Raw genomic sequence first — 57,671 nt, 5'->3', positions numbered from 1 at the left:
CAGTTGCGCGCGGCTGAGACGCAGGGTTTTGGCCACTTCGGGCGACGCAATCGCTGCCAAACGACGAATCGCTTCGGGCGCTGCATGGGCGTCTTGTTCCAGCTGAATCAGGATCGGCAGTGCCCGGTCATCAGCCCCGGGTAAGAGCTGCGCCAAAACGCCAGTGACGCGCATGGCGGCAACCGACGGCGCGGGGTCAGGCGCAGCGAGCAGTTTAAGCATCTCTGCCCCGACCCGTTCGCGCGAAAGTGTCTCTAACCCGTCCAAATTTGCAGCTATTGCATCCAGTGCAGCGGGGTCAAAGCCACCATCCACATCCCCGTACCAAGCATGAAACCTGAAATATCTGAGCGACCTTAGGTAGTCTTCTTGGATGCGATCACTGGCCTCCCCGATGAACCGTACGCGACGCGCCTGTAGATCCGGCAAACCGTTCAGCGGATCAAGGATTGTGCCGTCAGGTTTGGCATAAAGCGCGTTCATGGTGAAATCACGACGCGCGGCGTCTTCTTCGACCTTGTCGGAAAAGGCGACGACAGCACGCCGACCATCCGTTTCGACGTCACGGCGAAACGTCGTGACCTCGTGCGGGATACCTTTGCTGACAATCGTCACGGTGCCATGGTCTATCCCTGTTGGTATCGGCTTCAGCCCAGCTTTCTGCGCCAGTTCCACGACGTGTTCCGGCTCAGCGTCTGTGGCGATATCAATGTCAGAAACCGGCGCCTGCAGCAGAGCATTGCGCACACAACCGCCAACGAATAGCGCCTGCGCCCCGCCGTTGGTCAGGGCGGTGCATACATCCTGCGTGGCTTGGTCGGTTAACCAATCTTCTGTGATCCGCTTCATTCACTCATCCGCGCTGCCAATCCCCGCAGCATCCGTGCCGTCGCACCCCAGATATAATAGGGGCCATAGGGCACAGCATAGTAATACCGTCTTTGGCCACGCCAACGGCGCGACTCGACGACATAATTCTCTGGGTTCAGGACATGCGCAAGCGGAACGAAGAAGATCTCATCCACCTCGCCCGGTTCGGCGACTGGTTCAAAACTGGCTTCAAGGATCGCAACAACCGGCGTGACCGAAAAGGATGTCACGGTTTCATGAGTCGGCAGATGACCCAGAATACTGGGTAGTTCTGGCGGAAGACCAATTTCTTCCTGTGCTTCGCGCAAAGCTGTCGCAGTAACGTCGATGTCGCCCTCATCCTGTTTTCCACCCGGAAAGGCGATCTGGCCCGGATGGTGTTTCAACGCCGAAGAGCGTTTGGTCAAGATCAATCGAGATGCGTCTCCGGTCACAGAAACAGGCACTAACACGCCCGCAGGGCGCAGTTTGCGCCCCGCCGGCAGCACCGTTTCCGGGTTCAGATCAAAGTCACTGGACCCGGGCCCGTCACGGCTCAGCGCCTCGGTCAGGTCTGTGATCAGATCACGCGCCATCCGGGCCTTCGGCCTCGAACCCGACGGTCGCAGGGTCCAGCACATAGTGCGCACCGCAGAATTGGCAGTCTGCTGTGACGGTGCCTTCGTCCGTGGTCATTGTCGCAATATCCTGCGCCGAATAGATCGACAGGCTTTGGCGCACGCGATCTTCGGAACAAGTGCAACCGAATTTTACCTGCTGTGCATCATAGACGCGAGGCTGTTCCTCGTGAAACAGACGCACCAGAAGGTCGGTTGGCGCAACGGATGGCCCGATCATCTCCAGATCATCCACGGTGTCGAGCAGGATGTTGACGCGATCCCAGTTCTCGCCCTCTTCACCGTCCACCAGATCCGAGGCAGACAGGATCTCTCCGCTGCCCTCCCCGGAAGCGGCAAAGGGCGAGGCTTTGGGCATGTGCTGCAGCATGATCCCGCCAGCGCGCCAGTGTTCACCGACACCGGGTTCGGTCGATTTGCCGAAGCTCAACGAAAACCGGGTCGGCAGCTGTTCGGACTGCGCGAAATAGGCTTCCGCACACGCGCTCAGTGATCCCCCAGCCAATGGGGTGATGCCTTGATAAGGCTGTGTACCTTCACCTTGGTCGATCATGATGGCGAAGTACCCGTCACCCACCTGATCGAAAGGGGCTGCATCGGTCAGCCGGTCGCGGTCAAAGCTCGCATAGGCGCGGATCTGCGCGGGTTCGCCCTCGACCTGTGGCGCATAATAATCGGTTGCGATCATCCGCACCGCGCCCTTGGATTGCACCTGCAGAGACAGCTTCCAGCGCAGCGATACCGTTTGCCCTATCAATGCAGTCAGCAGGGCCATCTCGGCCACCAGCGCCTCGACCACCTCGGGGTAGTCGTGCTGTTTCAAGATGCCGCCCAACACGCCGTCCAGCCGGGCCACGCGGCCTCGCATGTCGGGTATATCGAGTTGAAAGGGCAGGACGGTATCGTCCCACGCGATTTTGGTTCCAATAGACATGGGGTTTCCTTAAGCGCCACAGGTTGGCATACCGCCACCATATAGGTTGAACAGTTTGGGTTGAAAGGGGCCTTACATGATCAGACGGTTCGGTGAAAGCCCCGAGGCAGAGCGAAAATACACCCGGCGGGCCGGCGTTTATGCCCTATTGCCACAAGGCAACCGATTGCTGCTGACCTGTCAGCTGGAACCCGGACCCGATCTGCAGCTGCCGGGCGGCGGCATCGATCCGGGGGAATCACCCATTACAGCGCTTCACCGTGAGGTTTACGAAGAAACCGGCTGGCTGATCGCCGCGCCCCGGAGAGTGGGTGCATTTCGTCGATATACCTACATGCCGGAATACGATCTGTGGGCCGAGAAGGTCTGCCTGATTTACCGCGCCCACCCGGTCAGACGCCTAGGCCCTCCGACCGAAGACCTTCACGAGGCCATTTGGATGGAGACCGCAGATGCCGTTCATCTGTTGGGCAACGAGGGCGACGCCCATTTCGCCCAGCGCCACCTGCATGGGCTTTAAGGTCCGTTATATTCAAAAAACACTGCAGAGACATCATCCGCAATTCCGCTGTCCGGTGACATCACCTGTGTAAGACGCCAGAACATGTCATCTAGGAATTCCGGTCCACCGTGATCGGCGGCGCATTCAACAGCCATCGCCTTCAACCCGTCATCATCCAGCAAACTGCCGTCGGCGAGCTGGCATTCGGTGAACCCGTCCGAATGCAAGAGCAGTTTGTCGCCCGGTTGCATATAGGTTTCCGTCTGCTGAAACTGCGCCTCGGGCAGCAGACCAATGGGCAACCCGCCTTCGCCCAGGAACTCGGTTTTACCATCACGGCGCAGCAACAGCGGATGCGGGTGTCCGGCCTGCACCATTTTCAGATGTCCGTTGCGCAGATCGATGATGGCATAGACCATGGTGAAGTATTCTTCGATCCCGGCATCGGCGATCAGACGCGAGTTGAGCAACGACGCGACCTCTTCGGGTGGCAGAAGGGCGTAGAATTTATTAAAACGACGCTCCATCGCGATGTTCTGATCGAAATGCGTGCTGGACAGATACCCGCCCAGCCGTGCCGTCATCATCGCAGAGGTGATCCCGTGGCCGGAGACATCAATGCTGTAAAACCCCAGCCGATTGACACCGGGCGAGAACATCCCCACCAGATCACCGCCGATATGACCGCAAGGTTTCAGAAGCAGGCTGACCTGTGAGTTGCCAAAGGTTCCCTTCAATTCGGGCACCAGCGAATCCTGAATTTTGCGCGCCTGCATCAGGTCTTTATCGATCGCATCATGGGCAAGCTTCAGTTCGTTCAGCGCTGTTTCGATCAACTGGTTTTTTCGGGACAATTCGCGTTGCATGTCAAGAATACGCGCCCCGGCCGATATGCGCGCACGCAGCTCATCAGCCTCAAGCGGCTTGATCAGAAAATCGTCTGCCCCAGCATCCAGACCGCGCGCGACCTCCTGCTTTTCGCTTTTTGAGGTCAGAAGAATGAAATAGCTATATTGCTCACTGTCCAGCTCTCGGAAGGCGCGACAGAACTCAAGCCCGCCCATACCTGGCATGACCCAGTCGCTTAGAACAAGATCAGGCGGGTCCGAGGTGCAAAGCTCTATCGCGGCTTCACCACTGTCGGCTTCAAGAACCTCGAATCCCCACTTTTTAAGCGAGGCCACCAGAATGCGCCGCTGCAGACGGCTGTCGTCCACAACAAGAACCTTGCGGATCGCACCAAAATCCAGCTCGACCCGGGTCTCAACTTGACTGGCATCCGGCACCATGAAGTCCCTGTACTTGCTCAACTCTCCAGTTGTCGCAACGCTATGCCTCTCAGCTTAACATCCTATGAAAAACAAAATGGCCGCGATTTAACCCCATCTTTACCCGCGACGGTCTAACTATATGCAATCGCAAGAGGGTGGCATGATTCAGTGGTCCAGAGTCAGACAGTTACGTGATGAAGTCGGCGCAGACGAGTTCACCGAGGTTGTCGAGATCTTTTTGGACGAGGTTCAGGAAGTTATCACTAAGCTACGCGATGACACTACCCGGTCCGAGATCGAACAGAACCTGCATTTCCTGAAGGGCAGCGCGCTGAGTCTTGGCTTTGATAGTTTCTCGAAACTGTGCCAGGACGGTGAGCGACGCGCAGCCGCAGGTGAAAACGCCGCCGTTGATCTATCGGCGATTATCGCGACCTACGACGAGTCGAAAAAACTGTTTCAGGCCGGTCTGGCCGAAAACCTGCGCTAGATCACAAACTGTGCCAGCGTCTCGTCTTCGGTAATATCCGTATAAGTGAACCCGGCTTCATCCAGATGCGCAAACAGGCGCATGAAGTTCTCGGGCTTTCGGGTTTCGATTCCGATCAGCACCGAGCCAAAGTTGCGCGCCGATTTCTTCATGTATTCGAACCGTGCGATATCATCCTCAGGGCCGAGGATGCCGAGGAATTCTTTCAGGGCACCGGGGCGCTGCGGTAGGCGCAGGATGAAGTATTTCTTCACCCCGGAATAGCGCTGCGCACGTTCTTTGACCTCTGGTAAACGCTCGAAATCGAAGTTCCCGCCCGAGGTGACACAGACCACCGTCTTGCCACGCACAAAGCTTTGCACGTCACCCACGGCCTCAACCGCCAATGCACCGGCAGGTTCCAGAACGATGCCCTCGACATTCAGCATCTCGATCATGGTGGTACAGATGCGGTCTTCGGACAAAGTCAGCACATCCGACAGATGCCGCGATTTCAGCAATTCAAACGGTTTCTCACCAATCCGGCCTACTGCTGCGCCATCGACAAATGTATCCACATGATCCAGCGCCACCGGGTGCCCCGCTGCCAGCGCCGCGCGCAAACACGCCCCGCCGGCCGGTTCCACGAACAGGCAATGCGCCCGGTCCCCGAACCAGGTCGCCACCCCCGAAGACATACCGCCGCCGCCAACCGGCAGAATTACATGATCGGGCACTCGGCCCAATTGCTCTTCGATCTCAACCGCCAATGAGGCCTGCCCCTCGATCACATCCGCATCATCGAACGGAGACAGGAAATATCCGCCCTGTTCTGCGCACCAGCTTTGCGCCGCAGCCAGCGTGTCATCGAAATAGTCACCGATCAGGTGAACCTCGATATTGTCGCCGCCGAAAATGCGCGTCTTCTGGATCTTCTGCTGCGGCGTGGTCACCGGCATGAAGATCACACCCCGCACACCCAGATGCTTACACATATAGGCCACGCCCTGCGCATGGTTGCCAGCGCTGGCGCAAACGAATAGGTCCTGCCCCTGCTGCTTGCGCATCGCATTGAACGCACCGCGGATTTTATACGACCGCACCGGGCTGAGGTCTTCGCGCTTGAGCCAGATATCCGCGCCGTAACGGTCGGACAGATGGGCGTTCCGCTGCAACGGAGTTGCCGGAAACACTGAGCGCATTGCCTTTTCGGCAGCGCGGGCGCGGGTCGTGAAATCAGTCATGTTGGATTCCCTGCCCCATCATCGTCGAAAGGGCAAGGAATACATATGTGTACGGGCTTAGGCCAGCTCGCGCTTTTCGATGAACACACCATAGATCGTCGTCAGGATACTGACATTGATCAAGGGGACGATCAGCATGCTCGCAAACAAGACAATCAAGACACCTATGATCGGGACGAAAAGCAGCAAAGACGCCAGTAGCTGAAGCAATATTTGGAAGAGAATGGACAAGACAACCAGAAGTGCGATGGCTCCGCTTGCGCCCGAGGTTGCTTGCCACGCTTCAGACAGCTTTATTGGTTTTCCGATCGCTGCGCCGGGTAAAATCGGGGAGGCCCGATAGAATCCGATCGTGAGAAAGATGATCAAACCCAGCCAAACCAGAACTCCCAGCGCCACAGAGGATTGCGCCATCATGCCCATGATCAGCGCTCCCGGTATCATGATGATAAGAGCGATTAGGCCGAGCATCAGAAGGCGTCCGAAATAGGCGAGCACACGGTCGAACCTGAAAGGCGGAACCAAACCGCTTGGATATTCCTCAAGTAGAACGAAACGGTGCCACGACACGACAATCCACAGCATGACCCCAAAGACAACGGCCATAAGGCAGAGCAGAAATCCGGTGAAGGACGCGGCCGTTACGCCTTCAGGGAAGCCATTGGTTTCACTGTTGAATTCTTCGAAAGGGATGCCAAACAGGAAGAACAGGCCGATGGCTAAAAAGCCGCCAATGAGCGCCGGTACGACTGAAATCTGTAGCGCCTGCGTCAGGTTCCTCAAAACCATCTTCACCGAATGTACGAAAATCTCCAGCCCCAGCATGAAACCGCCCTCTCAACCAATCATTGTTCTCTATCCGCCCGTTTCACCGCAATTCCCGCCCTGCGTCAATGCACGCCGCTTGCCCCCACGTCCAAAACCCGCTAGGGGCCAGTCGTTCTACGTACAAAGGGAAATCAGATGTCCGCGCCCAAGAAAGTTGTTCTGGCCTATTCCGGTGGCCTTGATACCTCGATCATTCTGAAATGGCTGCAGACCGAGTATGGCTGTGAGGTCGTGACCTTCACCGCCGATCTGGGTCAGGGCGAGGAGCTGGAGCCCGCCCGCAAGAAAGCCGAGCTGCTGGGGATCAAACCCGAGAACATCTATATCGAAGACATCCGCGAGGAATTCGTCCGCGATTTCGTCTTCCCGATGTTCCGCGCCAATGCACAGTACGAAGGGCTGTACCTGCTGGGCACCTCGATCGCACGGCCTCTGATCTCGAAACGTCTGGTCGAGATTGCCGAAGCGACCGGTGCTGACGCTGTCGCCCATGGCGCAACAGGCAAAGGCAACGATCAGGTTCGTTTTGAACTGGCTGCTTACGCACTGAATCCCGAAATCAAGGTGATCGCGCCGTGGCGCGAGTGGGATCTGACCAGCCGGACCCGTCTGCTGGAATTTGCCGAAGCAAACCAGATCCCGATCGCCAAGGACAAGCGCGGCGAAGCGCCCTTCTCGGTTGACGCCAACCTGCTGCACACCTCGTCCGAGGGTAAGGTTCTGGAAGACCCCGCCGATATGGCACCCGACTATGTCTATCAACGCACTGTCCACCCCGAGGATGCGCCGAACGAGCCGGAGTTTATCGAGATCGGTTTTGAAAAAGGCGACTCGGTCAGCATCAATGGCGAGGCGATGAGCCCCGCGACCATCCTGACCAAGCTGAACGAATATGGCGGCAAGCACGGCATTGGCCGTCTCGATCTGGTCGAAGGCCGCTTCGTTGGAATGAAATCGCGCGGTATTTACGAAACCCCCGGCGGCACCATCCTGTTGGAAGCGCATCGTGGGATCGAGTCCATCACCATGGACCGCGGCGCGATGCATCTGAAGGACCAGCTGATGCCGCAATATGCCGAGCTGATCTATAACGGCTTCTGGTACTCGCCCGAGCGGGAGATGCTGCAGGCAGCCATCGACAAGTCGCAAGAGCATGTCACCGGCACCGTTCGCGTGAAACTGTACAAAGGTCTTGCCTCAACCGTGGGCCGCTGGTCGGATCATTCGCTGTACTCCGAGGCGCACGTGACCTTTGAGGAAGACGCTGGTGCATATGACCAGAAAGATGCGGCAGGCTTCATCCAGTTGAACGCACTGCGCCTGAAGCTTCTGGCCGCGCGTGACAAACGGCTGAGCAAGTAAGCGTTTAGAATTTTAGATCTGGCCCCGGTGTCTGATCAGGCACCGGGGTTTTTCTTTGCCGGGTTTCCGTCGGGTCGGGCTTGCCCGGATCAGGCGATTGACTTTACGCATACGTCAATCAGGGAAGGACGGATAATGCTGCAAGACATCGCCGACGGAATTCAAAAGGGTTTGAACGGCAAAAACTTTGACGGATCGCTTAAGTTCGATTGTGGCGACGAGGGCGTGATCGTTCTGGCGGAGAATACTGCCTCAACCCAGGATCGGGACACAGACTGCACCATCCGCATCTCGCGCGAGAACCTCTCTAAGTTGCTGACCGGTAAGCTGAACCCAATGACCGGGGTTGCGCTGGGCAAGCTGAAAATCTCGGGCAACATGGGTGTTGCGATGAAGCTGGGGCAGCTGCTGGGCTGATAAACTCGTCTCACCAGCGCGTGACAAATCATGTCAGCGCATTGCAAGCACAAAAATCTGCGGGCAGCTTGGTTTCGGAAGGAGACCTGCCATGACCCGGATCACTTACCTTGATTGCCTGAAACCTTCACTTCTGTTCGTGCTGATCTTGTTGGCAGCAATGCTGCGCGCCTTACCTGCTCCGGCCGCTGGCACTGAGACGCTAACAGTCGCCGGTGGCTGTTTCTGGTGCGTGGAATCCGATTTCGAGTCCGTGCCCGGCGTGATCGGCGCGGTCTCGGGCTATACCGGTGGCAAGACGGATAGTCCCACCTATGATCAGGTCTCGAAAGGCGGAACAGGGCATTACGAGGCGGTCCAGATCACCTTCGATCCCGCCCGCGTTTCCCGTGCAACCTTGCTGAACATGTTCTTCCGCTCAGTCGATCCCACGGATGCGGGTGGCCAGTTCTGCGATCGCGGCGACAGCTATCGCACAGCAATTTTCGTCTCTAATAAAGGGGAAAAGGCGCAGGCACAGCAAGCCAAGACCAGCGCACAAAACGCGCTGGGGCAGACTGTGGTCACGCCGATCCTGCAAGCTGGAACGTTTTATCCAGCCGAAGCGTATCACCAGGATTATTACAAGGGTAGCAAGCTGGTACTGACCCGCTTTGGCCCCAAGCGCCAAAAGAACGCCTATAAGGCCTACCGCGAAGCCTGCGGTCGCGATGCGCGGGTCAAACAATTGTGGGGCAACGAAGCGCCCTTTGCAGGGTCCTAGTCAAACTGCGCTTCACGCACCTCTTTCAGATCAGGAATGACATCTGCAGTGCCGTGCCGCGTGACCATCAGGGCCGCGGCGCGGTTTGCTTGGGCAATCGCCTGCGCCATCGGCATACCCCGGTCCATTCCAGCCAACACATAGCCGGTGAATGTGTCACCTGCCCCGGTGGTATCCACAGCGTTGACCTTATGGGCCTGAAACGCTTGGGGTTGATGATCTTGCTGATAGTAGCGCGCACCTTTTGAGCCAAAGGTGACGATCACATGTTCGACCGGCAGGTCTGAAGGGGCGAGACCCGTTGCATCCTGCAATTGCTCGGCCTCGACTTCGTTGAGGATCAGAAAATCCAAATACGGTAGAACCGCTTGAACTGCGTCTGCCTGAAATGGGGCGGCGGCGTAGCAGACAGTCAGCCCCATTTCGCAACCTAGTTTAGCGGCCTCAATCTGCGCATTGGTTTCGTTCTGCATCACCAGAAGATCACCTGATACCGCCGAGGACAACGCCTGCCCAAGTTGGTCGTTCGAGATGGCATGGTTGGCGCCTTGATACAGAACGATCAGGTTTTCACCCTGCGCGTCCACCGCGATGATCGCGTGACCCGTTGGCACATCCACCTCGGCAATATGCCGCGTATCCACGCCATATTCGGTCAGCCTGTCCCGCGCCCAAAGACCATCTGAACCCACAGCACCGATATGCGATACCCGGGAACCAGCCCGGGCTGCCGCCACCGACATATTGGCGCCTTTGCCGCCCAGAAACCTCTGCAACCCGCTGGCCGCAAGGGTTTCACCCGCTTCAGGCAAATGCGGCAGGGCATAAACCATATCCGCGTTGATAGAGCCGAGGTTCCAGATCGTCATGATTTACCCGATATCGCAAGAGGCTAGGATGGCCATGTTCAGAATGTCATTCGCGGTTGAGACCGTCGAACAGATCTGGATCTGCTTATCGATCCCAGACAGGATCGGTCCGATTACGGTAGCTCCGCCCATCTCCTGCATTAGCTTAGTCGAGATCGATGCCGAGTGCCGTGCTGGAACAATCAGGATATTGGCCGGACCTGTCAGGCGTTGGAATGGATAGGCCTCTTGCTGGTCCACGTTCAGGGCCACATCAACCGTCATCTCGCCTTCGTATTCGAAATCGACGCCGCGCTCGTCCAGCACTGCCGGAGCACGGTGCATTTTTTCCGCGCGCTCGGAGACCGGATAACCAAAGGTCGAGAAACTCACAAACGCCGCCCGAGGCTCCAGCCCCATATGGCGTGCCACGGCAGCGGCACGTTCTGCGATGTTGGCCAGATCATTCTCGTCCGGCCATTCATGCACCAGCGTGTCGCCAATCAGAACGATCCGTCCTTTGTGCAGCAATGCGGTAACCCCCGCCGCACCATGGGCGGCATCCGCATCGAACACATGGTTGATGCGGTCCAGCACATGCGCCGACTTACGAGTGGCCCCTGTCACCAGACCATCCGCATGACCATGCGCCAGCATTAAAGACGAAAACACATGCCGATCCCGTGCAGCGAGGCGGTGAATATCTTTGTGATCAAAGCCCTTACGCTGCAGGCGCTGATACAGAAAATCCTTATAGGCCTCGAGATGCGCGGTATTGGCGGCGTTCACCACATCAATTTCACGCACCGCGTCCCCAAGACCAGCGGCTTCGAGCTTTTCCTTTACGTCGTCTGGCCGGCCCACAACCAGAGCCTTACCAAAGCCCGAGCGTTGGTACATAACGGCCGCGCGCAATACGCGCGGATCGTCTCCCTCGGCAAAGATCATCCGGCTTTGCGCCTGACGCGCCCGCGCGTTCAAGCCGCGCAGGATGCTGGCCGTCGGGTCCATGCGGGATTTCAGGCTCAGCTCATAAGCGTCCATATCGATGATCGGACGTCGCGCCGCGCCGGTATCCATACCAGCCTTGGCAACCGCAGGCGGGATACGGTGGATCAGGCGCGGATCAAAAGGCGTTGGAATGATGTAGTCGCGCCCAAAAGTCAGCGACTTGCCATAGGCCATGGCAACCTCATCCGGAACATCTTCACGTGCCAATCGCGCCAGAGCATGGGCGCAGGCGATTTTCATCTCGTCATTGATCGCACGGGCATGAATATCCAGCGCACCGCGGAACAGGTAAGGAAAACCCAGAACGTTATTCACCTGATTCGGATAATCGCTACGGCCCGTCGCGACGATCGCATCAACGCGCACCTCGTGCGCCTCTTCCGGGGTGATTTCCGGGTCAGGGTTCGCCATGGCGAAAATCACCGGATTGTCAGCCATGCTGGCGACCATGTCTTGTGTCACCGCCCCTTTGACCGACACGCCCAGAAATACATCCGCATCCTTCATGGCCTCTTCCAAAGTGCGAAGATCAGTCGTGATGGCATGGGCCGACTTCCACTGGTTCATGCCCTCGGTCCGGCCCTGATAAATCACGCCTTTGGTGTCGCAGACGATGCAATTCTCGTGCCGTGCACCCATGGCCTTGAGCAGTTCGATACATGCAATTCCTGCAGCGCCTGCCCCGTTCAGGACGATTTTTACATCTTCGATCTTTTTGCCCGAGATATGCAACGCGTTAAGCAGGCCCGCCGCACAAATCACTGCTGTGCCATGCTGATCATCGTGGAAGACCGGGATATCCATCTCTTCCTTCAGGCGTTGTTCGATGATGAAACATTCGGGTGCTTTGATATCTTCCAGATTGATACCGCCAAAGGTCGGACCCATCAGGCGCACAGCGCGACAGAACTCGTCCGGGTCTTCGGTATCCAGCTCGATATCGATCGAGTTCACATCAGCGAACCGCTTGAACAGGACCGATTTGCCTTCCATCACCGGTTTTGAGCCCAGCGCACCCAGATTTCCAAGGCCCAGAACGGCGGTACCGTTCGAGATCACGGCAACCAGATTGCCTTTGTTTGTATAGTCATACGCCGTCTCTGGTGCTTCAGCGATGGCTTCACAGGGAACCGCAACGCCAGGGCTGTAGGCCAGCGAAAGATCGCGCTGCGTGGTCATGGGTACGGTGGCCTGCACCTCCCACTTGCCGGGGGTCGGGTCTAGGTGAAAGGCCAGCGCCTCTTCTTTGGTGATCTTCGCTTTGGGCATCTTACAGGTCGTTTCCATGACTTTGGGGCTTTTGCCTCATAACGCAGGCGGGGCCGCGCCTCAACGAGAATGAGTTTTCACCTTTTACTGAAGATGCGGGATTTGTAAGGTCGCGCCCGGAACACGCCAGAAAGGGACCGAATTTGTCCACAGTCACGCCGATGATGGCGCAGTACCTTAAGATCAAAGAGGCTCATGCAGATGCCCTGCTGTTTTATCGCATGGGTGACTTCTACGAGATGTTCTTCGAGGATGCGGTGAACGCGGCTGAGGCGTTGGATATCGCGCTGACCAAGCGCGGCAAACACAATGGCGACGATATCCCGATGTGCGGCGTGCCGGTGCATTCTGCCGAGGGCTACTTGCTGACCCTGATCCGAAAAGGGTTCCGCGTCGCGGTCTGCGAGCAGATGGAAAGCCCGGCGGAAGCCAAGAAAAGAGGCTCTAAATCGGTGGTAAAGCGCGGTGTTGTGCGTCTGGTGACGCCCGGCACACTGACCGAAGATGCCCTGCTAGAGGCGCGGCGGCACAACTTTCTGGCTGCCTATGCCGAGGTTCGGGACGAAGCCGCACTGGCCTGGGCCGATATCTCAACCGGTGCGTTTCACGTGATGCCGCTGACGTCAATCCGGTTGAGCCCTGAACTCGCTCGGCTGGCCCCATCTGAGCTGATCGTGGCCGATGGGTCCGAGGAAAAGCTGCATGAAACCGTCATGGACCTTGGCATATCGCTTACGCCTGTCGGACGCGCCAGTTTTGACAGCGCTGCAGCCGAGAAACGCATCTGCGGGTTGTTTCACGTGGGCGCTCTGGATGCATTCGGGAACTTCGGGCGCGCCGAGGTTTCGGCCATGGGCGCGCTGATCGATTATCTGGAGATCACGCAAAAGGGCAAACTGCCCCTGCTGCAAACGCCCTTAAAGGAATCCGAGGATCGCGTGGTTCAGATCGACGCCGCAACGCGACGCAATCTGGAACTGACCCGGTCGCTGTCTGGTGGGCGCGCCGGGTCGCTGCTGTCCGTGGTCGACCGAACAGTAACGCCAGGTGGCGCAAGACTTCTGGAACAGCGACTGTCCAGCCCCTCGCGTAATCTGGATGTGATCCACGCCCGACTGGACGCGGTATCTTTAGCGGTCGAAGATAGCCTGATCGCCTCAGATCTGCGCGAAGCTTTACGCAAAACACCCGATCTGGATCGCGCTCTGTCTCGTCTTTCGCTGGATCGAGGCGGCCCGCGTGATCTGGCCGCTATCCGCAATGGATTGGAACAAGCCGCAACAATCGCTGAAACCTGTGCCTCACAGGATCTGCCTGTTCTGCTGGCCACTGCCGTCCAGAACCTTGTCGGATTTGACGATCTGTTGGCTTTGCTGGACGAAGCATTGGTTGCCGAACCACCCTTGCTGGCCCGCGATGGCGGCTTTATCGCCCCCGGGTTTGATACCGAATTGGACGAAGCGCGCACCTTGCGTGACGAAGGCCGTTCGGTCATCGCAGGTTTCCAACAGAAATACGCCGAGCATACCGGCATCACGTCACTGAAGATCAAACACAACAATGTGCTTGGCTACTTCATCGAGACCACGGCAACCCATGCCGAGAAAATGTTGAACCCGCCATTTAGCGAGACTTATATCCACCGCCAAACCACCGCCAATCAGGTGCGCTTCACCACGGTGGAGCTATCCGAGATCGAAACAAAGATTCTCAATGCCGGAAATCTCGCGTTAGAGATCGAAAAACGGCTCTATCAAAGACTTTCTGGGGCTATTCTGGATGTTGCCGCACGGCTAAATCAGGCCGCGCGCGGACTGGCTGAGCTGGATCTAACCACTGCACTCGCCGATCTGGCTCGCGGCGAAAGCTGGTGCCGTCCAAAGGTCGACGGGTCACGCGCATTCGACATCAAAAGAGGCCGTCACCCGGTGGTCGAGCATGCCCTGAGGCAGCAAAGCGGCGATGCTTTCATCGCCAACGACTGCGATCTGAGCGCCGATGCAGGCGCTGCAATTTGGTTGCTCACCGGTCCCAACATGGCCGGTAAATCAACCTTCCTGCGCCAGAATGCGCTGATCGCCCTACTGGCGCAGATGGGCAGCTATGTTCCGGCAGAACGGGCGCAAATCGGATTAGTCAGTCAATTGTTCAGCCGCGTCGGAGCGTCAGACGATCTGGCGCGGGGCCGCTCGACCTTTATGGTCGAAATGGTCGAAACCGCAGCTATTCTGAATCAGGCCGACGACCGCGCGCTCGTAATCCTTGATGAGATCGGCCGAGGCACCGCGACCTACGACGGCCTTTCCATTGCCTGGGCCACACTGGAACACCTACACGCGGCAAACCAATGCCGCGCATTGTTCGCCACCCACTACCACGAATTAACTGCACTCGCTGGAAGTCTGAACGGTGTAGAAAACGCGACCGTTGCAGTCAAAGAATGGGAGGGTGAAGTCATCTTTCTGCATGAGGTACATAAAGGCGCTGCCGATCGGTCTTACGGCGTCCAGGTTGCACAATTGGCTGGCTTGCCCGCCTCGGTCGTGGACCGCGCCCGTATCGTGTTGGATCAATTAGAAAAAACCGAACGTGAAGGCGGTAAGCAGAAAGCACTGATCGACGATCTGCCCCTGTTTTCAGCTGAGCCGCCGCCTCCCCCTGCGCCAAAAACCTCGCCCGTTACTGATATGCTGGAAACCATCCTTCCAGATGAACTCAGCCCCCGCGAAGCCTTGGACTTGATCTACAAACTGAAAGAGGCGGCCAGATCCTGACCGCCTCGAACCCGGTTGACCCAGGAACTGTTCAGCTTGCGGGCGTTGACGACACCCCAACCTGCGCCGGGCGCAACAACCTGTCGTGCAGCATGAAGCCTTCTGCCGACACCTGAATGATGTCGCCGGCTTTGGTTCCGGGCACCGGGGCCTCGAACATCGCCTCATGTACATTCGGGTCGAACCTGTCCCCGACCTGTGGCGTAATCACCTCGATCCCATGCTTCTGGAACACATCCTTCAGCGCGCGCATGGTCAACTCGACACCTTCCAGCAAGCCGGCGGCAACCTCTTTCTGCTCATCCGTCGCGGCCTCAAGCGCGCGTTTCATATTGTCGTAAACCGGAAGCATGTCGCGGGCCAGTTTTGACCCGCCATATTGTTCCGCATCCCGACGCGCCTTGTCGCCACGCTTGCGCGCATTTTCGGCATCGGCCAGCGCACGCATGAACTTGTCTTTGTAATCATCGCGCTCAGCACGCAGTTGATCGACCTCAAGCGCCTCATCGCTGATCTCAGCAAAATCTTCGGCAAACTCTTCCGCCTCGGCGGACATGATGTCGTCCAGAAAATCTTCGTTCTTGGGCTCTGCCATCTCTTACCCTCTAGCTCCGGTCGGAAATCAGCTTGCCGACCAGTTGCGCCGTATAATCCACGATTGGTACGATTCGCCCGTAATTCAGACGTGTGGGTCCAATGACCCCAACCGCACCGATTATCTTACGATCAGCGTTCATATATGGAGACACCACCAAAGAGGAACCCGAAAGTGAGAAAAGTTTGTTCTCAGAGCCAATAAAAATGCGCACACCTTCGCCTTCTTCGGTCAATTCAAGGAATTCGGCGATATCGCGTTTGCGTTCAAGGTCGTCAAACAGGGTGCGGATTCGATCAAGTTCTTCTGCCTGACCCGGCTCATTTAACAGATTCGCCCGCCCGCGCACGATCAGCCGGGCCGAGTCGCCGCCGTCCCCGTCCCAAGCGGCAATGCCGCTCTCGACCATCTCACGCGCCAGAACATCGATTTCCTGTTTCCGCGCGTCGATCTGTGACAGCATCTGACGGCGCACTTCGCCAAGCGTACGTCCTTCGATCAGTGCGTTCAGGAAATTGGCTGCCTCGCGCATCGAACTGGGTGTTTGGCCAGGCGGAGGTGTAAACAGCCGGTTTTCCACCTGCCCGTCCGAAAACACCAAAACCACCAAGGCCCGGTCATGACCAAGCGAGACGAACTCGATATGCTTGATCTCGGCCTCATGCTTTGGCGTCAGAACCAGCGAAGCCCCTTGTGTCACGTGTGATAGCGCCGCGCCGACGCGATCGAGCATACCACCCACATCGCCTGCGTTAGAGCCTAGTGTTTCGTCCAGCTTCTGCCGATCATCCGCACCCAGATCGCCCATTTCCAGCAATCCGTCCACGAACATGCGCAGCCCCTGCTGTGTTGGAATTCGACCAGCGCTGACATGCGGACTGTCGAGCAAACCCAGAAATTCAAGATCCTGCATCACATTGCGTACGGTCGCAGCACTGACTTTCTCGGACAATGTGCGCGTCAGAGTCCGGCTGCCCACGGGTTCACCGCTTTCCAGATAGCTTTCGACAATCAACCGGAACACCTCACGCGACCGGTCATTCATCTCGTCCAGAATTTTGCTTGCTTCGCTCATCGGCGGCCCTCTGCTGGATCGTCATTAAATCGCAGGCAAATGAAAGGTCAATCGGGCTTGCATCGTAACGCCGCAGGACGGTATCCCCAACCCAGCAGATAAAGGATTTCTCATGCGACCCTCAGGACGTGATCTAAACGAAATGCGCGCCGTTTCAATTGAAACGGGGTTCACCAAACATGCCGAAGGCTCTTGCCTGATCAAGATGGGCGACACCCATGTGCTGTGCACCGCCACGATTGAGGATCGCGTGCCGCCTTTTATAAAGGGCTCGGGCCTGGGCTGGGTCACCGCTGAATATGGCATGCTGCCCCGCGCGACCAATACGCGGATGCGGCGCGAGGCTGCCAGCGGCAAGCAAGGCGGACGCACCGTGGAAATCCAGCGCCTTATCGGCCGCGCCTTGCGCGCCGGTGTAGACCGGGTTGCCTTGGGAGAACGGCAGATCACTATTGACTGCGATGTCATTCAAGCCGACGGCGGCACCCGCTGTGCCTCGATCACTGGCGGTTGGGTGGCGCTGCGTCTGGCTGTGAACAAGCTGATGAAAACAGGCGATGTGATCTCTGACCCTTTATTAGACCCTGTTGCCGCCGTTTCATGCGGAATTTATGCCGGTCAGCCCGTGCTAGATTTGGACTATCCCGAAGATAGCGAAGCTGGCGTTGACGGCAATTTCATCATGACCGGCTCGGGCAAGCTGATCGAGGTGCAGATGAGCGCCGAAGGATCAGTCTTTAGCCGTACACAGATGGATCAGCTGATGGACCTTGCCGAGAAAGGCGTGAGCGAACTTGCTGCTGCCCAGAAAGCTGCAACCGCATGACTCGCAGGTTCGAAGGTGATCGACTGCTGGTCGCCACCCACAACAAAGGCAAGCTCGAGGAGATGGCGCATCTGCTTGAGCCCTTTAGCGTAACGGTTGTCGGCGCGGGCGAAATGAACCTGCCCGAACCGAAAGAGACCGAGGACACTTTCGTCGGTAACGCCCGGATCAAAGCCCACGCAGCTGCAAAGGCGACCGGCCTACCTGCCTTGTCGGACGATTCCGGGATCACCATCGACGCATTGGATGGCGCACCTGGTGTTTACACCGCCGATTGGGCCGAAACCGGCAGTGGCCGCGATTTCCTGATGGCGATGACTCGCGCCCATAATGAGCTAGAGGCGAAAAACGCCCCCCACCCGCGTATGGCCCAGTTTCGCTGCACTCTTGTTCTGGCCTGGCCCGACGGGCATGACGAAGTGTTCGAGGGCGTCGTGCCCGGTCACCTGACTTGGCCGATCCGTGGCAAGGACGGGTTCGGCTATGACCCGATGTTTGTCCCTGAGGGGCACGACATTACCTTTGCCGAAATGGATCGCTGGGAAAAGAACAAGATCAGCCATCGCGGGCGCGCGGTGGAGATGTTCGTGAAAGGCTGCTTTGGCGGATGATTGGCGAAACGGGGGCTTTGGCCTTTATGTGCATTGGCCCTTTTGCGAGGCCAAGTGCCCCTATTGCGATTTCAACAGCCACGTTTCCAAGAATATTAATCAAAAACAATGGCTTGAGTGTTATCTCAGTGAACTGAGCCGCTCGGCCATCGAAACTCCTGACCGGGTTTTGAACACAATCTTCTTTGGCGGCGGAACTCCATCACTGATGGCCCCCGAGACCGTCGCCACCATCATCGACAAGACCCGCGCCCTTTGGCGATCGGCCAACGATATGGAAATCACGCTTGAGGCCAATCCAGGCTCGGTTGAGGCCGGGCGGTTCGCGGCCTATCATGATGCGGGCGTGAACCGCATCTCGATGGGTGTTCAGGCCTTGAACGACGATGACCTGCGTCGTCTGGGGCGCATTCACACGGTTGCCGAGGCTCGCGCTGCCTTCGATATCGCGCGCTCTTGCTTTGACCGTGTGAGCTTTGATCTGATCTATGCCCGCCAGCATCAAACTCTGGACGCCTGGCGTGCTGAGCTGACCGAAGCGCTATCGATGGCAGTTGATCACCTGTCGTTATACCAACTGACCATTGAGGAAGGCACAGCGTTTGGTGATCGCTATGCCCTGGGCAAGCTGCGCGGTCTGCCCGAGGATGACAACGCCGCGGATATGTATCTGGCGACGCAGGAAATCTGCGAAGCGCATGGGCTGCCTGCCTATGAGATTTCAAACCACGCCCGGCCCGGAGCGGAATCACGGCATAACCTCATCTATTGGCGCTATGGTGATTACATCGGTATTGGACCCGGCGCACATGGTCGGATCACCCTGGATCGCCGGAAATTCGCGACGGAAACTCATCTTTCACCAAACAAATGGCTGACGGCTGCCTCCAATGGGCACGGCGAAAGCAATCGGTTCGAGCTTAGCCAACGTGAACAAGCCTCAGAATACCTTATGATGTGTCTACGTTTGGTCGAGGGCCTAAATATAGACAGATACACTCTGCTTGCAGGTGAAGAGCTTTCGCATGACAAACTTGATTCGCTGATCGATCTGGGCATGCTAACCCTTGATCGCAATCAATTGCGCGCCACTTCAAACGGGCGCGCCGTGCTCAACGCGGTAATCCGAGAGCTGTTGGAGTAACAGATGCAATTTCTCTGGGCCGGATTGGGGTTATTATGCGTTGCGCTTGCCATGATCGGAGTCGCTCTACCGCTGCTGCCGACGGTACCATTTCTTCTGTTGGCCGCGTTCTTTTTTGCCCGCTCATCGTCACGGCTGCACAACTGGTTGCTGAGCCATCGAACCTTTGGCCCTATGATCATCGATTGGCAAAGCTCTGGCGCGATCAGACCCGGTGCAAAAAAGGCGGCCACCCTTTCGGTTGCCGCCGTATTTGGCTTATCGGTTCTGCTGTCGGTTCCTTCTCACGTCCTGATCATTCAGGCCATTGTGCTCAGCGCTGTGATGCTGTTTATCTGGACCCGACCTAACGGCTGAGCTTTGCGCACAGATCATCCAACTGATCCAGGTTCTCATAAGCCAACACAACCTGCCCGGATTCAGATCCGGCCTTATGGTTGATCGTCACCTTCATCGCCAGAATCGCAGACAAATCCTTTTCAAGCGCTCGGGTGTCTGCGTCCTTCCCAGCATTCAGGTTTCTGGATTTCGGAGCCGGCTTATCCGTCCCACCTTGCTGCTTTTTCACTAATGCCTCGGTCGCACGCACCGAAAGGCCCTCACGAACCACCTGTTTCGCCAGCTCCGATGGGTTTTCTGCCGTGATTAACGCCCTTGCATGACCAGCGGATAATTTTCCTTCTATTACAAGGGATTGCACGTCCAATGGGAGTGACAAAAGACGCAGCAGATTAGCGATATGGCTTCTGCTTTTACCAAGCGCTTCGGCCAGCTTTTCTTGCGTGTGACCAAAGCGATCCATCAATTGCTTAAAGCCTGCCGCCTCTTCCACCGCGTTCAGATCTGCGCGCTGAATGTTCTCGATAATCGCGACCTCAAGCACTTCGGTGTCATCAAATTCGCGAACAATAACTGGAATATCATGCAGTTGCGCCATCTGCGCAGCACGCCAGCGCCGTTCACCCGCAACGATTTCGTATTGGCCGCCATCGATGCTGCGGACAATCAGCGGCTGGATAATACCCTTTTCCTTGACCGAGGCCGCAAGCTCATCCAATTGCTCTTGAGCGAAACGGCGGCGCGGCTGATCTGGGTTCGCCTGCAGTTTTTCGATCGGTACCGTGAGATCCGGACGGCGGGGTTCAGATACAATCCGACCGTCAGCTTCTGGTGCGACATCAGCCATCAACGCAGATAGCCCGCGACCTAATCCTCGGGGTTTTCCTTTCCTGGCATTCATGTTGCCCTCCTCACGGCCACTTAAATGGCTACCTTGTTGTTCTTGTGCATAACCTCTCGGGCCAAATGCCGGTACGCCATCGCCCCAAGCGAACCCGAATCATATTGCAGCACAGGAAGCGCGTAAGATGGTGCCTCGCTGACCCGCACATTTCTGGGTATCTTGGTTTTAAATACCATCTCACCCAGATTGTCACGCGCATCCTTTTCGACCTGACGGGACAAGTTGTTGCGGTTGTCATACATCGTTAACACAACACCTTCGATTCTGAGGTCAGGATTAGCGGTCTGACGAACCTCGCGAATGGTCAACATCAATTGTGACAGCCCTTCCAGCGCAAAGAACTCACTTTGCAATGGAACAAGGACGGAATGCGCTGCTACCATTGCGTTTACGGTGAGCAGGTTCAAGGACGGCGGACAATCAATCAGCACAAAGTCCAGATTGAAGGCATCAATTGCAGTCTGTCGAAGCGCGTCATGCAGCAAATAACTGCGCTTTTCATTCGAGATCAGCTCAATATCTGCCGAGCTGAGATCTACGGTCGCCGGAACCACAAAAAGATTACCGATCTCGGTCTCCTGCACCACAGCTTCCAATGGTGCATCGTCGAGAAGAAGATCATATGTCGTCCAGTCGCGATCTTCGACCCCTAGACCCGTAGAGGCATTTCCCTGAGGATCGAGATCGACCACAAGAACCTTGCATCCGGCCTCGGCCAATCCGGCTGCGAGATTGATCGCTGTAGTGGTTTTCCCGACCCCGCCCTTTTGATTGGCAACCGCGATAATCCGAGGCCCAGCAGGACGAGACAGATCAACCACGTGCAACTCCTTTGATTTTCAGGATAACGGCTTGGGGTTCTGTTGAACTCTTAATGGGTTCAGCCTCGAATTTCCATTCTTTGCGCGCATCTTCCAGCTCTTTTTTCCAGGTTGCGCCTTTTGGCAACAACGCTGTACCGTTTTTACTTAAATGCCTGTTACAAAATGACATTAGAGTGGTCAGATCAGCCAGAGCCCGAGCTGAAAGCACGTCCGCATGCAAGGGATCAATGGCTTCAATTCGACGAGAGATCACGGAACAATTGGCGCCACTCTCTCTGGTCACACTTCGAAGAAATGCGGATTTACGTTGGTCGCTTTCGACTAATGTGAAACGCGTTTCAGGCGCAAATTCAATTGCCATGATGGCGCAGACCATGCCAGGAAAGCCGCCTCCGCTGCCTAAATCCACCCAATGATCTACGCGATCTGCGTTCTGAAAAACTTGAATGGAATCTTTGATATGGCGAATCCAAATCTCTTCAAGACTATTTCTTGAAACCAGATTGATTTTTGGGTTCCATTTTTCAAGCAGAGATACATAGATCACCAGGCGTTCGAATGTTTCACGTGAAACATCCAGAGCCTCCGCAGAAACGGCGTTCTGATAACTCATGCTTTTCTGGCTTTCACATCGCGCCTGAGCTTCGCCAGGACGAGGGTTAAAGCCGCAGGCGTGACACCTTCAACCCGACTCGCCTGCGCAATATTCGCAGGCTTCGCCTGCGATAGCTTTTGCTTCATTTCATTCGACAGACCATCAAGCGCAAAATAATTGAAATCCCGAGGAATTTCATGCGCCTCATCGCGCTTCATTGCTTCGACATCCCGTTGTTGGCGCGCAATATAGTTTGCATACAACGCATCGCGCTCGACCTGACGGCGAATTTCATCGTCTGTATTCTGTAGATCGGGTTCGAGCAAAACCATGTCTTCAAACGATACTTCTGGAAATGCAAGAACCGCCATTCCATCGCGCCGGTTTCCGTCCTGATTTATGCTGATACCAGCTTCGCGAATTTGCTTTGGCGTATATGTGGTCTCTGTCAGTTTGTTCTTTGCCTTTACAAGTTTTTCTGATTTCTCAGCAAAAACCTTGCGGCGGAGTTCACCCACACAGCCCAACTGCTCACCAATCGGGGTCAGTCTTTGATCTGCGTTGTCAGCGCGAAGTGATAGGCGAAACTCTGCACGGGATGTGAACATCCGATAAGGCTCGGCAACGCCTCGTGTTGTCAAATCGTCAATCATTACGCCAATATAGCTGTCTGAGCGTGTAAAATGTATTGGCGCACGCCCCTGTGTTTCCAGAGCTGCATTCAAACCTGCAACGAGGCCTTGCGCGGCCGCTTCCTCATATCCTGTGGTCCCATTGATCTGTCCTGCAAGATATAGACCAGGAACATCGGGCACAGACAAAGACGCAGATAGAACGCGCGGGTCAACGTAGTCGTATTCAATCGCGTATCCGGGTTGTAAGATTACCGCGTTTTCCAATCCTATGATGGATTGGACATATTCGACTTGTACATTTTCGGGCAAAGACGTTGAAATCCCGTTTGGGTACACCGTATGATCTCGCACGCCTTCCGGTTCCAGAAATATCTGGTGTGACTCCTTTTCCGCAAATCTGACGATTTTGTCTTCGATTGAAGGGCAATATCTGGGACCAACACCATCAATATGACCTCCATACATTGCTGATCGCGATAGATTTTTCTCGATTATTCCGTGCGTCTGAGCATTGGTATGAGTTATTCCACAGGCAATTTGCGGCGCTGTCACCGCTTGGGACATGAATGAAAACAGTGTTGGCTCTGCATCGCCATCCTGTCGTTCAAGTATATCCCAATTTATGGTTCGTCCGTCCAACCTCGGTGGCGTACCTGTTTTTAGTCGTGCCGTAGGCAAATCAAAGGCATCAAGGCGTTCAGCCAGCCTGATCGATGGGCAATCCCCCATGCGGCCACCTGGTTTTGAAACGTCCCCTATGTGGATCACGCCGCGCAGAAATGTACCTGACGTCAGGATAACTGTCTGTGCGGGGACCTCGGATTCATCTGCCAGTTTAACACCGGTGACGCGGTCGCCATCCATTAGGAAATCAACCACTTCCCCGGTAATCACCGACAGATTATCTTGTTTTTGCGTTTCCCCCGCCATTGCTGCCCGATAAAGGGCTCGATCCGCCTGCGCCCTCGGCCCTTGAACGGCCGGTCCTTTTCGCCGGTTCAATAAGCGAAACTGGATACCCGCACGGTCCGCCACGCGCCCCATTACGCCATCTAGTGCATCGATCTCGCGGACTAGATGCCCTTTACCCAACCCCCCGATCGCAGGATTGCACGACATGACACCGATGTCCTGTTCGGACAAAGTAACCACCGCCGTGTTCGCACCCATCCGTGCTGCCGCATGGGCAGCTTCGGTACCGGCATGTCCAGCGCCAATGACTACAACATCAAATCTCGAATGTTTCACGTGAAACACTCCCTATTTTCCCAGACAGAAACTTGCGAAGATTTCATCCAAAAGGGTTTCGACATCAATCCTGCCAACCAAAGATTCAAGCGACCGAATTGCCGTTCTCAACTCTTCAGCAGCTATATCATACATGTCCGGACCTGATTCCAGAACCTCTCGCGCAGCCGCAAGTGCGTCCGATGCTTTAGTCATCGCAATACGGTGACGTTCCCGCGTTGCAATACCATGGCTAGCTGTTCGAACAGTCAATACACGCGATATGTTGTCTATCAACTGGTCAATCCCGTGCCCGGTTTTCCCCGATATACCACCGGAAAAGGGTTCACGCAGGTCAGATTTTGGCAGAACATGAATGTCATCTGCCTGCATCGGTACACCTAGCTGATCAGGCTCATCCGACAGAAATACTCGTAGATCGGCCGCCTCTGCCCGTTTGCGCGCCAGTTCAATTCCCAGGTTTTCAACGTGATCATCGGTTTGCCTCAAACCGGCCGTGTCCAGCAGAGTGACAGGCAATCCGTCCAAGTCCATACGAACTTCAATCACATCACGGGTTGTCCCGGCATATTCTGAGGTGATTGCGGCTTCCCGCCCTGCCAACGCATTCAGCAAGGTCGATTTGCCTGCGTTCGGAAGACCAACTATGGCAACCTCAAAGCCGGTGCGAATGCGCTCGGCGATCCGAACACCTTTGGCTTCTTGGGTCAATTCGGCCATCACACCAGAGATCAACGTCCGAACCTCAGGTGATACATCTGTCGGCACCTCTTCATCAGCAAAATCAATCACGGCTTCCAACAAAGACGCCGCACGGATCAGATCACGCCGCCAACCTTCAGCCAGTCTGCCCAAGGCACCAGCCAAAATCGTCTGTGCTTGTTTCCGTTGTGCTTCGGTTTCTGCATCAATCAGATCAGCAAGACCTTCGACCTGCGCCAGATCCATCTTGCCGTTTTCCAGTGCACGACGCGTGAACTCACCAGGTTCGGCCAGCCGAAGATCGTCCATATCCGAAAGAGAGGTCAGCACAGCGTTGACAGACGCCATGCTTCCGTGAATCTGAAGCTCGGCCACGTCTTCGCCGGTAAAGCTGGACGGAGCCTGAAACGTCAGAACCAAGCCCTCATCCAACCGCGATCCATCTGACGCGCAGAGTGTTCGTACTCTCATTCCACGCCTTGGCAGGCCCCCGCCAGACAACTCATTGGCGGAGGCATACGCCTGCGGACCAGAAAGCCTGATCACAGCCACGCCTGCTTTGCCCTGGGCGCTGGCCAGGGCGAATATCGTATCCATTGATAGCCCCCGCGTCAGTGCCAGAACCTTGTCAGGTGTTCATTGAATCGAAGAACTCGCCGTTCGTCTTGGTTTGTTTCAACTTCGACAACAGGAACTCGATTGCATCTGTTGTACCCATCGGATTGAGGATGCGGCGCAGAACGAATGTCTTGGCCAAATCGCCCTTGTCGACCAGCAGATCCTCTTTCCGGGTGCCGGATTTGAGGATGTCGATTGCCGGGAACACGCGTTTGTCTGCAATCTTACGATCCAGAACGATTTCCGAGTTACCAGTGCCCTTGAATTCTTCAAAGATCACCTCGTCCATGCGGCTGCCGGTATCGATCAGGGCGGTGGCGATGATGGTCAGCGAACCACCTTCTTCGATGTTCCGCGCAGCACCAAAGAAGCGCTTGGGCCGTTGCAGGGCATTTGCGTCCACACCACCGGTCAGAACTTTACCCGAGGATGGCACCACGGTGTTAAAGGCCCTACCAAGTCTTGTGATCGAGTCGAGAAGAATAACAACATCTCGTTTATGCTCAACCAAACGCTTGGCTTTTTCGATCACCATCTCGGATACGGCCACGTGGCGGGTCGCGGGCTCATCGAAGGTTGAAGACACAACCTCACCCTTCACCGAGCGCTGCATGTCGGTCACCTCTTCCGGGCGTTCGTCGATCAGCAGGACGATCAGATAACACTCCGGGTGGTTCTGTTCGATGGAATGCGCGATGTTCTGCAGGATCACCGTCTTACCAGTCCGCGGCGGCGCCACGATCAGTGATCGCTGACCTTTACCAATCGGCGAAACCAAATCGATCACTCGAGCAGACTTGTCCTTGATGGTCGGATCTTCGATTTCCATCTTCAGACGCTCATCCGGATATAGAGGCGTCAGGTTGTCGAACAGAATCTTGTGTTTGGCCTTGTCCGGATTTTCAAAGTTGATCTTGGTGACGTTGGTCAGCGCAAAATAACGTTCATTCTCGTCAGGCGCTTTGATCTCACCTTCAACCGTATCTCCGGTGCGCAGCGAATGCTTGCGGATCATGTCAGGCGAAACATAGATGTCATCCGGTCCGGGTAGATAGTTCGCCTCGGGCGAGCGCAGAAACCCGAACCCGTCTTGCAAAACCTCCAGCACGCCGTCGCCACCGATGGTCCAGCCCTCATCTGCACGTTCGCGCAGAATCTGAAACATCATCTCGCCCTTGCGCATGGTTGAGGCGTTTTCGACCTCCAGCTCCTCGGCCATGGCCAGAAGGTCTTTGGGGCTTTTGGCCTTCAGATCGGCCAGATTCAGGGATTCAGTTGTCATGATGATACGAACCTCGGCCGCTTGGATCGCGGCACCAGAGTGGAATTTCAGAACGGAAGATACCTCGCCCGGACGGGCGTGTTACGCGTTAGATAAGCGCTTACCTAAGAAGAGTCAAACAGGCCCTCAGAACTTCACAACGACCGCTAGAACGATAACAACCATTAGAACGGTCGGAACCTCATTCATCATGCGGTACTGCCGCCCAGTCAGCTTATTTCGCCCCTCAGCAAAGTCCTTGCGCCGAGCCATAAGCCAATGGTGAAACCATGTCATGCCGATCACTGCTGCGCCTTTGACCCAGGGCCAGCTCCAGTCCCATCCGACAATACCAGGCGTGAAAACCATGATCAGCCCGCAAATCCAGGCCACGACCATTGCGGGGCGCATGATCACACGCAGCAGCTTTTCTTCCATTTCAAAGAAAATCTGTTGCGCACCCTCTACGGCTTGCGCCTTTTCAACGTGATACACGAACAATCTGGGCAGATAGAACAAACCAGCCATCCATGAAATCACGGCCATGATGTGCAGCGATTTCACCCAAGGGTATATTGCGAAAAGAATATCGGTCATTGGGTATTCCGGGCTTACCTGAAACCCTCCTAATAAAAAAAATTAGAAAGAAAAAGGATGATGGTTTTGTAGGGAGGTCAAATTCGGTGGATTACTTTTTTGTCCTGCCTTTTTCCCTAGGTGGAAAAAGTGAAGCACATCGGCACAGAATCTGTTGATCAAGAAAAAAAATGATTAATAACAATAAATTATGAGATAAAAGCTCGGGCTGAATTGTGGATAACCATTGGAACAATCCGGGACGGGATGCTTATCCGAGTATTCCAACTTATCCTTGTCCCGTCTGGACAGGATCCGGGCGACTCGGGGAAGTCTTGCGCCAAATTCCCGGGGTTGCGTGTCAACCGGAAAGCCATACAAACCATTCGAGACTACTCATTGATTTGCACACGGGGTTTTCCACATGACTGTCCCCATAGTCCTTGCCTCAGGGTCCGTGATCCGCGCGCAGTTGCTCAGAAACGCAGGCGTCCCGTTTTCGGTTCAGATCGCGCGGGTGGATGAAGACACAGCCAAACGCGCCCTGATGGCTGAGGGAGCTTCGCCCCGTGATGTTGCCGATGCGCTTGCCGAAATGAAAGCACGTAAGATCAGTGACAAAGTGCCCGGCACTATGGTTCTGGGTTGCGATCAGGTTCTGGATTTCGAAGGTCAGATGCTGTCGAAGCCGGAAACGCCGGAAGAAGCACTGGCGCAGCTTAAAGCAATGCGCGGCAAGCGACATATGTTGCTGTCGGCGGCGGTGATCTATCAGGATGGTGAGTCCATCTGGCGGCAAGTCGGTCAGGTGCGTTTGCGGATGCGGGCCAGCTCGGATGCTTATTTACGTGATTACGTGGCGCGGAACTGGGACAGTATTCGGCACGCAGTGGGGGCTTATAAACTGGAAGAAGAAGGCGTGCGCCTGTTTGCCACCATTGACGGCGACTACTTTAACGTCTTGGGTATGCCCCTGTTAGAGCTGCTCAATTTTCTGGCCGTGAAGGGAGTGATCGATCAATGACGGAGCATCGCGTTCCTCTGGCCGGCGTGATTGGGCAACCCATTGCACATTCCCGCTCGCCAAAACTGCACGGGCATTGGCTGAAAACCTATGGATTGGTGGGGCACTACATCCCAATGGATGTCGCCCCGGCCGATCTGGAAACCGTTCTGCGGACACTACCGAAGGCTGGGTTTGTTGGGGCCAACGTGACCGTACCGCATAAAGAGGCTGCTTTGCGGTTGGCGGATCATGTCTCGGACCGTGCCTCAGTCATCGGGGCGGCAAATACGCTTGTATTCCGCGAGGATGGTTCAATTCACGCGGATAATACGGATGGCTACGGGTTCATGGCCAATCTTCGCAGCGGTGCGCCCGATTGGAACCCGCAGGATGGGCCTGCGGTTGTATTTGGTGCGGGCGGTGCTGCGCGGGCGGTGCTTCAAGCGCTGGCAGAAGCCGGAGTGCCTGAAATCCTGTTGACCAACCGCACCCGCACCCGTGCGGATCATTTGAAGGAAGAGTTCGGCCAACGGATTACGGTCGTTGACTGGGTGCAGGCGGGAAATGTGATCGAAGACGCAGAACTAGTCGTGAACACCACGTCTTTGGGTATGCAAGGGCAGCCAGAGTTACGCGTTCCACTGGATGGATTGCAACCCGGCGCTGTTGTCACCGATCTGGTATACGCGCCGCTTCAAACGCATCTGTTAAAACAGGCGGAAGAGGTTGGATGTACAACGGTCGACGGGCTGGGAATGTTGCTGCATCAAGCTGTTCCCGGGTTTGAACGCTGGTTCGGTGTTCGCCCCGAAGTGGACGCTGAAACCCGCGCGGCGGCCTTGGCATGAGTTTTGCGCTGGGGCTCACCGGATCAATCGGGATGGGCAAGAGTACGACCGCTCAGATGTTTGCAGATGAAGGCTGTGCGCTTTGGGATGCGGATGCTGCGGTGCATAGGCTCTATGCAAAGGGCGGTGCGGCGGTTGAGCCCATGCGGATTACGTTTCCTACCGCCATTGCCGAGGATGCGGTCAGCCGGGATGCATTGAAGCAAATCATTGCGAATGATCCTGACGCGCTAAAAACAATTGAAAAAATCGTACACCCTCTGGTAGCGGCGGATCGCGCCTCATTTCGTTCTTCGTCGTCCGCCGATATCTTGGTATTCGACATTCCGCTGTTGTTTGAAACCGGTGGTGATGCGGCGATGGATGCTGTTGCTTGTGTTTCAATCTCTGCTGAAGAACAAAAAAGACGGGTCATGGCGCGCGGCACGATGAATGAGGCGCAGTTTGAGCAGATTCGCTCCAAGCAAATGCCAAACGAAGAGAAATGCGGGCGGTCGGATTTCGTGATTGTCACGGATACTCTGGACCATGCTCGCGCGCAGGTGCAGGATATCGTCAGGCAGATACGGGCAGGGTTGGCAGATGCGTGAGATTGTACTCGATACCGAGACCACAGGGTTTGATCCCGAAAGCGGCGACCGGATCGTCGAGATCGGCGCGGTTGAGCTGTGGAACCACGTTGCCACAGGAGAAACTTATCACGTCTACATCAACCCCGAGCGTTCTATGCCGGAAGAGGCATTTGGTGTGCATGGCATCGGCCCCGACCTGCTGGAAAACCCGCGCCCGCCGGAAAAGGGCGAAGTGACGCTGAAGGACAAACCTGTCTTTGCCAAGGTTGGGCAAGGGTTTCGTGAATTCGTGGGTGACGCCAAGCTGGTGATCCACAACGCCTCGTTCGACATGAAGTTTCTGAACGCCGAACTGGGCTGGATGGGGGTGTCGCTGATCCCGATGGATCAGGCAATCGACACGCTGGCCATTGCGCGTAAGCGGTTTCCTGGATCACCCGCTTCGTTGGATGCGTTGTGCCGCCGGTTTGGCATCGATAACTCAAACAGGGTGCTGCACGGCGCGCTGCTTGACTCGGAAATTCTGGCCGAAGTGTATCTGGAGCTGATCGGAGGCCGTCAGCCCGACTTTGGATTGTCAACGTCGGCAAGCGCAGCGTCTGGCGGTGGTGAGGAATGGCGCCCGACAGTGCGACCCGATGCCCTGCCATCCCGGATCACCGAGGATGAGCGCGCAGCACATCAGAAATTTGTTGAAAAGCTGGGCGAGAACGCCCTGTGGACCCGCGCCTGACCCGAACCAGACGCGGACCAAAACCTTAGGCGTCGGTTTTTTGCTCTTGTGCGGCCGCCTGACGGCGCGCCAGTTCGTTGCGATAGAGCGCCACGAAATCAATGTTATCCAGGTTGACCGGCGGGTAGCCACCGTCGCGTGTGATGTCGCTGACGATGCGGCGCAGGAACGGGAACAGCATGCGCGGGCATTCGATCATCAGGAACGGATGCATTTGATCTTCGGGCACACCTTCCACGTGGAACAGGCCGCAATAGTCGATTTCGCACAGGAACAGGACGTCTTCTAGGCCCTTGGCCTTGGATGTCAGTTTTAGCTTGATCGAGACTTCATACTGGTGCTCGGTCGTGCGTTTCTTTGCGTCCAGATTAACCTGAACTGAAATCTCGGGCTGTACGTCGCCTGAGACGCCTTTTTGCGCCATGACGTTTTCAAAGGACATGTCGCGAATGAACTGTCCCAGAACGCGCATCTGGATCTGAGGGGCTGCCTGTGCGGCGGTGTTTTCTGCAGGGCTTTCGTCAGCCATGAAACTTCTCCGGAATTGAAATTCGGCACTGCTTAGCAATTTGGGCCGGATAGCTCAATGCTGGTGCGGGCCTTCCACCCACTTCGACGGCTTTCCGGAGTTCTGGCGAGGGCGAACCTCGGTGAATTCGCCATCTATCACATCGTCCTGATCAAACGGGTTTGGCCCCGACCTGAATTGTGCGCCGGTGCCCATTTGAAAATGTGTGATGGTCGCCTTGGACTTGAGATAGCGGAACACTGCGACCCGGATGCCGGGAACAAGCAGCGCAAAACCAATGGCATCGGTGAAAAACCCTGGTGTCAGCAGCAAAACACCAGACAGCAAGATCATCGCCCCATGGGCCAGCGGTTCGGTTGGGTCGTCCAATTCGGCAAAGGATCGCTGCAAATTCGCCAGCGCCATGCGACCTTGTGTCCGCACCAGAACCGTGCCCAGAACGGCGGTCAGAACCACGATTGCAAGCGTCGGCCAAAGCCCGATCAGACCGCCAACCTGGATAAACAGGGCGATCTCGATGATCGGAACCAATAAAAAAGCCAAGAACAAGTACATTTGCGGTATCCTTTAGCATGGTCCGGGCTGTGGACTTGGCCCCGACTGTCACCTACATAGTGGCAGAGGGCAGCGTATACAAAGCCCGGGTTCTGAAAAGAGGACGAAATGAACTCACCCCTGATCCAGCTTCTGGTGCTGGCCGGAATTGCCATTTTCCTGATCCTGCGCTTGAAAAGCGTGTTGGGTACACGCGAAGGTTTTGAGAAACCGCCCCTTCAGCAACAGCCTGATACCAATGGCGCGCGCCGTGATTTCGAAGTGATTGAAGGCGGGCCAGATCACGACATCACCGACCATGTGGCCGAAGACAGTGAACAGGCGCAAACATTGGCCGCAATGAAGCGGGTCGAACCCAGTTTTTCTGTCAGCGAATTTGTACAGGGCGCGCGCGGCGCCTATGAGATGATCGTGATGGGCTTTGAAAAGGGCAATCTGGACGAAATCCAGCCGTTCCTGTCCGAAGAAGTATTCGACAGTTTTGTATCGGTTGTTGCGGATCGTGAAGACAAAGGTCTGACCATCGAAGCCGAATTCATCGGGGTGCGTGAAACCACTCTGGTCGATGCGAGCTTCGATAAGGATACCAATCAGGCCGAGATCACCATGCGCTTTATCGGTGAGCTGACGTCGGTCGTGCGCGATCGCGGCGGGGATATTGTCGAAGGCAACCCGAACACCGTCAAACGCCAAAAGGACAGCTGGACCTTTGCCCGTGTCATGGGCGCGGACGATCCGAACTGGCTGCTTGTTGCCACGGACGCATGATTGCAGCGCTCCGGTCGCTATTTCTGGGGGTCGTCATGACCACTGCCAGCGCCGCCGGAGCCGAGGCGACGCGATCCATCCTGTCATTCGATGACCTCGATGGCTGGGCCGCCGACGATCACGGGGCGGCCCTTTCGGTTTTTCTGAACACCTGTGGTGATCTGGACGATCCTGATTGGCAGGCGCTGTGTGGCGTGGCTCAGAGTTATGAACCTGGCGCGGCGCGGGCTTTTTTCGAGCTGTTCTTTCGTCCTGTTCTGGTCGAAGACGGCGATGACGCCCTGTTCACCGGATACTTTGAACCTGAACTGGATGGGTCGAAAACCCCAACTGACAAATACCGCTATCCACTCTACCGGATGCCGCCCGAGGCGCGAGAGGCGGGCAAGTGGCTCAGTCGCCGTGACCTGCTGACCGGTGACGCCCTGACAGGTCGGGGCCTTGAGATAGCGTGGGTCGATGACCCTGTTGAGCTGTTCTTTCTGCAAATTCAAGGCTCGGGCCGGATACGTCTGCCCGATGGCGGTGCATTGCGGGTTGGATATGGCGGTGCGAATGGGCATCCCTATCGCTCGATCGGCGCGGAACTGGTCCGACGGGGTGCGCTGGGCGCGCACCAGGTCAGCGCGCAGATGATCCGGACCTGGGTACGCAAAAACCCTGAAGCCGGGGCTGAGCTGTTACTACACAACCCTTCGTATGTTTTCTTCCGTGAAGTGACGCGTGTCGCGCCCGAGTTTGGGCCGTTAGGCGCCATGAACCGCTCAGTGACCACGATGCGCAGTATCGCGGCAGATCCGGCTTATACACCTTTGGGCGCGCCAGTTTGGGTAGAAAAGGATGGCAAAAACCCGCTGCGCCGATTGATGATCGCACAAGACACCGGATCGGCGATCAAGGGTGCGCAACGTGCCGACATTTTCTTTGGCACAGGGGATGATGCCGGGCAGGCCGCCGGTCGCTTGAAGGATCCCGGCCGTATGGTTGTGCTGTTGCCGATCCAGAGGGCCTACGCCCTGTTACCGGATGAGTTCTGATGACCCGGCGCAAACTGACTGCGGATGAGATCGATTTGTGGCGCAAGGTCGCCAAACAGGCTGAGCGTTTGCACCCCGAACTGCCTCAGACTGTGCACCCCACTACCTTGCCCAAGCCCAAACCGACCAAAACGCCCAAGGCGCGGATAGAAGCCTTTGAACTGGGTCAGACTGCGCCAACCAAACCGTCACGGAATAACCTGAAGCCATCGATCACCGAAGGTTTGCGGGCAAATCCGGTGCAGATGGACACCAAGTCTTTTGGTCGCATGAAACGCGGCAAGCTCAAGCCCGAAGGCAAGCTGGACCTGCACGGGATGCGCATGAGCGCAGCCCATCCCGCATTGGTTCGGTTCATCCTGACCGCACAGGCACAGCGCAAACGGCTGGTGTTGGTCATAACCGGCAAGGGCAAGGACCGGGACGAACCGGGACCTATTCCAACGCCGCGTGGGGTCTTGCGCAATCAGGTGCCCCACTGGTTGTCTATTCCGCCACTTGCACAAGCGGTGCTGCAGGTAACACCCGCACATATCAGCCATGGCGGTGATGGCGCCTATTACGTTTACCTCAGGCGCGTCCGTTAGTCGGATCGCTGATTCTAGCTGGCCCACATGAACCGGATTCGCACGCGAACCCTGCCCTTACCCCTACTGGTTTATTGTTTCTGCAGGTCCCGCAACCCCGGTGATAAACTGCCGGCGCAATGAAACTTCGTAGCCTTGTCCAAGGCTTGCGAGGTTGTGCTTAACAACACAACCAGAACGGTACGGCAGACAATCGCCGATCCCATCTGATTGCATTGACCCAGCGGTTTCCGATTGCTTACCCTACGTAAAGCACCCCTGTGGCGCTGATATTTTTATGACGAATTTATGGTGGCCGAATGTTAGGCTCCACTGCCATTTCCCGACCTCAAAGGTCGGAAGCATCCGCCATTTCAGGTGACAATGGCGCCAACAAAGATGTGCTGTCGCTTAATCTGCCGAAAGGCGGTGGCGCGATTTCTGGTATTGGTGAAAAGATTACCTCGAACCCGGTGACCGGGTCTGCGTCCTTGACGATTCCGGTTCCTGTCAGCCCCGGGCGCGGTGGTTTCACACCAGAGCTGCAACTGAGCTATGAGGCTGGCACCAGCAGCGGCATATTCGGCTTTGGATGGTCACTTTCGCTGCCCGAGATCACGCGCAAAACGGAAAAAGGCCTGCCCCGATACGACGATGCCGCCGGATCGGATGTCTTCCTGATTTCTGGGTCTGAAGATCTGGTGCCGCTGCTCGATTCTCAGGGGGCACAATGGGAAGATCGCGCGCGGTTTCCAGGTGTGACCATCCACAGGTTCCGCCCACGGATCGAAAGCACTTTTGCCCGCATTGAGCGGTGGACAGACGAGGCGTCGGGTATCGCGCATTGGCGTGTCACGTCGCGCGAAAACGTCACTTCGATCTATGGCGCGTCAGGCCTATCAAGGGTGGCAGACCCGGACGACCCCGCCCGTGTATTTCGCTGGTTGTTGTCCGAGACCTTTGACGACAAAGGCAACGCCATCCGATACGAGCATGTCGCCGAAGACGCAGTTGGCATCGATCAGGCGCAGGCGCACGAAGCCAATCGGTCCCGCACAGCCGAGCGGTACCTGAAACGCATCCGCTACGGCAATCGAGTCTCTCGTTTGGTTGATCCGGATGTGAATGCAGCTGGATGGCTGTTCACGGTCGTATTCGATTATGGCGAAGACCACCTGTTGCCAATCGCACCTGATCCCAACGTGGCGGCGGACGCGCAGCATGAGCTTGTCCATGCATCCGCTGATCCCGGCCGAAATTGGCAAGTGCGCCCGGACCCCACATCAAGCTACCGCGCGGGCTTTGAGGTTCGGCGCTATCGTCGCTGCCATCGAATTCTGACATTTCACGATATCCCCGACCTGCCGACGGGCGAACCGGGCTATCGCGGTCTCGTGAAGGCAACTGAGTTTTCCTATGACGATTTCACCCCTCCCGGTGCTGACACTGATGACGAGCGTCAGCACCTCGGCAGTACGCGCTATGGCTCATTCCTCATGGCGGTCGCGCAGTCGGGCTTCGCTCCGGACGATACTGTTGCACCACGCGATGTGAACGGAGCCACGTTCCTTGCCTATCGGCGTCAGGCGATTCCGCCCGTGGAATTCACATATAGCCGGGCCGAGGTGAACGATATTGTGCACAGCCTTGACCGCGGGCAGACCGAAGGTGCTCCGGCCGGACTTACCGATCCGGCAAACTGGGTTGATTTGGACGGTGACGGTGTTGGTGGAATTCTGACCTCGACCCCGGGTGCCTGGCATTACACTCGCAACCTTGGGCCAATGAACGGCACGGCGCGCTTTGCGGCCCCCGTGCTGGTTGCCGAGCGGCCTGCATTTGCTGAGTCAGGCCAATGGATGGACCTTGCTGGGGATGGTCGCCCGGATCTGGTGGTAATGGACCGGACAACCCCGGGGTTCCATGAGCGCGACGCACAATCAGGTTGGTCCGACTTCCGCGCGTTTGAATATTGGCCACATGTAGATGCGTCCAATGACAGCATGAAGATGGTTGACCTGACTGGCGATGGCCTTGCTGACATTCTTCTGACCGAGGAAACCGCTTTTGTCTGGCACCCCTCTGAAGGCGAGGCCGGGTTTGGCCCCGCGCGCAGGCAAGCGCAGCCATGGAACGACACTGACGGACCCCGACTTGTGTTTTCCGATCCGGAGGCTGCAATTTTTCTGGCGGATATGTCCGGCGACGGATTGTCTGATCTGGTTCGTATCCGCTGTGGTGAAGTCGCCTATTGGCCCAATTGCGGATATGGGCGTTTCGGCACCAAAGTGGCGATGGACGATGCGCCACAATTTGATCGCCCCGAAATGTTCGACCGCAGCCGCCTGCGCCTGACGGATATCGACGGCTCGGGCACCACCGACATTGTCTATCTGGGTGCAGAAGGTATCGACCTCTATTTCAACATGTCTGGCAACCGGCTTGCACCGCGTCGACGCCTAGGGAATGTGCCGCCGCTTGATACCGAAACTTCGGTTGATCTGCTCGATCTATTTGGAACGGGCACCGCCTGTCTTGTGTGGTCCTCTACTTTGTCCCGCGACGCAGGTCAGCCACTGCGTTACGTCGATCTGATGGGCGGACAAAAACCGCACCTCATGACCCGATATGTCAACAATTTCGGTGGCGAGACCGAATTGCGCTATGCCTCGTCGTCGCGGTTTTACCTGCAAGACCTTTGTGAAGGACGTCCTTGGGCCACGCGCCTGCCGTTCCCGGTGCAGGTGGTTGATCGCATCGTCACACATGATCGTGTGGCGCAAACCCGGTTCGTATCTCGCTTTGCCTTTCACCATGGTCATTTCGACGGGGTCGAGCGCGAGTTTCGCGGGTTCGGCATGGTCGAACAATGGGACACCGAGGAATTCGCAGCGCTCTCGTCAGATGCGCTGGGGCCACTGGCATCAAACGAAGACCCGGCATCTCATGTTCCGCCCGTCCTGACCAGAACATGGTTTCATACCGGCGTGTATCTCGACCAAGGTAGTCTGCCCGATGTCTTGGCTGGTCTGCTTGATGGGCAGGATCGTGGGGAATACTGGCGCGCACCCGCTTGGCGTGACGACGATGTTGAAGCGCGGCGGCGGCTTTTGCCCGACACGGTGTTGCCACCCGGATTGACAACCGAAGAAACACGCGAGGCTGCGCGCGCGCTTCGCGGCACGGTGCTGCGGCGTGAAACCTATGCGCTCGATGGCAGGGCGGAGCCCGGCTATCCCAATGGTCACCCCTATCAGGTGGTCGAGCAAACGCAGACTGTGCATTTGCTGCAGTCCCGTGGACTCAACCGTCATGCCGTGTTTCTGACCCATGCCCGGGAAAGTCTAACCGCGCATTATGAGCGGATCCCCGATGACCCGCGCCTTCAGCATCAGGTCATACTGGAGGTTGACCCGTTTGGGACTGAACTGCGCCGCGTCGATGTCATGTATGGCCGGCAAACACCTGATCCGACGCTGACGCCTGAAGATCAGGCGCGCCAGACGCTGTTATATGCGGTATTACACACGCGACGCGTCACGGACCTGATCGCGACAGATCAAACCTACCGCGCCCCGGTGTCATGTGAAGAACAAAGCTTTGAGCTTACCGGCCTAAGCCCAGCGCCGGGTGCGCGTTTGTCCTTTGATGAGATCGAGACAGAGGCGAACGCTGCAGCCGATCTTGCTTATGAAACGACCCCAACCGCGGGTCAGGTGCAGCGTCGTCTGATCGAACACCGCCGTCAGTATTTCCGGGATGATACGCTGACCGGCCCACTGCCGCTTGGCCAGATGGGCAGTTTGGGGCTTCTCCATCAAAGCTTCCAACTGGCCTTCACGCCGGGTCTTGTCACGCAGGTTTATGGAGGCCGCGTTGGTGCGGCCGAGATGGCGCAGGCGGGATACACCGAGATTGACGGCGACGGCCAGTGGTGGCGCCCATCGGACCGTCAGCTTTTGTCGCCCTCAAGCGGTGATACGCCCGCGCAAGAGCTGGCATTTGCACGTCAGCATTTCTTTCGACCACATCGCCTGCGGGACCCGTTCCATCAGCCTGCGACACATACGGAAACAACAGCCCGCTATGACGCTTTCGACCTGCTGATCGAGGAAACGCAGGACGCATTGGGCAATCGCATGTCGGCAGGGGTACGCTCGACCGGTCCAGCTGGCGCAATCACCGAACGCCGACAGGATTATCGCGTTTTGCAAGCCTCGGTATTGACCGATGAGAACGGTAATCGCAGCGAGGTGGTCTTTGACGCCTATGGCCGCGTGACCGGCATGGCCCGAATGGGCAAGGTCGATGGGCCCGACGAAGGTGACAGGCTGGATGGCTTTGATCCGACACTGGTGCCTGCAGCACGCACCCAAGTGCTGACTAATCCGCGCGGACCTGAAGCTCTGGTAGCACTTGGGCGCGCGACAATGCGTTATGTTTATGATCCCTGGGCCTATTATCACTCTCGTGGGGATCCTGTCCCATCACCCGTCATCGGTCTTTCCCTGCATCGAGAGGTTCACGACAGTGATCTTTTGCCGGGTCAAACCACCCCGTTCCTGGCCGAACTTACCTTTACAGATGGGATGGGGCAGGAAATTCAACGCAAGATTCAGGCCGAAGACGGTCCGGTCCCAACGCGTGATGGCTCGGGGAACATCCTGTTGGGTCCTGATGGTCGACCGGTTATGTCCGCATCGCCGTCGCCACGCTGGGTCGGTACCAGCTGGCAAGTGCGCAACAACAAAGGCAATATTGTTCGACAGTTCGAACCGTTCTTCACAGATCGCCCGACCTATGAGTCCGACATCCGCATCGGTGTAAGCCCAATTTTCTTCTACGACGCATTGGGCAGAGAGAACGGGATTTTGAATCCCGATCATACATGGAGCAAACACCGGTTTTCTGTTTGGGACCAGACGACATGGGACCCGGGCGATACTGTACTGATTTCGGATCCCGCCCAAGACCCCGATCTTGGCGACCATTTCCGCAGGTTGCCGCAGGCTGCCTATTTACCCACTTGGCACGCGCTGCGCACCGATCCGGCGCAAGCGCAGGCGTTGGCGACCCGTTTCCCCGATCCCGAAGACCGGCAGCGCGCCACTGAGGCTGCATCGAAATCGGCGCTTTATCATGACACACCGATGCGGGCTTTGGCGGATACCCGTGGTGCGCTGATCGCGCGCCTCACTCCGAACCGCACGCTCTACAGCAACGCGGCCCCGGGCACCCTACCGACCGAGACACTCCACCGCGTTGCGACCGAAATCGATATCGAAGGCAATACGCGCCGAACCTGGGATGAGCTCGGGCGCGAGGTTCAGCGTACCGCTTTCGACATGCTCAGCACCGCCATTCGGACCGACAGTATGGAGGGCGGTACCCGTTGGCGGCTAACGGATGTAAGTGGCGAAACGGCGTTTACGTGGGATGCGCGCGACCACCTGCTGCGCCACGAATTCGATGTATTGCGCCGACCCATCGCCACGCATCTAAGCATTAATGCGGGTCCTGAACTGCGGATCGATGAAACGATCTACGGAGAATCGCTGCCGACACCCGAAGCCCTGAACCGCCGCAAACGCATTGCGATCAGCCGCGACCAATCCGGCACGATGGAAATTCTGGCCCATGATTTCAAAGGCAACCCAATCCGCAGCCAGCGGCAACTGGCGCAGGAGTTTCGCACCACGCTCGATTGGGCCGCACCCGTGGCGACTGAGCCCGAGATTTTCGCAGGGCAAACCCGCTTTGACGCGCTGGACCGTCCGGTCCAACTGGTGCCGCTGCAATCGCAATCGCCGGGCGCGCGCATCCAGGTTGTGCAGTACCGCTATAACCCGTCCTCGCGGCTTGATCGGGTGGACACCTGGCACGCACGACCCGCGGCACCTGACACTTTATTGGATCCCGCCACTGCGGATCATGCCGTGGTCACAGGCATTGCATACAACCCTTGGGGCGACCGCGAACGCATCACCTATGGCAACGCGGTTGAAACAGAAATCCTGCATGATCCGTTGACCCGTCTCACCGAACGCATCATCACCCGGCGCGATGCAACCGGATTTGGCTCGGACTGTCCGACACCGCCAGTTGCAGGCTGGCCAGGATGCCACTTGCAGGCGCAGCACATGATCTACGATGTGTCCGGTCACGTGACCCATATCCGCGACAGCGCGCAACAGCAGATCTTTTTCCGCAATCGCCGTGTTGATGCCTCTAACGACTATACGTTTGATGCCCTGCATCGATTGATCGAGGCGACGGGCCGCGAACATCTGGGCCAGCAAGGCGGCGCACCCGGTGCCCACAGCTATAACGATGCCGCGCGAACCCGGCTGCCACACCGCGGTGATGGTTTCGCCCTTGGCCGGTATCTTGAGCGTTTTCACTATGACATTGCGGGCAACCTGATTGAGATGCGCCACCGGGGCTCTGATCCCGTGGCGCCCGGTTGGACGCGGACCTACACCTATGGCGAGGACAGCGATCTGGCCGCGGGGGTATCCTCGAACCGCTTAAGTCAAACATCGGTCGGTGCCGTGAATGATATCATCAGTCAGGGCGGCGATGGCTATGACGCGATGGGTAACATGTTGCGGCTTTCCCACCTCGATCAGATCGCATGGGATCATGACAACCAGCTGCGTATGTGTCGCCGTCAGGCAGTTGGACCGGGTGATACGGACGGTCTTGCCCATCAGGGGGACCGCACATTCTTTGTTTACGCATCTGACGGGACTCGCATCCGAAAAGTGACAGAAACCGCTGCAGGAGCCATCCGTCGCGAAACGATCTCGCTGGGCGGGTTCGACATTATCCGCGAACCGGGTGCAAACCCGCGGACCCGAGAGACCCTGCATGTGGGGGACGAAGCTGGCCGTATTGCATTGGTTGAGACGACGATCGCCGGTGGTGCGGTCAGCCGCGTCATTCGTTATCAGCACAGTAACCATGTGGGCAGTGTGGGGATCGAACTGGACGAGAACGGCAATGTTCTGTCTTACGAGGAATACAGCCCCTTCGGCAGTACCACCTATCAAGGCGTTGCCACCGCTGGCCTAGGTCCGAAACGTTTTCGATATACCGCGATGGAGCGGGATGCCGAAACCGGGCTTAACCATCATGGTGCCCGCTATGCCGCCCCTTGGCTCGGCCGATGGATCAGCGCCGATCCCATCGGAATTGAAGGCGGGCTGAACCTTTATGCCTATGCCTATAACAACCCGGTAACGCTCAACGATCCCGAGGGCACTGCGCCGCCCACTGTGCCCAACGGAGGCCTTGAAGTTGCATCGTTGCAGAAGGGTCTTGAGACGCTTGATGCGCTGGCGACTCAGGTCAGGAACACCGAAGGCAGCGTGCAGGAGTTTGCCCTTATCAAAGAGAACAACACGTTCAAGATATTGAAGGGCACGGCCACCAAGCCCGAGGTCTCGATTCCAAAGGGAACGACGGCTATCGCACACACGCACCCGCCCACTGCCATGGTTTCCTTTGCAGACGTCAACACCACCCATGCCCAGGGTGTGAAGGTCGCCGGAGTCCGGTCTCACCTGGTGGCGCATGGCAACGGCAATTGGACGCTGATCGAGATCCCGAAACAGGGAAACGGAATGTTGACCTCATTCGACACCAATACCGGCATGATCAAGGGCACCGTGCAAGTCTACCGCCCGGGCGCTGCGCCCGATACTGCGTCGATGGTGCAAAAAGTCGACACCATGAACATGGTGAACAAGCAAGGCAAAATCACCTCAATCTCCAAGCTCGCCAAAGCAATGCGGGGTAGCAAGGCAGTGTCGCAGACCCTGTCCGGGGGCCGCGCCATCCTAGGGGTCATGGGCCGTGGGCTCATGGTGATCGGTATGGCGGCCAGCGGCATTCAGGTTGGCACAGGGATCACTCAAATCGCCGAAGGCGAGACCGGCGTGGGCACTGCAAATGTGGTCGAGGGCACAGCCTCGGGCACACTCAACGTGGTCTCGGTGTCGGGCAAGCTCGTCACGGGTGGTGGTGCCGGATCGGTCCTTGCCGCCGGGCTCGCAGCTTTCGGCTCAATTGCATTGGCCGGAACCGAAGCTCGCTCCGCCATCAAAGGCGAAAAAACCGCCGCGCGCGAAGCGGCCGATTATTGGGTGGACGAAATCGATGCAGGCCATCGTCAGGGCGGCGTTGGCGGCTTTTTCCGACGGTCCGCTGGATACCTTGGCCTGGGCGCGGCAGGCACGATGTCGATCCTGCAAGGCCAGGGCATCAAAGGCCATTTGAAATGGTGAACGCAGTTGTCAGAAAGGGTACCTCCTCATGACCAAAGTTACGCATCCGCTAAAGCCCAGAATGCGCCGCGCTACGGTGGGCGATCTGCAATCCGCTTTGCTGGCATTGCTGCGTGAAGGCTTGCTGCTGGCCAATGATATCAGCGCGCGACGAGCGCTGGCAGATATCGTGTCGCGCGAAAAGGATGGCCGCACACCGACCTACGGAAAGGGCACCACTGAAGCCGTTCGCCTGGTTCAGAAAGAGGCCGATCTGTCCCCGACCGGCAGTGTCGATAAAAGAACGGCAGCTGTGATTAACGATCTGGTCGCTCGACTGGACGCACCGACGGATTTTGGCACCTACCGTGTCAGCGGTCGCGTTATAAGTGCGCAAAGTGCGGCTGTTGATGGCCTTGCTGTTGTTGTTGTCGACAAAGGTGTCGGCGGCGACGTTGAACTGGGGAAGGCTACAACCGGTAAACGCGGTGCCTTCGAGATTGTGTTTACTGGAGATCAGATCACCAAGCGCGGCAAGGATGCACCAGACCTTCAGGTGCAGGTGCGTTTGAATGACGATGTGGTTGCCGCTTCGGCGGTGGCATATGACGCCGGACCGGATTCCGAGCTTTCCGTGGTTCTGCCCGCTGAAAGTGCCGCAAAACTGTCGTCAGAACACGCCACACTGACCAAGGCGCTCTCTGGTCAGTTCAACGGTGCCTTGTCGAAACTTGAAGAAAGCGACACCCGTCAGGACATCACATATCTGGCCAATAAAACAGGTTGGGACGCGCGCGCCGTGGCACTGGCGTCGCTATCCCAGCAGTTGTCTGACAAGACCGCTGGACGGCGTGGTCAACGCATCGACTCTGGCCTGTTCTATGCGCTTTTACGTGCAGGTGTTCCCGCCGATGACACCGCGGTTTTCCGCACGCCCCCTGCAAAAGTGGCGCAAATCTGGAAATCCGCGCTGGATGAAGGATTGATCGACGCCAAACTGGCGGATCAGACAGATGCCTCCCTTGCCCGATTTACCGAAGTCTCCGCGCGCGTGCGGCTGGATACACCCCCTCCCGGGGCTTTGGCCGGAATGCAGCCTTTGCTTGCACTTTCGCTGACGCGGGATGACGAGCGTGAAACTTTTGCCGCGCTCCATGCGGCGCATGGTGATGATCTCGATACATTCTGGACCGAGGTAGAGGGTAAGTTGGGTCAGGACAAAGCCGCCCGTTTGCAGACCGATGGCAAGCTTGCCTATCTGACGCTCAACAACTCCAAGCTGGTCGAACGCTTGCACCGTGACACCGATGGCGATGCGGACGGTACGTTGGGAGGCCTAGTGAAGGCGGGTTTTCATAAAGCCGATGCCTGGGCCGCGATCATGGATGACACCGACCCCGTGCCAGAGGCAGTTCAGGGCCGGGATGCCGCCGAAAGACGCGCCAACTATGCAGAATTCATGGCCGCTCAGGTGCGGCTGTCTTTCCCGACTGCGGTTGTTGCGGAGATGGTCCGGGCGCAGGAGACGCCATTGGTCGATACAGGGCTGTCGAATAACGTGCATGATTTCCTCGCAAAACATGCCGATACCTTCCAGATAGGCCAGCAGCCCGTTGCGCGCTTTATTGCAAAAAATGCGCTGGACGAACCGCCAGAAGTGGTGCGCGAAATCTCACGCATTCAGCGGGTCTATCAGATCTCGCCCGACGACAGCAGTATGAATGCCATGTTGGCTGCAGGGTTGGATTCGGCCTATACGGTCGTGGCGCTGCCACAAGATGAGTTCCTGCGCGCCCACAAGGCCGTTCTGAACGAGGCCGTCGCGATGCAGATCTACCGCAAGGCAGAACAGGTCCATGGAGCGGTTCTGAATCTGGCCACCGCCTATATGACTCATCGGATGATGCCAGCGATCGGCCCCAGCGTGGGCGCTGCTGACGGGTTTTTGAACCCTACCCCGGGCGGGTCGGACAATTTTGGCGATGTGCTCGCATACTCCACATTAGAAGAGCTTTTCGGTTCGATGGATTATTGCGGATGCGAGCATTGCCGGTCAGTCCTCAGCCCCGCAGCCTATCTTGTCGATCTTCTGCTGTTTCTCGATCGCCCCGCGACCGAGATTCCGAACGGCTTCACCAATCCACTTGATGTGTTGCTTGATCGGCGGCCTGATATTCAACACCTGCCTCTGACTTGCGAAAACACTCTGACGCCTGTGCCATACATCGACTTGGTGAACGAGGTGCTTGAGCATTTCGTTGTCAACGGCATGTCTTTGGGTGGATATCAGGGTCATTCGACCGATGGTCAAACACCGCCTGAAGAGTTGTTGGCCAGCCCTCAATTTGTACGCGATGCCGCCTATGCCACGCTGGCCACCGCCCAGTTCCCCACCCCATTGCCGTTTGACCGTTCGTTGGAGGCACTGAAGGCCCTGTTCAATCGTTTCGACGCGCCTTTACATCGGGTTATGGCCGACTTGCGTTCGTCAGACGCGCTGGACGATGCACCGTACGGATGGCGCGACATCTGGCTGCAGCGCTTGAACATCTCGCGCGGTCTCAACGCCGTCCTGACCGAAAGCGTGTCGGTTGCCGGGTCAGCGCGACCCGATCTGACAGTGCGTTCGCTTTATGGTTTTGATGCGGGTGCCAGCGCAGCCGAAGTGCGTGATGGCTTGGAAAGCGTGCGCGACCTGTGCCGCCGCACCGAGATCACGCCGGTTGATCTCGTGAACATCCTAAAGACCGAGTTCGTGAACCCCGGAGCCGCGCTGATCCCGAAGCTTGAGCATCTTGGCCTGGGCTTCGACGATATCCGGGCCTTCCGGGACGGCGCGATCAACTTCGCAGAACTACAAAGCCGGATGGCGGCAGGGGTCGAGCTTGAACGCTTTGGGGGTGATATCGAGGCATGGTTGCTTGATGACACTACTTTCGACCGGATCATGGGTCTGATCGTGCTTACAAATCCGCAAGACCCGTCGGATATGTGCGACCTAAGCGCGCTTGAATTGCGTCACCCAGACCCTGATCCGCTGTCCAACCGCCTTGAATGGAATGACTTTATCCGGATTAACCGGTTCGTCCGCCTGTGGCGTGTTCTGGAACTTAGCATTGCCGACACGGATGCTATCATCTCGGCGCTTTATCCGACGAACCAGATGCCGGACGGCGCCGACGCGCAGGTAGACCTGGCTCGCATGGACGCCGGTTTTGCCGAGCTCCTGCCACAGTTGGGCATCGCCATGTCGGCCCTTGATGCGCTGGAGCTAAGGCCCGAGGACGCGCTGCGCCCGATCCTGGCCCTCTTTGGACCAATCAGCACCAATGGAACCGCCGCGCTATTCCGTGAAATGTTCCAGCGGCCTGCTCGCGAAAACCCCGCCTTTGCCGAGGACGGTTTTGGCGGTGTGCTTACAGACCCTGCGGCCCTGTTGCTGCCCGAGGTTGAAACCTTGCGCGCGGCCTTTTCATTGACGGGTCCGGAATTTAACCGGATCGTCGCTGTTTTGGGGTTCGATGACACGACACCCCTGACCATCGAGACGGTCAGCGCAATCTACCGTCGCGGCTGGTTGGCGCGCGCGCTTGAGCAAAGCGTGCCGGGATTGGAGCGTTTGCTGCAAGCCACCGGTCTTGACCCTTATGGCCCGCAAGACGCCCCTGCACCCGCTCTGTTGACGGTTATCGATCTGGTGCATCGCCTGTCCGAGCTAGGCCTGTCGCTGGAAACAGCGCTGGCGCTGCTGTTGAACCATGACCCAAGTGGCCAGACGACACCGCCCGCAGAAAACATCACGACCCTGGCGCGCGATCTGCGTGCAGGGTTTGCGGCGATCACCAATGACTTTGTTCTGGTGGACGATCCCGATGGCGGTATTGCCCGGTCCCACATGGCTCTGGTCTATGGGGCCGAAGCGACCGAGCAGTTCTTCGGATATCTGGAAGCCACATCCTCGGCCGAGGTTACCTATGACCATTCTGCCACTGCGCTAGAGCCGGCGATCCTGGCCGAGGCGCCCGATCAAATCGCTTATGACGATTTCCGCAAGGTTCTGGTTTTCAACGGGCTGATGTCGACCACTGTCAGAGATGCCCTGCAGGCCGTCGCCGGGACACCTGCTGCCTTCGCGCCAGCAATTGACGCTTTGTTCAACGCCAGCGAGGCACAATCACAGCCATTCTTCACCCGCTTCCCCGAGCTGCTCCCGCTTCACGACGCATACCGCAGCTCAACTGCGTCAAAGGCCGAGGCCTATCGTGCCCTGCTTGAAGGAATCCTGCCGCAGCTGATCTCAAGACGGAAACGCCAGGTGGCGCTGCAGCTTCTGGGTACCGCGATCGAAGTTGAGGCTGATCTGGCAGCCGTCCTGTTCGAAAAGGCCGAGGTTCTGCATGCGGCGACTGATCCGGCCAGCTCCGCGCTTGAGGATGCCCTGATGCTCGAATCCGGGGGTCTGAGTGCTGAAATCAGCGATGGTCCGGCCCACACTGCACCGCCTGCGCGGGTCGAAACCTTATCTGGCGCGATTGATTTCGCCTCCACTGGAACAGTGCTGCCAGACAATCAAACCACACCAGGTTCTTCGATTTCGATCCGGTTACGGGGATATCTGGAAGCGCCTGAAAACGGGTTCTTCAACTTTGCTGTCGAGGCCGATGCGGGCGCGACCGTGACACTCAGCATCGCAGGCGAACCTGTTCTTCTAACCGAGGCGGGCGGCATATGGTCAAACACCAACGCGATCGAGCTTCGCGCAGGCACTTTGGTCGAAATCGCGCTGGGCGTGGCCAATGTGACCGACCGTCTGGCGTTGCGTTGGAGTGCACCGGGCCGAGGAACTGAGGTCATCGGCGCTTCGCATCTCTACTCGGCTGATCCGGTATCGCATCTGGGCGCGGCCTACCTGCGCACGCGCCGCATTGCACGGTTGTCCGAAACGCTGAAACTTGACGTCGCTGAGATCTTGCACCTGACGACACATGGCGATTTGCAGATTGCGGGTGCGGCCTGGCCAAACAGTCTGCCCATCACCGGTACACCCGATGATCCGACCTCCGCCGCGCTGATGGGGGTGCTAACGGCCCACCTGCGCATGGCGCGATTAAAGGCGGCTTATGCCCCTGAAAATGCCCGGCTGGTTTCGATAGCCGAGAATCCAGCGGTCGCCATCGCCGACGCCGAGGCTGAGTTGTTCCAAGTCACGCGCTGGGATCCCGTGGATATCGCCGCCCTGTTGGTACATTTCGGACTCACCCCAGCCGATATTGGCGATCTGGCCGTTCTGGAGCGGCTTCATGACATCGCCGAATGGCTGGCGGCACTTGGGATTCCGGCGACAGCGCTGATCGCCGCCGCAACACCCGCCCCAACCGGACCCATTGTGCGGAATTTCCGGGCTGCCCTTCGCGCGCGCTACAGCCCGGATGACTGGCTCAAAATCCTGCAACCGATCAATGACCGCCTGCGCAAGCGCCAGCGTGATGCATTGGTGGCGCATATCCTGCACGATCTGCGCGGGCGTCCGGATGCGGCGCATATCAACACGCCCGAAAAGTTATTCGAATTCTTCCTGATGGACGTGCAGATGGAGCCGTGCATGCTCACTTCGCGGGTTCGCCACGCATTGTCCTCGGTACAGATCTTTACCGAGCGCTGCCTGATGAACCTTGAACCCCGTGTAGCCGCGTCCAGCCTCAGGTCGAAACACTGGGAATGGATGAAGCGCTATCGCGTGTGGGAGGCAAACCGGAAAATCTTCCTGTACCCTGAAAACTGGATGGAGCCGGAATTGCGCGACGACCAGTCACCCTTCTTCCGCGAAGCGATGAGTGAATTGCTGCAGGGTGACATCACTGAGGAACGCGCAGCCACCTCGCTGATCGGGTATCTGCAGAAACTGGAAGAGGTCGCCAAACTGGAAGTATGCGGTCTCTACCAGATCGAAGGCGATCCCGGTGCTGCAGACGACGTGTTGCATGTTATCGGGCGCACCGCCGGGGCCAAACGCAGTTATTACCACCGGACCCGTGCCTACGGCTCGTGGAGCGCGTGGGAGAAAATCCCGCTGGATATCGAGGATAATCCGGTCATGCCGCTGGTCTGGAACAATCGTCTGTTCCTGTTCTGGATCAAGATGATGCCGGAAAACACGGCACAAGGAACACCCAACGCGGGATCAGGCCCGCTGGCCGAGGTTGAGGCGTCATCGTTGATGGATGTTGATGAACCCACCTTTGACGTCAAGGTCATGCTGAACTGGACCGAACGGGTGGATGGCGTGTGGCAACCGCCGCGCAGTTCGGATCCTGATGAGCCCCTGTTGCTGCGCGAAAACGTGCCAGCCCGAGAGATGCGCAATTTCCGTAAAGGCATCCGCCTGTCTTCATTCCCATGGACCAACGGGATGCGTATATCGATCTCGTACAAGGATTGGCTGGGCGTTTCGTTCTTTATGTACAACACGTTTAGCACACCCGATACGCGCTCACCCAAGAAGGCGCCGCATTTCTTGCCGAAACGTATTACGTCGACCGGGTCAAACCGCCTTACAGCGATCTATTCCAATGACGGGATCACGCATCGGTTGCTTTCCAATAAGGCGCCCGATCAGGCCACACAGCCGCATCACCCGACCAATGGAGAAGCCTGGGAGTCGCCGTTCTTCTATGCCGACCCGCGGCATGTGTTCTACGTGTCCACGAAGCAGCGGATCGTCGAAGTTGTGACTTGGCTTGATTTTGGCCGCGTGGCCGAGGTTGACCCGACAATCGATACCATGGTGCTGGCGTTTGAGCCGCTTGCCGAGCAGCCCGACCGGATTGAACGGGTGACTGCAATCCCCGGCTTTGGCAGCGCCGACCTGAGCACTCTTCGTGCATTCGTGACCGAAGACGCCTTTGTCCATACAGCGCTGGGCACCGGTGGCACGGTCCGCTTTGGCGACCGCGACATCGGCCCGATGGGCAGCACCGTCCGCATGCGTCGCACTTGATCCGGAAAGGACTTTGATCATGGATACCAGCAAGATCAGCACTTACGGCTATCATCACCTGCTTGATCAGGACATTTTCGGCCCCCAGAAGATCAAGCTTATCAGCTATGAAAAACACTGGGACTACACGTTTGAAAACTTCTTCCACCCCTTCGTGTCGGAGTTGATCGAGCGTCTGAACATACAGGGTGTGCCCGGGATGTTGTCCCCGGAGTTTCACAAAAGCTTGCGCAAGTCATTCTTCAATTCCCTCTATTCCCCGCAGGAAACCGACAAGATCGACATCCATTCGTTCCCGAAGGAAATCGACACGCGGATGGGTGGGCCTTATGCCAACTACAATTGGGAACTGATGTTCCATGTGCCGCTGACCATTGCGGTGCACTTGTCCAAGACCCAACGTTTCGCCGAAGCGCAACGCTGGTTCCATCTGATTTTCGATCCGACCGAGAATGACCCCGATGTACCGGTGCCCACACGCTATTGGCGTTTCCTTGCCTTTCGCGAGGGCGAAGCCCAATCCATCGATACGTTGTTGACCCTGCTCAGCAAACCAAACGACGAATGCACCGACGCGGAGCTGGCCGAGAAAGAAGCGATCCTAAATGGGTATGAAGCGGTGCGAAACACCCCGTTTCAGCCCTTTGCAGTCGCGCGCACACGGACGATTTCATTCATGATGCACGTGGTGATGAAGTACCTCGACAATCTGATTGCCTGGGGTGACAACCTGTTCCAGCAATTCACGCGCGAAGCCATCATGGAAGCGCTGCAGATCTATGTGCTCGCCTCGAACTTGCTGGGCGACAAGCCGCAGCGTTCACCTGCGGGTGGAACAACCACACCTCGGACCTTTGCGCAACTTCGGGCGCAAGGGCTTGATCCGATGGGCAATGCACTGGTTGAGCTTGAAGGCGCGTTCCCCTTCAATTTCACAACGCCAACAGGTGCGGGCACCAGCGACAGCGCTGCGCCGTTATTCGGTATGGCCCGCACGTTGTATTTCTGCATACCGCATAATGAAAAGCTGCTGGGTTATTGGGATACGGTTGCCGACCGTCTGTTCAAAATCCGCAACTGTATGGATATCGAAGGGCAGGTTCGTCCGCTTGCCCTGTTCGACCCGCCGATCGATCCCGGAATGCTGGTCAAGGCGGCGGCGGCTGGGCTGGATATCGGCTCTGTCGTTTCGGGTTTGAATCAACCGGTCAGCCCCGTCCGCTCGCGCGTGTTGATCGAGAAGGCGGCGGAATTGGCCGGAGAGGTCCGCAATATCGGGTCGGCCTTGCTGACCGCCTTGGAAAAACGCGACGCCGAGGCACTTGCCCTGTTGCGGCAAGGTCACGAAGTTAGCTTGCAGAAACTGCAGGTCGATCTTCGTTACCTTCAATGGAAAAACACCGAGGCAGCGACGCAAGCCCTGATCGGCAGTCGTGGCGCGGCGCTTGAGCGATTGAACTACTACAAGCGCCTGCTGGGTCAGGAGGCTGATCCAAATGCGCCTGAAACCCTTGAGTTGACCCGTCAAACCCTGACAAAGGCCAATTTTGATGAAGCGTATGAGGCGCTTGTTGCGCAATATGACGTCCCGGTTCAGCGGCTCGAGTTTCCCGATCTTGAGCGCCCGGGCGATGGCGACGGCGCACAAACGTCGGGTCAGACCGGGGGCGGAGACCTTCACCTGTCTAAGAAAGAGGATGAAGAGCTTAATACTCTGCTGCCAATAGCCCGTGACACAACGCTGGCCAAATCGGTATTCCACTCGATTTCAGCAACCCTTACCCCGATCCCCGACCCGAAACTTGATCTGCACTATTGGGGTCTCGGCGGCACCATCGATTTTAAGGTGGGAACCGTGCTGTCCTCGGTCATGCGGATCGCGGGGGATGTTTCCGGGATGATCGCGGACTGGAACCGTGATCAGGCCGGGATGGCGGCCCGCACTGCCGCCTATGAACGTCGCGCCGATGAATGGATATTGCAGCACAATCTGGCGGCCCATGATGTGATGCAGATCGGGCGTCAGATTCTGACATCGTTGATCGCGGAACAGGCGCAGCATCGCGAATACCTGAACTTGAAGAAGGCAATCCGTCTATCAGAGCAAACCCGCGATTTCTTGCAGGACAAGTACACCAACGAAGAGCTCTATGGCTGGCTGCAAGGCGAGTTGTCAAAGCTGTATTACGAGTACTACCGCTTTGCCTTCGATACCGCGCGACGCGCCGAGCAGACCATGAAAGCCGAACTGATGCGGCCCGAGCTGGATCAGAAAACTCTGGTGCAGTTCAATTATTGGGATGGCGGTCGCAAGGGGCTTCTTTCAGGCGAGGCGCTGCTGCTGGACGTCAAGCGGATGGAGCTTGCGTATCACGAGCACAATCGCAACGAATACGAGCTGACCAAACATGTCAGCCTGCTACAAATCGATCCGCTGGCCCTGGTCAATCTGCGAAGAACAGGTCGGTGTACCTTTAAAATCCCCGAGGCCCAGTTCGATCTGGATGGGCCGGGCCATTACTTCCGCCGGATCAAGAGTGTTGCGCTCAGCCTGCCCTGTGTTTCCGGGCCCTATATAGGAACCCATGCGAAACTTGTGCATCTCAAGAGCAGCATCCGGCAACGACCGGATATCGGGGATGGCTATGTTCGCACGGGCCCCGAAGACGACCGTTTCGCCGATATTCACAGCGCCGAAAGCAATGTGTTCAGTGCGGCGCAAATGGAAACCGGTCAGTTCGAGGGCATGCCTGATGATCGCTATTTACCATTCGAAAATGTGGGTGCAGTCAGCGAGTGGCGGCTAGAGCTGCCGGCGGACCCAACGCAGGGCGATCCGCAGCAGTTCGACTATGACACGATCTCGGACGTCGTCTTGCACCTGCGCTACACTGCGCGGGATGGCGGTGGGCCTGTGCGCAATGCAGCCGTTGATCAACTGAAGGCTGACATTGCGGCAGACGGGACTGTGGGCAATGTGCGGCTATTTTCACTGCGGCACGAGTTCCCGACAGAATGGGCACGCTTCCGCCGCGAAACACCCGCTGCGGGTGGGCGTCACGAGCTGCGGCTGACACTCCGACCCGAGCACTATCCCTATTGGTCGGCTGGTCGCCTCACGACGCTCAAACGGTGCGATCTTTTTGCTGAAAGCAGTCTGGATGCTGCTCCGGCAACAATCACCGTGTCTGATCGTTCTGATACCAGCGACGGAGGTGTGGTTCAGGACACATTGACCCGCCGTCCGGAACTGGGCGATCTGGCGGTTGGTCAGTTGGCGACGGTTCCGTTACCCGCAGGCCCAACGGGTGAGATCGTGCTGTTTTTCGACACCGCAGAGTTCGAGGATATGCTGATGACTGTAACCTGGGGTGGTTGACGATCCTCAGCCATATAGGAACGTCACGGATGGCGCGGACCATCCGGGGTGATCATCCAGTTTGACAGGGTCTTGTCCATTTTCCGCATCCGGTGGCGCAACATGTCGCGTGTCATGCGTGCCAATGTGGCGGCGTGTTCAGGATGTTCTGCCACGTTCTCCATCTCACCCTGCCCTTCACCGTCAAACAGCATGGGCGGAAGATCAGCCGCAAACTCAACCAATGTAAACCGGTCGTCGCGCAGGATGCTCAGGCAGCTGTCCTCTAACCCCGTTTCCAGATCGCGTTGCCAGCGGGTTGGGTTCAGCGGATCAGCGAAGTCCAACTCCGAGAATGAATAGCGGCGCCAGTCAGCCGGGGTTGAGGATTCACTCTGAAGGAAGGGCAACAGCGAATGCCCATTCATGGAATCCGGTATTGTCTGCCCGATCCATTCGAGAATCGTCGGAACGATATCAATCGATTCCGTGGGTGCCTCGACCCGTTTGCCACGGGCTCCATCGGGCAAGCGCACGATCAAGGGTGTATGATAGGCCGCATCATAAACCGACATCTTACCCCAACTGTGTCGATCCCCCAGCATCTCGCCATGATCTGCGGTGACCACCAGCAACGTGTTGTCGTACTGCCCGGTTTCTTTCAAAAACGAAACCACGCGGCCGATATGATGATCTACCTCCGTGGCAAGACCCAGATAGATCGAACGCAGCGTCTGCACTACCTCGTCCGTAGGTTCAAGGTCCGGGAAGCCTTCAACAAATCCGGCAACCGTGCTGTTGGCCCGTGCCGGAGCGAAAAACGGATGCAACGCCTCTTCGGCCTCGGCGGTTAGTAACCGCGATGGCAATGGTAGCGAGGCAGGGTCATACATTCGGTTATATGGTGCCGGGGCTACCAGCGGTGGATGCGGGCGAATGTAGGTCAGATGTGCAAACCATCCCCGGTCATCATCCGCATAGGCCGGCATGGTTTCCAGAAACCGATCGGTTAGAAAGGCGGTATCGCTATCCTCGGCTGCGTAGAAGGCCGGGTCATTCAGTGCAGGCTGGCCGCCATCGGGTGCGACCGGTTTGAACACGTCAATGTAGTTTTCGAACTCATATCCACGGTTTTTCAGATGAGAACGCCATGGGAATGACATCTCCAACCGCATTTCCAGCATTTCCTGAAAACCGGCCATGTGGAATTCATATGACCTGAGCGCCGGATCTTTTGTATCAAACACGCGCGGGTCCTGTGATGTGTCGGTATATCCAAACAGCATCGGCAGATACCCTGCCTTGCGCATCTCGCTGGCGATGGTCGGTGCATCGTGGCGCAGGGGCGTGCCGTTTCGTACCGACCGGTGGTTCATCGCGTATTGCCCGGTCAGCAATGAGGCGCGCGATGGCCCGCAGGGGTTGGTAACGGAAAAGTGCCGCGTGAAAGAAACACTGTCCTCCATCAATGCGCGCATGTGAGGCAGGTCAACATGGGCCTCCAATGCCCCAAACAAACAATCCGCCCGCATCTGGTCGGTAATGATAAACAGGACGTTGTGTTTGTCTGTCATATCCCGGTGCTCCTGATCGCTGAACCGAATCTTTGGCCCTGCGCGTGTATTCCTGCCAAAACTACGCGGCGGTATTGCCTGCTTTGCCTCGGAATGGCGATACCCACCGCTCAAAAATCCACAAACGAAACCGCCAATCAACCAAAAACGGAATAATTTGGTTGAATAAGTTGTTTTTTGTGGGTTAATGTTGCTGTGCTGTGTGGGGTTTTGTGACGTTGTTGCTTAAAAGATGTTGCGTAATGCAGCATCGCAGAGTGACGATACAACCGGCACACCCATGTGCAATGGCGATCCGTTAGTCATCCAGTTTACCTGTACCATGACGGCGTCTCTGAATACTGCTTAAGGCATTGCAATGAGGGACAAAAACAGATGCTAACCGCACCTAATACCGTTGCAACGCCCGAAGGTACGTCAGATATCGCGATTCACGCCGCCAAAATCGCCAATATCGCTGCGCAGGCTGCGCGCGGGTACTTTCGGGGACGTTTGGGGGTTGAGTTCAAGGCGGACGAAAGCCCGGTCACACAGGCGGACAAGGGTGTCGAGGCCGTGGTGCGACAATATTTGGCTGAGAACTTTCCAGATGACGGTATCTTTGGCGAAGAACAGGGGTTCGAAGGTCAGGATCGGCAGAATGTCTGGATTGTAGATCCCATTGACGGCACCCGATCATTCCTGTCGGGGCATCCGTTGTTTGGGTTCCTGTTGGGATATCTCACGAATGGTGTTCCCCGGTTGGGGGTCATCGGCATGCCTGCCCTGAACGAATTTCTGATCGGCATGAAAGGTCAAGGGGCCACACTGAATGGCAAGCCTGTCTCGGTCAGCGTTACACACCAATTGAGCGACGCAGTTTTTTTCGTCAACGAAGGCGACAAGATTTACCGGGATCATCCGGCCCTGTTTGATCGGTTGATGAATTCGGGACAGACCCGACGCTTCGCCTATGACTGCTACCCGCATGCACTACTTGCGATGGGCCATGTGGATGCGGTCATCGATTATGATCTGCAGCCTTATGACTATCTGCCGGTTTCCGCCGTAGTTGAAGCTGCGGGCGGGATCATGAGCGATTGGGAGGGTAAGCCGCTAGGTCTGAACTCCGACGGCCGAGTCATATCGGCGGCCACGCCGCAACTGCATTCCGAGCTGCTTGATCTGGTGAACGGATAACGGAATGGCGATTGTCAGTTTCCTCATAAGTCTGGCTGGTGCAACGATGCTGCTGCTCTACGCTGTGCGCATGGTGCGCACGGGCATCGAGCGTAGCTATGGTGCATCGTTTCAGCGGGTGATGACGGGGCAGCGCAGCTATGTGCAGGCCTCGATGGTAGGGCTTACAATGGCCGTCGTCTTGCAAAGCTCGGCCGCGGTTGCATTGCTGACCTCCGGATTTGCGGCGGGCGGGATGTTGGCCTTTCCGACCGGGCTCGCGATGGTTCTGGGTGGCGATCTCGGCTCGGCGCTGATCATTCAGGTTCTGTCCTTCAAACTGGATTGGTTGGTGCCGCTACTGCTTGCGGTCGGCGGCTATCTGTTCGTCAAGACAGAGGCCAAGAAACCGCGCCAGTTGGGCCGTATTCTGATGGGTGTCGCATTCATCCTGATCTCACTGCGTTTTCTGCGCGAGGCGATGGACCCGATCCGTGACAGCGCCTTTCTACCCGCCATCGCCGAGTATCTTGCGCGTGATTACATCACAGCGTTCCTGGTCGGTGGAGCGCTGGCCTTTGTCATGCATTCTTCGGTCGCTGCGATCTTGATGTGTGTGACCCTGGTGCAAATCGGGGCGATCCCGTTTGCCGCCGGGCTCTCGCTGGTGTTGGGTGCTAATTTCGGGTCCGCCTTCATCCCGGTTTGGCTGACACGCGGCATGGCCCTGTCTGCAAGGCGCATTCCCTTCGCTAATCTGGCGCTGCGGGGCAGTTGGTCAATTGTCTCGCTGTTTGCTGCCAACCTGGCGCTGCGAACCGGAGTATTGGGCGATCTGCAAGGCGGGCAGATGCTGGTGAATGCACATCTGATTTTCAACGCCTCGCTTCTGGTTCTGGCCCTGCCGTTCTGCGGCATGCTGCGCGCGCCATTCGAAATACTGCTGCCCGATCCGAAAAGTCCTGAAAGCAGCGCGCAGCCCGGGCAACCGATCAGCGCACTTGATCTCGACTCCCTCAGCAGACCCAATCAGGCCCTGTCTAACCTCAAACGCGAGCTTCTGCGGATGAGCGACATGGTTGGCTCGATGTTCCGGCCTGCGCTGGAGCTTTATCGCAGCGGCGACAAGGAGCAGATCCGGGCCATTCGGGACATGGATACTGATGTGAACGATTGCCTTTCTGGTATCCGGCAATATGTGGCGGCTATCCCCGCTGATGCGTTCGGCAAGGAAAATGCCAAGATTGCGCGGGACCTAATGGAATATGCCATTCGCCTGGAAACCGCGGGCGACGTGGTGGCCAAACGCCTGACGGCATTGGCGGATGACATGCGCAAAAAGGGGGCCGCGTTCTCGAAAGAAGGTTGGTCAGAGCTGGTCGAAATGCACGAGGGGATTGTGGCCAACCTGAAACTGGCCTCGAACGTGCTGATCTCGGACGATCTGGAAAGCGCGCGTCTGCTGAGCCTGGAAAAAACCGAAATCAAGCGGGCCGAGCGTGACAGTCGCAAACGCCACCTTAAACGCTTGCAACATGGCAGCGCAGAAAGCTTTGAAACCAGCGACATCCACCTAGAAACGCTGCGCGCCTTTCGCGAATTCAACAGTCACATCGCGGCCGTCGCCTATCCGATCCTGTATCGCAACGGGCAGTTGCTTGAAACCCGCCTGATCGAAGAAATGCCGCAGATGGAACAGGATGCGGATACCGAGGTCAAAGGATGACCGGATCGGTCGAAATCCTGAACCAGGCGGGCGTTGGGCGCGTCGTTCTGCTGTGTGAGCATGCAAGCAACCGCATTCCGGCAGAGTTTGATGATTTGGGATTGTCCGCATCCGCGCGCGTCAGCCATGCTGCTTGGGATCCGGGCGCGATGGCGCTGACACGGGCGCTGTCGATAGCGCTTGATGCTCCGGTCGTGGCCTCGACCGTCTCGCGATTGGTCTATGATTGCAACCGTCCGCCCGAGGCGGCAAGCGCAATGCCCGAGAAATCAGAACTGATCGAAGTGCCGGGCAATGTGGGCCTCGATCAATCGCAACGCGATGCACGTACCCAGGCAGTGTATGCCCCGTTCTGCCAGGCTGTAGCACAGGTTCTGGATGCGCGCGGTCCGGATACAGTCGTTGTGACTATTCACTCCTTCACGCCAGTCTATTTTGGTAAGCCGCGCGCGGTTGAACTTGGACTTCTCCATGACGAGGACAGCCGTCTGGTCGATGCCATGCTGGATCATATGGATCAGATCCCGCATCGCCGCACGGAACGCAATCAGCCCTATGGCCCCGCTGACGGTGTAACGCATTCGCTCCGTCTCCATGCGCTGAGCCGGGGGCTGGCCAATGTGATGATCGAGGTACGCAATGATCTTTTGGGCAATGAAATACAGGTTGCCAACATGTCCCGGGACATACTGGCGCTGCTTGAACCGGCGCTGAACGATATCACGATCAGGGAGGGCGCATCGTGAGCGCGACACTGACATTTGAGCATTTGAAGGCTGAGGTTTCGTCTGGCGAGATTGATACGGTATTGGTTTGTCTGGTTGACATGCAGGGCCGTTTGATGG

Annotated in this window: 43 protein-coding genes (1 of these 43 running past the window's edge); 23 read left to right on the top strand and 20 right to left on the bottom strand. The window is 57.1% G+C overall.

Annotated features, from left to right (window positions below; translation table 11 throughout):
• The 3 genes in view from ACR0MJ_RS18340 to hslO are tightly spaced (each overlapping or abutting the next) and all read right to left on the bottom strand, a layout consistent with a single transcriptional unit that may run on beyond the window.
• A protein-coding gene (locus ACR0MJ_RS18340) for a CCA tRNA nucleotidyltransferase (RefSeq protein WP_170515472.1) crosses the window boundary here: on the bottom strand, positions 1 to 849 show its 5' portion. It extends 306 nt beyond the left edge of the window; 849 of the gene's 1,155 nt are visible here — the first part of the coding sequence; it begins with the start codon at positions 847 to 849; its stop codon lies beyond the left edge, outside the window.
• Positions 846 to 1,445 (bottom strand): CoA pyrophosphatase, encoded by a 600-nt coding sequence (locus tag ACR0MJ_RS18335; RefSeq protein ID WP_480762114.1) that lies wholly within the window; start codon positions 1,443 to 1,445, stop codon positions 846 to 848. The genes ACR0MJ_RS18340 and ACR0MJ_RS18335 overlap by 4 nt, the downstream gene beginning before the upstream one ends.
• Positions 1,435 to 2,421, bottom strand: coding sequence for an Hsp33 family molecular chaperone HslO (hslO, locus tag ACR0MJ_RS18330; protein WP_170399357.1), 987 nt, complete (start codon positions 2,419 to 2,421; stop codon positions 1,435 to 1,437). Before hslO ends, ACR0MJ_RS18335 begins: the two co-directional genes overlap by 11 nt.
• Positions 2,422 to 2,497: 76 nt before the next feature.
• Between hslO and ACR0MJ_RS18325 the strand changes: the two genes are divergently transcribed.
• A complete protein-coding gene (locus tag ACR0MJ_RS18325; protein ID WP_170734069.1) occupies positions 2,498 to 2,941 on the top strand; it encodes an NUDIX hydrolase in 444 nt (147 codons plus the stop codon).
• Here ACR0MJ_RS18325 and ACR0MJ_RS18320 read toward each other — a convergent pair.
• Positions 2,938 to 4,212 (bottom strand): PP2C family protein-serine/threonine phosphatase, encoded by a 1,275-nt coding sequence (locus tag ACR0MJ_RS18320; RefSeq protein ID WP_480762160.1) that lies wholly within the window; start codon positions 4,210 to 4,212, stop codon positions 2,938 to 2,940. The two genes, ACR0MJ_RS18325 and ACR0MJ_RS18320, sit on opposite strands and share 4 nt — an antisense overlap.
• A 142-nt stretch (positions 4,213 to 4,354) precedes the next feature.
• On the opposite strand from ACR0MJ_RS18320, the gene ACR0MJ_RS18315 reads away from it, so the two are divergent.
• Positions 4,355 to 4,684 carry an Hpt domain-containing protein gene (locus tag ACR0MJ_RS18315; protein ID WP_170466769.1) on the top strand — a complete coding sequence of 110 codons (330 nt, stop codon included), beginning with the start codon at positions 4,355 to 4,357 and terminating at the stop codon, positions 4,682 to 4,684.
• On the opposite strand, the gene ilvA is transcribed toward ACR0MJ_RS18315, so the two are convergent.
• Positions 4,681 to 5,907, bottom strand: a complete 1,227-nt coding sequence (ilvA, locus tag ACR0MJ_RS18310) for a threonine ammonia-lyase IlvA (RefSeq protein ID WP_170399362.1) — start codon at positions 5,905 to 5,907, stop codon at positions 4,681 to 4,683. The genes ACR0MJ_RS18315 and ilvA overlap by 4 nt on opposite strands.
• A 57-nt stretch (positions 5,908 to 5,964) precedes the next feature.
• Positions 5,965 to 6,732 (bottom strand): hypothetical protein, encoded by a 768-nt coding sequence (locus tag ACR0MJ_RS18305; RefSeq protein WP_170613548.1) that lies wholly within the window; start codon positions 6,730 to 6,732, stop codon positions 5,965 to 5,967.
• Between the two features lie 138 nt (positions 6,733 to 6,870).
• Between ACR0MJ_RS18305 and ACR0MJ_RS18300 the strand changes: the two genes are divergently transcribed.
• The 3 genes from ACR0MJ_RS18300 to msrA all read left to right on the top strand — a co-directional run bounded on the left by ACR0MJ_RS18300 (position 6,871) and on the right by msrA (position 9,277).
• Positions 6,871 to 8,097: an argininosuccinate synthase gene (locus ACR0MJ_RS18300; RefSeq protein WP_480762109.1), complete on the top strand. Its 1,227-nt coding sequence runs from the start codon at positions 6,871 to 6,873 to the stop codon at positions 8,095 to 8,097.
• A 135-nt stretch (positions 8,098 to 8,232) separates the two neighbouring features.
• Positions 8,233 to 8,514, top strand: a complete 282-nt coding sequence (locus tag ACR0MJ_RS18295; RefSeq protein WP_170598637.1) for an SCP2 sterol-binding domain-containing protein — start codon at positions 8,233 to 8,235, stop codon at positions 8,512 to 8,514.
• 91 nt (positions 8,515 to 8,605) lie between these two features.
• On the top strand, positions 8,606 to 9,277 hold the full coding sequence (gene msrA / locus ACR0MJ_RS18290) for a peptide-methionine (S)-S-oxide reductase MsrA (protein WP_170399396.1): 672 nt from the start codon (positions 8,606 to 8,608) through the stop codon (positions 9,275 to 9,277).
• Here the strand turns inward: msrA and ACR0MJ_RS18285 are convergent.
• Together ACR0MJ_RS18285 and ACR0MJ_RS18280 are read right to left on the bottom strand one after the other, a co-directional pair.
• On the bottom strand, positions 9,274 to 10,146 hold the full coding sequence (locus ACR0MJ_RS18285; RefSeq protein ID WP_170694860.1) for a ribokinase: 873 nt from the start codon (positions 10,144 to 10,146) through the stop codon (positions 9,274 to 9,276). The genes msrA and ACR0MJ_RS18285 overlap by 4 nt on opposite strands.
• A gap of 3 nt (positions 10,147 to 10,149) precedes the next feature.
• Complete coding sequence (locus tag ACR0MJ_RS18280; RefSeq protein ID WP_480762107.1) at positions 10,150 to 12,405, bottom strand: NADP-dependent malic enzyme; 2,256 nt, start codon at positions 12,403 to 12,405, stop codon at positions 10,150 to 10,152.
• Between the two features lie 161 nt (positions 12,406 to 12,566).
• On the opposite strand from ACR0MJ_RS18280, the gene mutS reads away from it, so the two are divergent.
• On the top strand, positions 12,567 to 15,179 hold the full coding sequence (gene mutS / locus ACR0MJ_RS18275; RefSeq protein ID WP_480762159.1) for a DNA mismatch repair protein MutS: 2,613 nt from the start codon (positions 12,567 to 12,569) through the stop codon (positions 15,177 to 15,179).
• Between the two features lie 31 nt (positions 15,180 to 15,210).
• Here the strand turns inward: mutS and ACR0MJ_RS18270 are convergent, their stop codons facing one another.
• Both ACR0MJ_RS18270 and hrcA read right to left on the bottom strand, forming a co-directional pair.
• The gene (locus ACR0MJ_RS18270; RefSeq protein ID WP_170399405.1) at positions 15,211 to 15,774 is read right to left on the bottom strand and encodes a nucleotide exchange factor GrpE; all 564 of its coding nucleotides are present in this window, start codon (positions 15,772 to 15,774) and stop codon (positions 15,211 to 15,213) included.
• Between the two features lie 10 nt (positions 15,775 to 15,784).
• Positions 15,785 to 16,849 carry a heat-inducible transcriptional repressor HrcA gene (hrcA, locus tag ACR0MJ_RS18265; RefSeq protein ID WP_170399408.1) on the bottom strand — a complete coding sequence of 355 codons (1,065 nt, stop codon included), beginning with the start codon at positions 16,847 to 16,849 and terminating at the stop codon, positions 15,785 to 15,787.
• A 112-nt stretch (positions 16,850 to 16,961) separates the two neighbouring features.
• Here hrcA and rph point away from each other — a divergent pair, with 112 nt between their 5' ends.
• Genes rph through ACR0MJ_RS18245 form a run of 4 tightly spaced genes read left to right on the top strand, consistent with a single transcriptional unit; the run spans position 16,962 to position 19,787 of the window.
• Complete coding sequence (gene rph / locus ACR0MJ_RS18260; RefSeq protein ID WP_170408796.1) at positions 16,962 to 17,675, top strand: ribonuclease PH; 714 nt, start codon at positions 16,962 to 16,964, stop codon at positions 17,673 to 17,675.
• Positions 17,672 to 18,286, top strand: a complete 615-nt coding sequence (gene rdgB, locus ACR0MJ_RS18255; RefSeq protein ID WP_170408797.1) for an RdgB/HAM1 family non-canonical purine NTP pyrophosphatase — start codon at positions 17,672 to 17,674, stop codon at positions 18,284 to 18,286. The genes rph and rdgB overlap by 4 nt, the downstream gene beginning before the upstream one ends.
• A complete protein-coding gene (hemW, locus tag ACR0MJ_RS18250) occupies positions 18,276 to 19,430 on the top strand; it encodes a radical SAM family heme chaperone HemW (protein WP_170408798.1) in 1,155 nt (384 codons plus the stop codon). The genes rdgB and hemW overlap by 11 nt, the downstream gene beginning before the upstream one ends.
• A gap of 3 nt (positions 19,431 to 19,433) precedes the next feature.
• Complete coding sequence (locus ACR0MJ_RS18245; protein WP_170399420.1) at positions 19,434 to 19,787, top strand: YbaN family protein; 354 nt, start codon at positions 19,434 to 19,436, stop codon at positions 19,785 to 19,787.
• Here the strand turns inward: ACR0MJ_RS18245 and ACR0MJ_RS18240 are convergent.
• From ACR0MJ_RS18240 to hemJ, 7 genes are all read right to left on the bottom strand, one after another.
• Complete coding sequence (locus ACR0MJ_RS18240) at positions 19,777 to 20,670, bottom strand: ParB/RepB/Spo0J family partition protein (protein ID WP_170399423.1); 894 nt, start codon at positions 20,668 to 20,670, stop codon at positions 19,777 to 19,779. The genes ACR0MJ_RS18245 and ACR0MJ_RS18240 overlap by 11 nt on opposite strands.
• 20 nt (positions 20,671 to 20,690) lie before the next feature.
• Positions 20,691 to 21,494, bottom strand: coding sequence for a ParA family protein (locus ACR0MJ_RS18235; protein ID WP_223117310.1), 804 nt, complete (start codon positions 21,492 to 21,494; stop codon positions 20,691 to 20,693).
• On the bottom strand, positions 21,487 to 22,110 hold the full coding sequence (gene rsmG / locus ACR0MJ_RS18230; protein ID WP_480762102.1) for a 16S rRNA (guanine(527)-N(7))-methyltransferase RsmG: 624 nt from the start codon (positions 22,108 to 22,110) through the stop codon (positions 21,487 to 21,489). Before rsmG ends, ACR0MJ_RS18235 begins: the two co-directional genes overlap by 8 nt.
• Positions 22,107 to 23,975 (bottom strand): tRNA uridine-5-carboxymethylaminomethyl(34) synthesis enzyme MnmG, encoded by a 1,869-nt coding sequence (gene mnmG / locus ACR0MJ_RS18225; RefSeq protein WP_480762100.1) that lies wholly within the window; start codon positions 23,973 to 23,975, stop codon positions 22,107 to 22,109. Before mnmG ends, rsmG begins: the two co-directional genes overlap by 4 nt.
• A gap of 12 nt (positions 23,976 to 23,987) precedes the next feature.
• The gene (gene mnmE, locus ACR0MJ_RS18220) at positions 23,988 to 25,274 is read right to left on the bottom strand and encodes a tRNA uridine-5-carboxymethylaminomethyl(34) synthesis GTPase MnmE (protein WP_480762098.1); all 1,287 of its coding nucleotides are present in this window, start codon (positions 25,272 to 25,274) and stop codon (positions 23,988 to 23,990) included.
• A gap of 31 nt (positions 25,275 to 25,305) precedes the next feature.
• Positions 25,306 to 26,577, bottom strand: a complete 1,272-nt coding sequence (gene rho, locus ACR0MJ_RS18215) for a transcription termination factor Rho (protein WP_170399438.1) — start codon at positions 26,575 to 26,577, stop codon at positions 25,306 to 25,308.
• 126 nt (positions 26,578 to 26,703) lie between these two features.
• Positions 26,704 to 27,153 carry a protoporphyrinogen oxidase HemJ gene (gene hemJ, locus ACR0MJ_RS18210; RefSeq protein ID WP_170408805.1) on the bottom strand — a complete coding sequence of 150 codons (450 nt, stop codon included), beginning with the start codon at positions 27,151 to 27,153 and terminating at the stop codon, positions 26,704 to 26,706.
• Positions 27,154 to 27,556: 403 nt separating this feature from the next.
• Between hemJ and ACR0MJ_RS18205 the strand changes: the two genes are divergently transcribed.
• From ACR0MJ_RS18205 to dnaQ, 4 genes are read left to right on the top strand one after another with little or no spacing between them, the layout of a single operon-like run.
• Positions 27,557 to 28,156 (top strand): Maf family protein, encoded by a 600-nt coding sequence (locus ACR0MJ_RS18205; protein ID WP_480762095.1) that lies wholly within the window; start codon positions 27,557 to 27,559, stop codon positions 28,154 to 28,156.
• Entirely contained in the window at positions 28,153 to 28,986 is an 834-nt protein-coding gene (locus ACR0MJ_RS18200; RefSeq protein ID WP_170515525.1) for a shikimate dehydrogenase, read from the top strand. Before ACR0MJ_RS18205 ends, ACR0MJ_RS18200 begins: the two co-directional genes overlap by 4 nt.
• Entirely contained in the window at positions 28,983 to 29,576 is a 594-nt protein-coding gene (gene coaE / locus ACR0MJ_RS18195; RefSeq protein ID WP_480571620.1) for a dephospho-CoA kinase, read from the top strand. Before ACR0MJ_RS18200 ends, coaE begins: the two co-directional genes overlap by 4 nt.
• Entirely contained in the window at positions 29,569 to 30,291 is a 723-nt protein-coding gene (gene dnaQ / locus ACR0MJ_RS18190; protein WP_480762090.1) for a DNA polymerase III subunit epsilon, read from the top strand. Before coaE ends, dnaQ begins: the two co-directional genes overlap by 8 nt.
• 25 nt (positions 30,292 to 30,316) lie before the next feature.
• Here dnaQ and secB read toward each other — a convergent pair whose 3' ends face one another.
• Positions 30,317 to 30,820, bottom strand: a complete 504-nt coding sequence (gene secB / locus ACR0MJ_RS18185; protein ID WP_170399455.1) for a protein-export chaperone SecB — start codon at positions 30,818 to 30,820, stop codon at positions 30,317 to 30,319.
• Between the two features lie 54 nt (positions 30,821 to 30,874).
• Positions 30,875 to 31,375 (bottom strand): FxsA family protein, encoded by a 501-nt coding sequence (locus tag ACR0MJ_RS18180; RefSeq protein WP_170399458.1) that lies wholly within the window; start codon positions 31,373 to 31,375, stop codon positions 30,875 to 30,877.
• A gap of 108 nt (positions 31,376 to 31,483) precedes the next feature.
• Here ACR0MJ_RS18180 and ACR0MJ_RS18175 point away from each other — a divergent pair, with 108 nt between their 5' ends.
• From ACR0MJ_RS18175 to ACR0MJ_RS18150, 6 genes are all read left to right on the top strand, one after another.
• The gene (locus tag ACR0MJ_RS18175; RefSeq protein ID WP_480562834.1) at positions 31,484 to 32,143 is read left to right on the top strand and encodes a Tim44/TimA family putative adaptor protein; all 660 of its coding nucleotides are present in this window, start codon (positions 31,484 to 31,486) and stop codon (positions 32,141 to 32,143) included.
• Entirely contained in the window at positions 32,140 to 33,180 is a 1,041-nt protein-coding gene (mltA, locus tag ACR0MJ_RS18170) for a murein transglycosylase A (RefSeq protein WP_170408811.1), read from the top strand. The genes ACR0MJ_RS18175 and mltA overlap by 4 nt, the downstream gene beginning before the upstream one ends.
• Positions 33,180 to 33,767, top strand: coding sequence for a Smr/MutS family protein (locus ACR0MJ_RS18165; protein WP_170598476.1), 588 nt, complete (start codon positions 33,180 to 33,182; stop codon positions 33,765 to 33,767). The genes mltA and ACR0MJ_RS18165 overlap by 1 nt, the downstream gene beginning before the upstream one ends.
• 299 nt (positions 33,768 to 34,066) lie before the next feature.
• A complete protein-coding gene (locus ACR0MJ_RS18160) occupies positions 34,067 to 42,034 on the top strand; it encodes a SpvB/TcaC N-terminal domain-containing protein (protein WP_480762086.1) in 7,968 nt (2,655 codons plus the stop codon).
• A 28-nt stretch (positions 42,035 to 42,062) separates the two neighbouring features.
• The gene (locus ACR0MJ_RS18155) at positions 42,063 to 49,010 is read left to right on the top strand and encodes a neuraminidase-like domain-containing protein (RefSeq protein WP_480762084.1); all 6,948 of its coding nucleotides are present in this window, start codon (positions 42,063 to 42,065) and stop codon (positions 49,008 to 49,010) included.
• Between the two features lie 19 nt (positions 49,011 to 49,029).
• Positions 49,030 to 52,389 carry a Tc toxin subunit A-related protein gene (locus ACR0MJ_RS18150; protein WP_480762083.1) on the top strand — a complete coding sequence of 1,120 codons (3,360 nt, stop codon included), beginning with the start codon at positions 49,030 to 49,032 and terminating at the stop codon, positions 52,387 to 52,389.
• 23 nt (positions 52,390 to 52,412) lie between these two features.
• Here ACR0MJ_RS18150 and ACR0MJ_RS18145 read toward each other — a convergent pair whose 3' ends face one another.
• Positions 52,413 to 53,942: a sulfatase-like hydrolase/transferase gene (locus tag ACR0MJ_RS18145; protein WP_480762081.1), complete on the bottom strand. Its 1,530-nt coding sequence runs from the start codon at positions 53,940 to 53,942 to the stop codon at positions 52,413 to 52,415.
• A gap of 375 nt (positions 53,943 to 54,317) precedes the next feature.
• On the opposite strand from ACR0MJ_RS18145, the gene ACR0MJ_RS18140 reads away from it, so the two are divergent.
• Genes ACR0MJ_RS18140 through ACR0MJ_RS18130 form a run of 3 tightly spaced genes read left to right on the top strand, consistent with a single transcriptional unit; the run spans position 54,318 to position 57,572 of the window.
• Complete coding sequence (locus ACR0MJ_RS18140) at positions 54,318 to 55,121, top strand: inositol monophosphatase family protein (protein WP_480762080.1); 804 nt, start codon at positions 54,318 to 54,320, stop codon at positions 55,119 to 55,121.
• A gap of 4 nt (positions 55,122 to 55,125) precedes the next feature.
• Complete coding sequence (locus ACR0MJ_RS18135; protein WP_170649069.1) at positions 55,126 to 56,826, top strand: Na/Pi cotransporter family protein; 1,701 nt, start codon at positions 55,126 to 55,128, stop codon at positions 56,824 to 56,826.
• Positions 56,823 to 57,572 carry an N-formylglutamate amidohydrolase gene (locus tag ACR0MJ_RS18130; RefSeq protein ID WP_170598459.1) on the top strand — a complete coding sequence of 250 codons (750 nt, stop codon included), beginning with the start codon at positions 56,823 to 56,825 and terminating at the stop codon, positions 57,570 to 57,572. Before ACR0MJ_RS18135 ends, ACR0MJ_RS18130 begins: the two co-directional genes overlap by 4 nt.
• Positions 57,573 to 57,671: the final 99 nt, after the last annotated feature.

This window comes from Ruegeria sp. C6, from assembly GCF_056537625.1.
Note: the sequence above shows the minus strand (reverse complement) of the source record. Positions and strands in the feature narration are given on the sequence as shown.

Excerpts from the sequence above, each read along its gene's own strand:
- ACR0MJ_RS18335 (WP_480762114.1), bottom strand. The coding sequence starts at position 1,445 with ATGGCGCGTGATCTGATCACAGACCTGACCGAGGCGCTGAGCCGTGAC.
- hslO (WP_170399357.1), bottom strand. The coding sequence starts at position 2,421 with ATGTCTATTGGAACCAAAATCGCGTGGGACGATACCGTCCTGCCCTTT.
- ACR0MJ_RS18325 (WP_170734069.1), top strand. The coding sequence starts at position 2,498 with ATGATCAGACGGTTCGGTGAAAGCCCCGAGGCAGAGCGAAAATACACC.
- ACR0MJ_RS18320 (WP_480762160.1), bottom strand. The coding sequence starts at position 4,212 with ATGGTGCCGGATGCCAGTCAAGTTGAGACCCGGGTCGAGCTGGATTTT.
- ACR0MJ_RS18315 (WP_170466769.1), top strand. The coding sequence starts at position 4,355 with ATGATTCAGTGGTCCAGAGTCAGACAGTTACGTGATGAAGTCGGCGCA.
- ilvA (WP_170399362.1), bottom strand. The coding sequence starts at position 5,907 with ATGACTGATTTCACGACCCGCGCCCGCGCTGCCGAAAAGGCAATGCGC.
- ACR0MJ_RS18305 (WP_170613548.1), bottom strand. The coding sequence starts at position 6,732 with ATGCTGGGGCTGGAGATTTTCGTACATTCGGTGAAGATGGTTTTGAGG.
- ACR0MJ_RS18300 (WP_480762109.1), top strand. The coding sequence starts at position 6,871 with ATGTCCGCGCCCAAGAAAGTTGTTCTGGCCTATTCCGGTGGCCTTGAT.
- ACR0MJ_RS18295 (WP_170598637.1), top strand. The coding sequence starts at position 8,233 with ATGCTGCAAGACATCGCCGACGGAATTCAAAAGGGTTTGAACGGCAAA.
- msrA (WP_170399396.1), top strand. The coding sequence starts at position 8,606 with ATGACCCGGATCACTTACCTTGATTGCCTGAAACCTTCACTTCTGTTC.
- ACR0MJ_RS18285 (WP_170694860.1), bottom strand. The coding sequence starts at position 10,146 with ATGACGATCTGGAACCTCGGCTCTATCAACGCGGATATGGTTTATGCC.
- ACR0MJ_RS18280 (WP_480762107.1), bottom strand. The coding sequence starts at position 12,405 with ATGCCCAAAGCGAAGATCACCAAAGAAGAGGCGCTGGCCTTTCACCTA.
- mutS (WP_480762159.1), top strand. The coding sequence starts at position 12,567 with ATGATGGCGCAGTACCTTAAGATCAAAGAGGCTCATGCAGATGCCCTG.
- ACR0MJ_RS18270 (WP_170399405.1), bottom strand. The coding sequence starts at position 15,774 with ATGGCAGAGCCCAAGAACGAAGATTTTCTGGACGACATCATGTCCGCC.
- hrcA (WP_170399408.1), bottom strand. The coding sequence starts at position 16,849 with ATGAGCGAAGCAAGCAAAATTCTGGACGAGATGAATGACCGGTCGCGT.
- rph (WP_170408796.1), top strand. The coding sequence starts at position 16,962 with ATGCGACCCTCAGGACGTGATCTAAACGAAATGCGCGCCGTTTCAATT.
- rdgB (WP_170408797.1), top strand. The coding sequence starts at position 17,672 with ATGACTCGCAGGTTCGAAGGTGATCGACTGCTGGTCGCCACCCACAAC.
- ACR0MJ_RS18245 (WP_170399420.1), top strand. The coding sequence starts at position 19,434 with ATGCAATTTCTCTGGGCCGGATTGGGGTTATTATGCGTTGCGCTTGCC.
- ACR0MJ_RS18240 (WP_170399423.1), bottom strand. The coding sequence starts at position 20,670 with ATGAATGCCAGGAAAGGAAAACCCCGAGGATTAGGTCGCGGGCTATCT.
- rsmG (WP_480762102.1), bottom strand. The coding sequence starts at position 22,110 with ATGAGTTATCAGAACGCCGTTTCTGCGGAGGCTCTGGATGTTTCACGT.
- mnmE (WP_480762098.1), bottom strand. The coding sequence starts at position 25,274 with ATGGATACGATATTCGCCCTGGCCAGCGCCCAGGGCAAAGCAGGCGTG.
- rho (WP_170399438.1), bottom strand. The coding sequence starts at position 26,577 with ATGACAACTGAATCCCTGAATCTGGCCGATCTGAAGGCCAAAAGCCCC.
- hemJ (WP_170408805.1), bottom strand. The coding sequence starts at position 27,153 with ATGACCGATATTCTTTTCGCAATATACCCTTGGGTGAAATCGCTGCAC.
- ACR0MJ_RS18205 (WP_480762095.1), top strand. The coding sequence starts at position 27,557 with ATGACTGTCCCCATAGTCCTTGCCTCAGGGTCCGTGATCCGCGCGCAG.
- ACR0MJ_RS18200 (WP_170515525.1), top strand. The coding sequence starts at position 28,153 with ATGACGGAGCATCGCGTTCCTCTGGCCGGCGTGATTGGGCAACCCATT.
- coaE (WP_480571620.1), top strand. The coding sequence starts at position 28,983 with ATGAGTTTTGCGCTGGGGCTCACCGGATCAATCGGGATGGGCAAGAGT.
- dnaQ (WP_480762090.1), top strand. The coding sequence starts at position 29,569 with ATGCGTGAGATTGTACTCGATACCGAGACCACAGGGTTTGATCCCGAA.
- secB (WP_170399455.1), bottom strand. The coding sequence starts at position 30,820 with ATGGCTGACGAAAGCCCTGCAGAAAACACCGCCGCACAGGCAGCCCCT.
- ACR0MJ_RS18180 (WP_170399458.1), bottom strand. The coding sequence starts at position 31,375 with ATGTACTTGTTCTTGGCTTTTTTATTGGTTCCGATCATCGAGATCGCC.
- ACR0MJ_RS18175 (WP_480562834.1), top strand. The coding sequence starts at position 31,484 with ATGAACTCACCCCTGATCCAGCTTCTGGTGCTGGCCGGAATTGCCATT.
- mltA (WP_170408811.1), top strand. The coding sequence starts at position 32,140 with ATGATTGCAGCGCTCCGGTCGCTATTTCTGGGGGTCGTCATGACCACT.
- ACR0MJ_RS18165 (WP_170598476.1), top strand. The coding sequence starts at position 33,180 with ATGACCCGGCGCAAACTGACTGCGGATGAGATCGATTTGTGGCGCAAG.
- ACR0MJ_RS18160 (WP_480762086.1), top strand. The coding sequence starts at position 34,067 with ATGTTAGGCTCCACTGCCATTTCCCGACCTCAAAGGTCGGAAGCATCC.
- ACR0MJ_RS18155 (WP_480762084.1), top strand. The coding sequence starts at position 42,063 with ATGACCAAAGTTACGCATCCGCTAAAGCCCAGAATGCGCCGCGCTACG.
- ACR0MJ_RS18150 (WP_480762083.1), top strand. The coding sequence starts at position 49,030 with ATGGATACCAGCAAGATCAGCACTTACGGCTATCATCACCTGCTTGAT.
- ACR0MJ_RS18145 (WP_480762081.1), bottom strand. The coding sequence starts at position 53,942 with ATGACAGACAAACACAACGTCCTGTTTATCATTACCGACCAGATGCGG.
- ACR0MJ_RS18140 (WP_480762080.1), top strand. The coding sequence starts at position 54,318 with ATGCTAACCGCACCTAATACCGTTGCAACGCCCGAAGGTACGTCAGAT.
- ACR0MJ_RS18135 (WP_170649069.1), top strand. The coding sequence starts at position 55,126 with ATGGCGATTGTCAGTTTCCTCATAAGTCTGGCTGGTGCAACGATGCTG.
- ACR0MJ_RS18130 (WP_170598459.1), top strand. The coding sequence starts at position 56,823 with ATGACCGGATCGGTCGAAATCCTGAACCAGGCGGGCGTTGGGCGCGTC.